General features: G+C 56.9%; 30 protein-coding genes. 18 read left to right on the forward strand and 12 right to left on the reverse strand.

Annotation, left to right across the window (positions count from 1 at the left end):
• The first annotated feature begins 203 nt into the window (after positions 1-203).
• Positions 204-1070: a hypothetical protein gene (locus QPL95_RS17705; protein ID WP_303292252.1), complete on the forward strand. Its 867-nt coding sequence runs from the start codon at positions 204-206 to the stop codon at positions 1068-1070.
• Positions 1071-1141: 71 nt separating this feature from the next.
• Here the strand turns inward: QPL95_RS17705 and QPL95_RS17710 are convergent, their stop codons facing one another.
• Positions 1142-6586, reverse strand: coding sequence for a site-specific integrase (locus QPL95_RS17710; protein ID WP_303292253.1), 5445 nt, complete (start codon positions 6584-6586; stop codon positions 1142-1144).
• Between the two features lie 268 nt (positions 6587-6854).
• Here QPL95_RS17710 and sstT point away from each other — a divergent pair, with 268 nt between their 5' ends.
• The 6 genes from sstT to QPL95_RS17740 all read left to right on the forward strand — a co-directional run bounded on the left by sstT (position 6855) and on the right by QPL95_RS17740 (position 14547).
• Positions 6855-8078, forward strand: a complete 1224-nt coding sequence (gene sstT / locus QPL95_RS17715) for a serine/threonine transporter SstT (RefSeq protein WP_303292254.1) — start codon at positions 6855-6857, stop codon at positions 8076-8078.
• Positions 8075-8584 (forward strand): shikimate kinase, encoded by a 510-nt coding sequence (locus tag QPL95_RS17720; RefSeq protein ID WP_303292256.1) that lies wholly within the window; start codon positions 8075-8077, stop codon positions 8582-8584. Before sstT ends, QPL95_RS17720 begins: the two co-directional genes overlap by 4 nt.
• Before the next feature lie 84 nt (positions 8585-8668).
• Positions 8669-9790, forward strand: a complete 1122-nt coding sequence (locus QPL95_RS17725) for a DNA repair exonuclease (protein WP_303292257.1) — start codon at positions 8669-8671, stop codon at positions 9788-9790.
• Positions 9787-12417, forward strand: a complete 2631-nt coding sequence (locus QPL95_RS17730) for an AAA family ATPase (protein WP_303292258.1) — start codon at positions 9787-9789, stop codon at positions 12415-12417. Before QPL95_RS17725 ends, QPL95_RS17730 begins: the two co-directional genes overlap by 4 nt.
• Before the next feature lie 78 nt (positions 12418-12495).
• Positions 12496-13965: a succinylglutamate-semialdehyde dehydrogenase gene (gene astD, locus QPL95_RS17735; protein ID WP_303292259.1), complete on the forward strand. Its 1470-nt coding sequence runs from the start codon at positions 12496-12498 to the stop codon at positions 13963-13965.
• A gap of 138 nt (positions 13966-14103) precedes the next feature.
• Entirely contained in the window at positions 14104-14547 is a 444-nt protein-coding gene (locus QPL95_RS17740) for a fibronectin type III domain-containing protein (protein WP_303292260.1), read from the forward strand.
• A 24-nt stretch (positions 14548-14571) separates the two neighbouring features.
• Here the strand turns inward: QPL95_RS17740 and QPL95_RS17745 are convergent, their stop codons facing one another.
• From QPL95_RS17745 to QPL95_RS17760, 4 genes are all read right to left on the reverse strand, one after another.
• A complete protein-coding gene (locus QPL95_RS17745; protein ID WP_303292261.1) occupies positions 14572-17136 on the reverse strand; it encodes a CHASE2 domain-containing protein in 2565 nt (854 codons plus the stop codon).
• A gap of 33 nt (positions 17137-17169) precedes the next feature.
• Complete coding sequence (locus QPL95_RS17750; protein WP_303292262.1) at positions 17170-18813, reverse strand: FecR domain-containing protein; 1644 nt, start codon at positions 18811-18813, stop codon at positions 17170-17172.
• Positions 18806-19534, reverse strand: a complete 729-nt coding sequence (locus tag QPL95_RS17755; RefSeq protein WP_303292263.1) for a response regulator transcription factor — start codon at positions 19532-19534, stop codon at positions 18806-18808. The genes QPL95_RS17750 and QPL95_RS17755 overlap by 8 nt, the downstream gene beginning before the upstream one ends.
• A 115-nt stretch (positions 19535-19649) precedes the next feature.
• A complete protein-coding gene (locus QPL95_RS17760; RefSeq protein ID WP_303292264.1) occupies positions 19650-21812 on the reverse strand; it encodes a DNA topoisomerase III in 2163 nt (720 codons plus the stop codon).
• Positions 21813-21935: 123 nt separating this feature from the next.
• On the opposite strand from QPL95_RS17760, the gene QPL95_RS17765 reads away from it, so the two are divergent.
• Positions 21936-22292: a BolA family transcriptional regulator gene (locus QPL95_RS17765; protein ID WP_303292281.1), complete on the forward strand. Its 357-nt coding sequence runs from the start codon at positions 21936-21938 to the stop codon at positions 22290-22292.
• Complete coding sequence (locus tag QPL95_RS17770) at positions 22289-22912, forward strand: L-threonylcarbamoyladenylate synthase (protein ID WP_303292265.1); 624 nt, start codon at positions 22289-22291, stop codon at positions 22910-22912. The genes QPL95_RS17765 and QPL95_RS17770 overlap by 4 nt, the downstream gene beginning before the upstream one ends.
• 33 nt (positions 22913-22945) lie before the next feature.
• Here QPL95_RS17770 and QPL95_RS17775 read toward each other — a convergent pair whose 3' ends face one another.
• On the reverse strand, positions 22946-23605 hold the full coding sequence (locus tag QPL95_RS17775; RefSeq protein WP_303292266.1) for a hypothetical protein: 660 nt from the start codon (positions 23603-23605) through the stop codon (positions 22946-22948).
• A gap of 256 nt (positions 23606-23861) precedes the next feature.
• Between QPL95_RS17775 and QPL95_RS17780 the strand changes: the two genes are divergently transcribed.
• Positions 23862-25478 (forward strand): methyl-accepting chemotaxis protein, encoded by a 1617-nt coding sequence (locus QPL95_RS17780; RefSeq protein WP_303292267.1) that lies wholly within the window; start codon positions 23862-23864, stop codon positions 25476-25478.
• Positions 25479-25493: 15 nt separating this feature from the next.
• Here the strand turns inward: QPL95_RS17780 and QPL95_RS17785 are convergent, their stop codons facing one another.
• Positions 25494-26141 (reverse strand): MBL fold metallo-hydrolase, encoded by a 648-nt coding sequence (locus QPL95_RS17785; RefSeq protein WP_303292268.1) that lies wholly within the window; start codon positions 26139-26141, stop codon positions 25494-25496.
• An 87-nt stretch (positions 26142-26228) separates the two neighbouring features.
• Between QPL95_RS17785 and QPL95_RS17790 the strand changes: the two genes are divergently transcribed.
• From QPL95_RS17790 to QPL95_RS17805, 4 genes are read left to right on the forward strand one after another with little or no spacing between them, the layout of a single operon-like run.
• Positions 26229-27011 carry a hypothetical protein gene (locus QPL95_RS17790; RefSeq protein WP_303292269.1) on the forward strand — a complete coding sequence of 261 codons (783 nt, stop codon included), beginning with the start codon at positions 26229-26231 and terminating at the stop codon, positions 27009-27011.
• The gene (locus QPL95_RS17795) at positions 27004-29943 is read left to right on the forward strand and encodes a hypothetical protein (RefSeq protein WP_303292270.1); all 2940 of its coding nucleotides are present in this window, start codon (positions 27004-27006) and stop codon (positions 29941-29943) included. Before QPL95_RS17790 ends, QPL95_RS17795 begins: the two co-directional genes overlap by 8 nt.
• Positions 29936-31372, forward strand: a complete 1437-nt coding sequence (locus QPL95_RS17800) for a hypothetical protein (RefSeq protein WP_303292271.1) — start codon at positions 29936-29938, stop codon at positions 31370-31372. Before QPL95_RS17795 ends, QPL95_RS17800 begins: the two co-directional genes overlap by 8 nt.
• Positions 31365-31970 carry a hypothetical protein gene (locus QPL95_RS17805; RefSeq protein ID WP_303292272.1) on the forward strand — a complete coding sequence of 202 codons (606 nt, stop codon included), beginning with the start codon at positions 31365-31367 and terminating at the stop codon, positions 31968-31970. The genes QPL95_RS17800 and QPL95_RS17805 overlap by 8 nt, the downstream gene beginning before the upstream one ends.
• A gap of 42 nt (positions 31971-32012) precedes the next feature.
• On the opposite strand, the gene QPL95_RS17810 is transcribed toward QPL95_RS17805, so the two are convergent.
• A complete protein-coding gene (locus QPL95_RS17810; RefSeq protein WP_303292273.1) occupies positions 32013-33857 on the reverse strand; it encodes a diguanylate cyclase in 1845 nt (614 codons plus the stop codon).
• Between the two features lie 176 nt (positions 33858-34033).
• Between QPL95_RS17810 and QPL95_RS17815 the strand changes: the two genes are divergently transcribed.
• On the forward strand, positions 34034-35056 hold the full coding sequence (locus QPL95_RS17815; protein ID WP_303292274.1) for a hypothetical protein: 1023 nt from the start codon (positions 34034-34036) through the stop codon (positions 35054-35056).
• 8 nt (positions 35057-35064) lie between these two features.
• On the opposite strand, the gene QPL95_RS17820 is transcribed toward QPL95_RS17815, so the two are convergent.
• Positions 35065-35739 carry a spermidine synthase gene (locus tag QPL95_RS17820; protein WP_303292275.1) on the reverse strand — a complete coding sequence of 225 codons (675 nt, stop codon included), beginning with the start codon at positions 35737-35739 and terminating at the stop codon, positions 35065-35067.
• A gap of 138 nt (positions 35740-35877) precedes the next feature.
• Between QPL95_RS17820 and QPL95_RS17825 the strand changes: the two genes are divergently transcribed.
• Both QPL95_RS17825 and QPL95_RS17830 read left to right on the forward strand, forming a co-directional pair.
• Positions 35878-36180 (forward strand): monooxygenase, encoded by a 303-nt coding sequence (locus QPL95_RS17825; RefSeq protein ID WP_303292276.1) that lies wholly within the window; start codon positions 35878-35880, stop codon positions 36178-36180.
• 41 nt (positions 36181-36221) lie between these two features.
• Positions 36222-36980: an SDR family oxidoreductase gene (locus QPL95_RS17830; RefSeq protein ID WP_303292277.1), complete on the forward strand. Its 759-nt coding sequence runs from the start codon at positions 36222-36224 to the stop codon at positions 36978-36980.
• Positions 36981-36996: 16 nt separating this feature from the next.
• Here QPL95_RS17830 and QPL95_RS17835 read toward each other — a convergent pair whose 3' ends face one another.
• On the reverse strand, positions 36997-39687 hold the full coding sequence (locus tag QPL95_RS17835; protein ID WP_303292278.1) for a mechanosensitive ion channel domain-containing protein: 2691 nt from the start codon (positions 39685-39687) through the stop codon (positions 36997-36999).
• A gap of 735 nt (positions 39688-40422) precedes the next feature.
• Here QPL95_RS17835 and secD point away from each other — a divergent pair.
• Complete coding sequence (gene secD / locus QPL95_RS17840) at positions 40423-42945, forward strand: protein translocase subunit SecD (protein ID WP_303292279.1); 2523 nt, start codon at positions 40423-40425, stop codon at positions 42943-42945.
• A 277-nt stretch (positions 42946-43222) separates the two neighbouring features.
• On the opposite strand, the gene QPL95_RS17845 is transcribed toward secD, so the two are convergent.
• Both QPL95_RS17845 and QPL95_RS17850 read right to left on the reverse strand, forming a co-directional pair.
• Positions 43223-44239, reverse strand: coding sequence for an Abi family protein (locus QPL95_RS17845; RefSeq protein WP_303292280.1), 1017 nt, complete (start codon positions 44237-44239; stop codon positions 43223-43225).
• Between the two features lie 21 nt (positions 44240-44260).
• Positions 44261-45775, reverse strand: a complete 1515-nt coding sequence (locus QPL95_RS17850; protein ID WP_368389768.1) for a restriction endonuclease subunit S — start codon at positions 45773-45775, stop codon at positions 44261-44263.
• Positions 45776-45823 lie beyond the last annotated feature (48 nt).

Here is a 45823-nt window from a genome sequence, read left to right on the forward strand (position 1 = left end):
CAACAGTCAGACTGTGAGGTGGGGCCATCTTCTGGAGAATGGCTTCTTTACGTTCCGGTGAATAATGGGGCATGGTTGTCCTCTGAAATATTCAGGCGACAACTACGCTGACACATAGGGAAACCTGGCTAATCTGATTTCCGCTTTGATTAGATGGGTTCGGAGGGCCTCCCTACCGTCGGAAAAACTCAGGAGAGCAGACCATGATTCATGAGACTAATGCACACACAAGCGTTTCGGAACGCCAAGATCTCATGTCTGTGGTCGCGGTTATCCGCCCATCTGAGCGGCCGACAGTGCTACCGCATGGCAGCTTAATTGAGTTCGAGAGTAGCGACATTGCGAACCCAAAGCGCCAGTCATTCGAGATTTTCCTCATGGATGCACTGAACGGCTTCGCCGATATAACGGCGCCAAACACGGACTTGAGTGTTAAAAGTAGCTCTTATTTGGACCCAGCCGCCTCTTTTGGGTTTCCGTTATTCACAGCAATTTTTCTTAAGGGTGAGGACGTAAAGGATGAGCAAATCACTCGATTCAGGGAAGCGGTGGTCGTGCTAGCTCATGAAGTCCTTGGACAGGCTTCGCTTTTTCATGCTGAGCCGGAGCCCGCTCTTGAACGGAGAGAGGTTGATTTTCTCAAAGAGAAGGCCGTCAAATATCGCGAAAAATATGGAAGCACCACTATAAAAAGTGGCTTTTATGTCCACAGCAGTTTTGAGGACCTTGAAGGAATCGCCGTTACTGGAAAGCTGCCCCCACTTCACCATACTGCACCGATTGTGGAAGAAATCGAGGGAGTAGGGAGGCTTGACGGGTTTTCACTTTCGAAGAATTCCCTTTCGCTCATACCGGACAATGACGCAGACACTTCAACGAGACCGCTGGAGTTTTTGTGTTCGCATCAGGGTTTTTTCAAGACGTTTGCTGAGGCTTACCTTAATGGCTTTCGGGTTCGATACCGTGGCTATCGGCAGGATAATGTTGGTAGTAGAAAAGTTACCCTGACACTCATTAGCCTGGATGTGTCACCTGCAGGCGACTTGTGTGGCGCGTTCAACCTGGAGTGACGGCGTTGAATTAGCTCAATACTGCTCTTACTAGAAGGTTCGGAATCATTATTCGTGCATATTCTCGGGGATTAATCTATGCAGTAGGTAGCCGCGACGACTAAAAGCGCAATCACGAGTTCGTGCCGCCGATGGATATTACCGAGTGAAGTCTCGTGGAGAATCATGCCTCCATACTCAGCACTGCGTTGATGCGAATCGCGCTTTTTGGGGGCTCGGTAGGAGCGGGAATCCAGCTGACGCTTAATGCCGGTGTCAGGATCATACTGGTTAGATACCTGAAATCCCTCTGTTTCTAAAAAGTCTTGGACATCCGGATTGTTTTGAGGAGCTAGTACAATGTATTGGTGCGAAGTAACTTGAAACAGCTTGAGCACCAGTTTTACGAGCTGACACTCTTCGGGCTGGTCCATCAAAATATGACCATTCCGGCCAACCAGATTTGGAACGGCCTTTAATGGTGGCAGTTCTACCTTTATCTCGTCCAACGGTGGGAAAGTTTTAACGCACTCCATCAGTCGGGTCCAGGCACCGTCGTCGATTCTCTTAAGAAGAAATCTCGACTGCTCATTACCATAAACCCAGGTTTGCTTTCGGGTGGCAGCGCTTCGGACTTTGAAACGCAGTTTTTTGTTTGCTGCTTCACAGAGTATTTTCAGTCTGTGCGCGTTGCCGGGCAGCAACTGAAGCATTCGCTCGGCCTCTTCGTAACTTCGGCCAAGTGCTAAAAGTCGCATGAAGCGAACAACAGACGTTGGTGTAAGTGGCTCTCGTTCCATGAAGAATTGATGTTTGAGGGAAGACTTGGGCTTGGCGACTTGCCAATCACCTACTTGAATGGCGTGCGAGAGCTGGCGGACCCGTTGACTAGATACTGGAGTGAGATGATCTGCCCAGTCTGCCAATAGGTGATTGTAGGAGCGGAAGCCTGTGGCGGGAGAGTAATGCCCCATAGCTCGGGCCAAGGCCATGGCCGCCCGACGTGATACCGAGTGATTGTCGCCCAGAATCAGTTGGCGAAGTTGGTTTGGGTTGAGTTTATTCGCCAGTACACTCGATGAGCTAGTTTCCAACCCTAACAGCACAGGCGCCAAGACATTGTAAAAAGAATGTCTGGCATGGTGCAGGCTGATCCTGGAATTACCCGTTAGTTCTTTCAATTCCTGAGTAATGAGCGATGGAATCGCGTCTTTCAGCGGAGTAACTCCGACTTTCGTGCCGATGAGGTGGCATAAGAGGGGCGCATTATCTTTCTTGCCGGCAATGCTTTCAAAGCGCGCTAGGACAGCATCGATCAACTGGTTTTCGTTTGCGGTTATTGTAAACAGTAGGGGAACGGCTCGTCGGCTATGGGGCGTTTTCAGCCCACGATGGCTGTTGTTCCGAACCAGTATCCAGTGCAGTCCGCCGGACTCGCACCAATCCCGACGCTTTAGCCCAAGTGCTTCTTGCGCTCTGAGGCCAAAACGGTAGGCCAGTAACAACACGAAGGCAGTCAAGATGGGGGCGTCTCGGTCGGGATGATTACTGTTTAGGATTCTATTTAAACACTGTAGGTATTCGTTTTCTGTGAATACGCCTGGTTTCACTGAACGATGGGCCTCTCCTAAATCAAGCTCGTCCCAGTGGGGTTCAGCGATGCCGTGTTGGCCTGCCCAACCAAAGAACTCTTTAAGTCGATCACTAAAATACTTGGGATTCCTGGAGCCTCGACTATTGAGGCGCAGCATCTCAGAGCATAAATCAGTGACCGAGTCCTGATCCTCCACTGTTAGATCGACGTCGTAGGCGAGTCCTTGGAAAGCATGGTTTAACGAGGTGAGGTAGCGACTAGGGGAGCTTTTGGCATAGGGAGAATGTTTCGCGTTAGGTTTCCCCTTGCCTTTGCGAATTCGATCAGCCAACCAATAACCGACCAGCAGAATCGAGGTACTGACTTCCAGAGAGTGCTCCTTGCTGTAACGGTCGATCCTTGCGGCTATCTCCTTCGCGTTTTTGGTCGATTTAGTGTAATCACCCAGGATCACCTCGAGGCCTTTGAAGAATGACTTGGCATTGTGTTGAAGATCAATTCCGCCGAGTTTTGGGTCCTCCCAGTGAGGAATCGATATGGATTTAAGAGAAGGGAACCAGTCTGATTCTTTCTGAGTGTCGGGAACGCAATAGATGACGCCTTCCTTTAGTCTCAGATAGTCGCATATTCCGAGACTGGTCGGCGGGCAACGTTCACTGAGAGCGGCTGCAACGGGACCAGGCAACTGAATAAGGTTAGCCTGGCTGATGAGTTCCGCTAGCTCCATTAAGACCCAGCCCAGAGTTGTATTAGTGGGCTCATTCGTCCGATTTTGGGTTTTGCTCTGAAGTAGTTCAGCGACCGGTTCCAGATGCTTGGGGCAGGGGGCCTGTTGAATGTCGACGCCCGTCTTAACGGCCATACCGTGATTAAGCAGGCTGGCTGTCTTGTAATCAATTTCGTGTCGCTGAACGGGCATCCAATAGTCTGTGGGATCGAGATGCTCATTGTATTCGAAAAAGACCTGCTTCTTATGTTGGATTAGACGGTAATTCCGCCCCTGCATGACATCTTGAAGCAGTCGGCGGTATGTAAGCCGCTTGTTAATCGCCAATAGAGCTGCGGCAATAGCGAGCGATTCCGTCTTCGAGATTTTGGACTTTTGGATAGACTGCTTGGTCTTGGAGGCCCATTGCTCGAGCGACGGCATCAGGGCAAGAGCAGAGGTGCAACGTTGCGAGAGGAGGGATCGCTCACTCTCAAATCTGGTCATTCGGCGCCGCACAAATCTTTTATGCTCGTTTTGGGACGCATCCAGGAGCTTCGTCAGTACTGAAAACCGGAGCACTGCTTGCGGATGGGGGAGTCCGTTTGGCTTCACCAGCATTAAGTTGGTCATTTGTTCTATTTTTTCTGGTGAGAGGTCGTCAACGGACTGTTCCCCGATGAACAAATCAAGCTCCTCGTGAGCTGAGCGAATGGCATCTCGAAAGGCGGCGCGTCGATTGCGAGCCCGTTTTTTATAGCCGAAAACCGACGGTTCCGAGTAGGAGGCATCACTGTTCTTTTTGACCAAAACCGGCAGTGGAGGCACAGCAGCTATGGGGATGTTGAAACCCAATCGGTCAAAGCACCGGTTGACGGCGGACTTATAGCTGATGAAGTCATCCATCCAGCATCGAGCCGACGTGTCTGCATAGGTGGCTGCGCCGCGTTCGGCGTGGCCCATCCAGCCATCGATAACCTCGTTGTCAACGCCCTCTCGTGCAAGTTGTTGTGTGTACCGATGTCGGAATAGATTGGACGGCAATGGCCACTGGAACAAGTCCTCGCCTGGCAAGCCGGTTTTTGTGATTGGGTGCCACTTTAATTCTTTGTCGAGCAAGAAAAATAGTGGAATTTCTGCTGTGGGTTCGGTCAAAAGGGATCTAATCTTGGGGGCTAGTTCCGGACGGCAGGCATCCATTCGCTCGGCAAGCTGGCCTAAATGGGAACGATATGCGGATAAAATGTCCAGCGCGCCATCGGGTAGCGGGACTAACCGGCCATTATGGAGTCCTCCATCCGCTTTGTCGTTGATATAGACAGCTGGTGGGGACTCACAAAAAGCGTCAAGGGACTCGAATGGATCCGTCAGGTATCGACTTCCGGAGGCGGCATACAGAGCCATCACGACGTACTTCGCCAAGGTATTGTGATACGCGATCAGATCACCCTGGGTCCGTGACTCATGAAGTCTTCTCGTTGCTTCATCAATGCTGGTTACCAGGGTCGATTCGATTGGATCGAGCAAGCTTCCGAGAAGATTAACCCTTGCGCCGATGTTCTCCTCTTTTTTCGCCACTGGAAGCTGAAAACCACTCTCAACAGCCCCAATATCCCAGTTCGAATACCCGCATGCCGCGGGCAGCGCTGATCGTGGGTGGGCTGATATCAGGCGAGCCAATGAGTGGTCCGAAGTGCGATTGAAGACTTGCTGAGGCAAAATATTGCCAAGTTTGCCGCTTGAAAGGCGAGGGAAATGTTTGCGTGCTACCTCGTTAAACCAGACTTCCGGGTCTTGTCCCGTTACGGAATACCAAACGTCATGCAGCGCTAGACAGTGATTTTGGGCATTCTTATGCGCCGTTTGGAGGGCCTTCCGAACCTTGGAAGGCAATTCCAAGGTTAGTTTATCTTCAAATCGCCTAATCCAGGGGAGGGCTTTTTCCTCTGGATACCATGAGCTGTGACGTCTTGGCGGGAGCCGGTGTGCCCAACGAAAGTCGGGTGAGATAGACCACTCTGACTCCGGCTTTTCGCAAATGGAAAACTCGAGCACATACGGTAGGGATCGGGATAGATGGGTGGCCAGCCAAATAGTGGCTCCCCCTAAATTTGACAAGGGACTGCTCGAACTGAGTTCGCTCTCTATCCATTCCTCCAATGCCGTGATTTCCGGAGGAAGTGCTTTCTCCCAGGACCAGGGCAGATAGTGTGACAGTTCCGCAGATTGGAGCAGTATACTTTGACCTGTCAGTCTCTGCCGCTCTGGACTCTCCTCCGGATCCACTTCAAATAGGAGCGCCTGCTCCGGATCGTCATCGGTCTCCTGTTGCTCCTGAGGCAGATCAAAATTCTGAAAAGCAACGCCCTCATAAGTTAGCGCTGAAGGTAATGCTTCTACCGTTTTCAGCCGCTCGAACGCGCATGTGATTTGGGCGGTTTCAGAGCCGGCTTCGAGTGGGTCGCATTCTCCCTGAGCGATCGCAACCACCACATTCAGGAACCGTTGTGAGCTTTGTTCGGAGTTCTGAAGTTTAAGTTGAAGAGCCGAGTGCTCCAGTGCGATCGCGAATTGGCTCAGGGTGGAGGCTTTTTGCCCTAGTAATTGATGGCAACGATCCAGGAGGCTGTCTATGGTTTTCCAATTCTTATGGTAAACCCCTTTGGTGATAAAACTGGCGGCTCTCTGGATCAGGTGATCGTGGCAGTACTGGTGGCGAACGGTTCTTTTGAGAGCCTGAAATATCAGCCAGAGGCGAAGGGCCCTCCGGAGCATATATTGAATCGAGGACTCTGCACCGTCACCAGCAAGCGGTGTGACAATCAAGTGTAATAGGAAGTGCCTCTGAGCAATATCCGCTCCCTCTTTTCTCATCCGATTGGCGGTTTGCTGTACGTTTCCGTGGTGAGGATAAGGTGGGTATTGAGTGACGATCTCAGGCGAGTTTCGGTAAATGACATTGAGCCGCTGAAGCTCTTCTACTATTGGGTCGTCGGACCATTGATTAAGTATTTCGGCCGATTCAGGGTGAGACAGTTCTTGGCTTAGGTTGCCAATAACGGTAAATCCTTCTGACATCCCAAAGGTAAGGGCTATTGCCTCAAGCGCATCAGAGATCTCTTGTTGCTGCGCCCAATTTCGGAGCACCTCTTGTCGAGAGGCAAGATGCCTTACGGTCGTTTCGGTGAGGGGCACGACCCCGTTCTTGTGCCAATCGGTTATGCCGTCTTTAGCCATAAATCTACGTCAAATCCGGTGCTTGATTTTGCTATAATCATAGCTATCATGTGGATTTGACACAAATTAGAAAAAATAAGGACATAGAACATGTACCTCAGGCTTCCTACTCATAACCCGAAGGTCGTAGGTTCGAATCCTGCCCCCGCTACCATATAAAAGAAAGGCAGATCAGTAACTTACTGATCTGCCTTTTTTGCTTTCCGGGTGGCAGATAGTTCTGTGAAGCATTTGTGCCCGCTCTCTGATAAGCAATAGGAGCTTACTTATGCCCGCTTGGCTGCAGACTCTCGTTCGCCCGCTACTGAACCTGGGGCTCATTTTCCAGATCTCCATAGGTATTGTGGCGGGCGTGCTGCTTGCTCTGTTTGCTCCGGAGGCCGCTGGGTCATTTTCACTCTTGGGGCAGCTGTTTATCTCGGCGTTGAAGGCCGTGGCGCCCATTCTGGTGTTTGTGCTGGTGGCTGCGGCGATTGCCGGTCACCGGCAGGGCCAGCCTACCCATATTCGGGGTGTTATTCTGCTCTATGTTATTGGCACTCTGTTGGCCGCCGTGGTGGCGGTTGTTGCCAGTTTTATCTTTCCCACCGAACTCTCTCTGGATTTGCAGGAAGTCAGCGGTAACCCGCCAGGCAGTATCATCGACATTCTCAAAAACTTGCTGCTCAGTGTGGTCACCAACCCGGTAAGTGCTCTGATGGATGCCAATTTCATCGCTATTCTTGCCTGGGCGATTGGCCTGGGGTTGATGCTCAGGAATTCCGCCGAATCCACCCGCGCCATGCTTAACGATTTGTCAGATGCAGTCTCGGGTATTGTTCATCTGGTCATACGCTTTGCGCCGCTGGGCATTTTTGGCCTGGTGGCCAACACACTTGCCGACACCGGAATAAGTGCGCTGCTGGATTATGGCCGTCTGCTTGGCGTGATTGTGGGCTGTATGTTGTTCGTGGCACTGGTCACCAACCCACTGATCGTCTTCCTGAAAACCCGTCAGAACCCATATCCACTGGTATTCGCTTGCTTGCGGGGTAGCGCCATTACCGCATTCTTTACACGCAGCTCTGCTGCCAACATTCCCGTGAACCTGGAGCTGAGTGAACGCCTGAAGCTGGACCCGGACACCTACTCCATTTCGATTCCGCTGGGTGCAACCATCAACATGGCCGGTGCCGCCATCACGATTTCTGTGATCACCCTGGCGGCCGCGAACACACTCGGTATTCCTGTGGACTTCCCCACCGCACTGTTGCTGTGTGTTGTGTCGTCGCTGGCGGCCTGCGGTGTTTCCGGCGTTGCCGGCGGCTCGCTTTTGCTGATTCCCCTGGCGACCAGCCTGTTCGGTATTTCCACCGACGTGGCTATGCAGGTGGTCGCTATCGGATTCGTGATCAGCGTGGTTCAGGACTCCACTGAAACCGCATTGAACTCGTCCACGGACGTGCTGTTCACTGCGGCTGCCTGTCGGGCGGCGGAGGAGCGCGCCGGATGATCAACGGTCAGGCTCGTAATCTCATTTTTATCGGCATGCCGGGCAGCGGCAAGAGCACGGTGGGGGTTCTCGTTGCCAAGCGGTTGGGGTTGGGGTTTGTTGATACCGATCTGCTCATCCAGCAGGAAGCGGGCCGCACCCTTCAGGACATTGTTGATCAGGATGGCTACGAAGCCCTGCGCCACATCGAAGAAAAAGTGTTGTTGAATCTGGATGTTCAGGGGCAGGTCATCAGTACCGGTGGCAGTGCCGTCTACAGCCACGCCGCCATGGCGCACCTCAAGGCAAACGGCACGGTGGTGTTCCTCGATATTTCTCTGGAGCTTGTGATTGAGCGAATTGGCGATTACAGCCTTCGGGGGATCTCCCGGCGCCCTGATCAGTCTCTGGCTGAGCTGTTTGAGGAGCGATTCGCTTTGTATTCGAAGTATGCAGACCTGACCATCCAGGGGGCGGGCCTGAACCAGGACCAGGTGACTGAGGCGGTTATCGAAGGGCTTTCCTGACCTGCGAATGCGATGACTCCGGTATAGTGTTGTCAATTGACGCCCGGGTGGCGCAAATTTTCAGACCTGTCTATGGAGGATGGCATGCCGACGTTCTTACACACGGCTGACTGGCAAATGGGGCGCTCATACAGCCGCTTTGAAACGGAAGACGGAGCGGCGTTGGTGGAGGCCCGGTTTGAGGCCATCGAAAAGCTGGCGCAACTGGCCAACGAACATCAGTGTGATGCGGTGCTGGTTGCCGGCGATGTGTTCGATGCGCAGACCGTGTCTGACCGCACCGTTCGTCGGGTGTTCAATGCCACCCGCGGCTTCTCCGGCCCCTGGGTCATGCTCCCCGGAAACCACGATGCGGCCCTGGCTGAAAGCGTGTGGACCCGGGCCCAGCGCCTCGGTGCGGTTCCGGAAAATGTGCACCTGGCCCTCGAGCCAGGGGTGATTACGCTGAAACCCCAGGGCCTGGCGATACTCTGCGCCCCGTTAACTCAGCGCCATACCTACGGCGATTTGACCGAAGCTTTCAGCCATTACGAAACCCCGGAATCTCTGCTCAGAATCGGGCTTGCGCACGGCAGTGTTCAGGGTCTGTTATCTGAAGATATCGATGCCACCAATCCGATTGTACCTGACCGTAGCGACGTGAGTCGGCTGGACTATCTGGCCCTGGGGGACTGGCACGGCACCAAGCAGGTCAATGACCGCACCTGGTACAGCGGGACGCCCGAGCCCGAAAGGTTCCGGAATAACGAGGCAGGTTATGCCCTGGTGGTCAGCAGCGCAGGCCCGGGTGCAAAGCCGGAGGTCACCTCGATACCAACGGGTCGTTACCAGTGGCACCAGTGGCGGGAGGCCCTTGCCGTGGAGTCGGACCTTGATCAACTGCTACAGCGGCTGGAAACCTTACCGGATCCTTCTGTGGTTGACCTTCGGCTTGAAGGTTCAATCACCCTGGCGGGTGAAGCCCGGCTACTGAGAGCACTGTCGGTAGCGGAAGCCCGGTTTCGGAGCATCCGTTGTGATCGCAGCCAGCTGCAGCTTGAGCCGACAGACGACGATATTGCCGGGTTGAAGGCCGATGGATACGTTGGTGAAGTCATCGAAAACCTGCGTGACCGGCAGCAAGGCGATCAGAGCGAAGCCGCCCGGGATGCTCTGGCCATTCTTGCAGGGTTGTTAAAAGGCCGTGAGGAGGAATCCCGCCAATGAAGCTGCAACGCATCCGCATCGAGCACCTGCGCCAGTTCCGGCAGCCCTTTGTGCTGGGTGGTCTTCAGCCCGGACTGAACCTCATTCATGGCCCCAATGAGTCCGGCAAAAGCACTTTGGTGCGGGCCATTCGTGCGGCTTTTTTTGAACGTTATCGCTCAACCGCCGTTGATGACTTGCGCCCCTGGGGTGACTCGGCCGCAGCGCCCACCATTGAGCTGGATTTTGAGCATCAGGGCCAGCTCTGGCGTCTTACCAAAAGTTTTCTGCAGAGAAAACGCTGCGATTTGACCGTCGGCACCGACAGTTACAGCGAAGACGATGCCGAAGAAAAGCTCGCAGAATTGCTGGGCTACCAGTACCCCAAAAGGGGTGTCAGCAAAGCGGAGCATTGGGGGATTCCCGGTTTGCTGTGGGTTGAGCAGGGTACCGGTCAGGATCTTGAGCAATCGGTAGAGCACGCCGGGGATCATCTGAAATCTGCGCTTAACTCGCTCGTTGGCGAGGTGGCCAGTTCCGGCGGCGATGAGCTCATTGATGCGATTAGAGCCCAGCGAGACACTCTGCTGACCGGTACAGGTAAGCCTCGGGGGGATTACCTTCAGCTGGAAAGAGACCGGGCCCAGCATCAGCAGGATATTGCTGAGCTAGGTGATCGTATTGTGGGCTATCAGGAACAGGTTGACCGGCTGGGCAAGCTGTCGCAGGACTATGAGCGCGCGCAGTCAGAGCGCCCATGGGAGGAGGCGCAGCGACAACTGGAGCAGACGCGGGCGCGTTACCAGCAGGTCGAGCGGCTGGAGCAGCAGCAGAGCCAGGAAAAAGCCACGCTTGCCCAGCTTCAGCAAAATCACCGGTTGTTACAGCAAAACAAGGAGCACCAGGACAGTCTTGGCCGGCAACTGGTCGCCCGGAAAACGGAACTGGACAAGGCGGAGAAGGAGCTCAGCCTGGCTCAACAGCAAGCCCCGGTTGTGGCTAATCGCCTGAGTGACGCAAAAGCAGCCTATGCCGCCGCAGAAAAGAAGATAAAGCTCGCGCGACTGCTGGAAACACGGGGTCGGCTTGAGGTGGACATTCAGCGCCTGGAACAGCAAGAACAGCTGTTGACCCGCAATCTGACAAAGGCTCGTGACTACCAGAATCAGGTCGATCAGGCCCGGCAGCAGCTGGGAGTAAATCGTATTGGTGCGGCCGACGTAAAACGCCTGAAGCAGGTTGCGCATCAGTTGAACGAAGCAAGTATTCGTTCAAGCACCATTGCCACGCGATTGAGCTGGCAACTGGAACCCGGCGCTGCATTGTCCCTCAACGACGAGCCCCTCGAAGGGCAGGGTGAGCAACAGCTGCTGGAAGAATCCAGCCTGAGTGTTCCGGGTGTCGGCACCCTGGTGATTGCCCCGGGTGGCGACGAGTTGGCCAGCACCCGCCGAAAGCTCAAGACTCTCCAGCAGACGTTTGATGATCAACGCACAGCCATGGGTGTGGATACCGTGGAACAGGCGGAAGACCGACTGTTGGCGTTTGAGGCGGCGGAGCAGGCACTGAAGCACGCCGAAGAGTTGCTGAATCAAGTTGCGCCATCGGGTGTGGCGTTGTTGTTGTCGAGCCAAAGTCAGGTGGAAAGCGAACTCGAGAGCGCTAAGGTTCAGCTGCAGGCAACACCCCGACCGGAGCAGGGCGAGAGCGTGCCAGCTCTCGCCGAGGCGGAGGCCGCCCTCGTCCGGGCTGGCAAGGAGTTGGACGAGGCGGAGTCGGGGGAGCGGGGCTACCAGAATGAACTATTGATCCGAAAGCAGGCCAGGGAAAATGCGAAGGCAGAGTGGCAGCGCCTGGCCGATGAAGAGCAAAGTCCTGAGCGCCAGCAACAGCTGCAAGCGTTGGCACAGGACCTCGAAAATAGCGTCAAACAAACAGTGCAACTGGAGGCCAGTCTCGATAATCGTGAGCGAGAAATCCGGGATGCCCGCCCGGACCTCCTTCTGCAGGATATTGAGCGCTACCAAAACACTATCAACACTCTTCGTCAAACCCAGGAAAGCCGGGAACGTGAACTCAGGGATATCAGAGTCAGGCTGGAGGCCTGGGGCGCTGAGGGCCTGGAAGAGCAGCTGAATGACAAACAGGCTGAGCTGGAACAGTGTAATCGCCGCTACCTGGAACTTGATCGCAGGGCCAGGGCTCTGGATCTTCTGCTGACATTGCTGACGGAAAAAAGGCAGGCACTGACACGTCGCCTGCAGGCCCCTCTGCAGAAACATCTTGATCATTATCTGTCGGTGCTGTTTCCCCAGGCTACTCTGGAGGTGGACGAACAACTCAGGCCGGGCACCTTTACCCGCGGCGCCGAGTTGGGGCAGATGAACGAATTGAGTTTTGGTGCCCGAGAGCAGATGGGGTTGATCAGCCGCCTGGCCTACGCGGATTTGTTGCGGGATGCGGGAAGGCCAACCCTGGTCATTCTCGATGACACCCTGGTGCACAGTGATCGTGGCCGCCTTGAAGATATGAAGCGCATTCTGTTCGATGCCGCCAGCCGGCACCAGATACTGCTGTTCACTTGTCATCCTGAGAAGTGGCAGGACCTTGGCGTGCCGCCGGTGGATATTCAGGCGTTGAAGGGGTAGCCGGTCTGCTACTCTTAATCATCATGCAGCGGGTTCACAACCACCGTTAATCGTCGCTATCTGGAAAGGAGTAAACCAATGACTCTCCCCGTTTTAATCGATGGTAAATGGCTGGAAGGGCAAGGTAAGGCGTTTTCATCGCTGAACCCGGCCACCGGAGAGGTGTTTTGGCAGGGGCGCGCCGCGGATTTGGAGCAGGTTGAACTGGCCGTGGCCGCGGCGAGGGAGGCAAGTATCCGTTGGGTGGCGGCAGGACTGGAGCAGCGGGTATCCGTTGCCCGGCAGTTTGCCGGGTTGCTGGGTGAACAAAAAGAAGCCGTAGCCGTGTGTATTGCGTCGGAAACCGGTAAGCCCTTGTGGGAAGCTCGCACCGAAGTGGCAGCCATGATCGGGAAGGTCGAGATCTCGGTTCGCGCCTATGACGAGCGCACAGGCCAGCGCAGCAGCGAGGTTGCCGGTGCCCGTGCCGTGCTGCGCCATAAGCCCCACGGTGTGGTGGCGGTGTTCGGCCCCTATAACTTCCCGGGACACCTGCCCAACGGCCATATAGTGCCGGCGCTGATTGCCGGTAATACGGTTATTTTCAAGCCCAGCGAGCTCACTCCCGCCGTGGCGGGAAAAATGGTAGAGCTATGGCTGCAGGCGGGTTTGCCGGCAGGGGTGTTGAATCTGCTGCAGGGCGAGAAGGAAACCGGCATCGCGCTGGCCAACCACCCGGGCATTGATGGTCTGTTCTTCACCGGAAGTTCCGAGACCGGGCACATTCTGCATAAACAGTTTGCCGGCAACCCGGGCAAGATTCTGGCGCTGGAGATGGGGGGCAATAACCCCTTGATCGTAGACCAGCCGGAGGATATTGCGGCTGCGGTTTATGAAACCCTTCAGTCGGCTTACATTACCTCCGGTCAGCGATGCACCTGTGCGCGGCGCCTGTTGGTTCCAGAGGGTAAGTGGGGCGAACACTTTATCGCAACGCTTGCCGAGGCGGTCAGGGCGATACAGGTCGGTGGAGCTTTCGATGACCCGGCGCCGTTTATGGGAAGTGTTATTTCTGAGGCCGCCGCGGCTGGCATTCTGGCCGCCCAGGATCGGTTGCTCAAACAGGGAGCATTGCCATTAGTGCCCTGCGAGAAGCTGCGGGCAGGCACCGGCCTGATGACGCCGGGTTTGATTGATGTAACATCGGCGGGGCCTGTGGTCGATGAGGAAATATTTGGCCCGCTGTTGCAGGTTATCCGTTACCGGGATTTTGATGAAGCAATCCGTCGGGCCAACGATACCCGTTTTGGGTTGGCGGCCGGCTTGTTCAGTGACAGTCAGGAACGTTTTGATGAGTTCTACAGCAGGATTCGCGCGGGTATCGTGAACTGGAACAAACAGCTGACCGGTGCTTCCAGTGCCGCGCCGTTTGGCGGCGTGGGTGCCAGCGGCAATCATCGGGCAAGTGCCTGGTATGCGGCGGATTATTGCTCGTATCCGGTTGCCGGCATGGAGACTGATCGGTTGTCTATGCCGGAAACCTTGGCGCCCGGCCTCAAGTTTAGCTGAGTTTCAGGCGCTCTTTCTCTCCTTAATGGTCAAAAAAGTGACGTTTTTTCTGGGTAAAAAATGATGCTATTCGCATCGGTTTGCGCCTCGATTTTATAGAATTTCACAAAATCGACGGAAAACCGGTGCGGAAAGCATATGAAACGCGTCATCAAAGTGTCAAAGGCATGGATTGCCGCGTTTACAGTTGGGATGTTGCTTGCAGGCTGTGGCGGAGGTGGCTCCGATGAGGCGGGCACGTCTGCTTCTGGTTCGACCTCCAGTGGTAATTCAGTGGTGGCATCAGAGGGTACCAAGGCCGCTGCGAATACTGCTGTACTGAGTTGGTCGGCACCGTCTACCCGGGTGAATGGTGACGGCATCGCCATGGGCGAGCTGGATAAGTACGTCATCCGGTATGGCCAGAGCGCTGATGATCTGAGCCGTGAAGTGGTGGTGGATAACGCTGAGTCTTATGCCGACATGTCGTACACGGTCGAGAATCTGGCTGCGGGCACCTGGTACTTTACCATCCAGGTTCAGGATACCCAGGGCCTGATTAGTGAACCGTCCGAGCCGGTCAGTAAGACTATTCAGTCCTGAATGGGTCTGCTGCAGGGTGGCCGGTTAACTCATTGGATCGGCCATTGGCAGTTTCAGAGTGAACGTGGTGCCTTCATCGAGGGTCGAGTCGACCGTGATGTCACCTTTGTGTTTTTCCACCACCGTTTTGACAAACGAAAGCCCCAGCCCTGTGCCGTGATGGCCGGCTAACTCACTGCGCCTTTGGCGGTGGTACCGGTCGAACAGGTAGGGCAGTTCGTCGGTGTCTATGCCCGAGCCTTCATCGGCAATAGCCAGGCAGGCCAGGTGCCCCGCTCGATAAACCTCAACACTGATCGTGGTGCCGGACGGGCTGTACTGAACCGCATTGGTGAGCAGATTGATCACCGCCCGCTCAAGAAGTTCTGCATTGCCTTTCAGCCATAGATCTTCAGTACCGGTCAGTTGCAGCTGGATACCCTTCTCAAGAGCCTGCTCGCACACGCTGTCTCTGGCATTTTCTACGATGGCCAGCAGCTCGCATTCGTAGAAGCGGGTTTCCGAGAGTTGCTCGGCACGGGCCAGTTGCACGAACTCCTCTGCCAGGCTGTAACTGCGCCTTGCCAGTTTTCCCAGCTGATCCAGTTGGTGTTCGTCGATATGGCCCGGCTCCCGCTTGAGTTGTTCGATCAAAGCCAGCTGAGAGACCAGTGGCGAGCGAACGTCGTGGGAAATAAAGTCGATGGCTTCCCGGTGCTGGCGCTGCTGTTCCCGCAGTTCGGAAATGTCCGAGATGTTGGCAATAATGCCAGACTGACCACTGCCGGGCAGGGCGAAGGGAGCAAAGTGTATGAGAAAGTCCTTGCCGTGAACTTTCAGGTCTACCGTGCGGCTTTCCTTGAGAGTCAGGGTTTCCGATACGGTTTCATGCCAGGGTGGGTTGTCTCTGGGGTCGTGGCCTTCCAGCAAGCTGGTCAGTGGCATGCCGCTCAGGCTGGGCATGGGTTCACGAAACCAGTCTTCAATGTGCCCATTGGTGAACCGGATGACGGCCAGCTCGTCGGTGACGATGATACCGTCCGGCATGTGCTGGAAGCTGCGTTGAATAAATGCCTGCATCTGGGTCAGGCGTTCGGTTGCCAGTTGTACTTTTTCGATGCGGGCTGAGATGTTTTCCCGGGGGTGACGCCCGGGTTGGCGATGGGTGTCGGGCTCCAGAACCAGTTGCTGGAGATAACGCTGTGTGACTTCACGGCTGAGATCGTTGTTCAGGGTCAAGCCAATCACATATCTGGAATGGCCTCGTGTCAGCGGTATCCAGCTTTGATTCAGCTGATGGACCCACCGACCGGTTTCCGGCAGGTAGGGTGCCTGTGCCAGTGTCATGCCTTTCGCTTCCAGGATCTCGTTGTCTTCAGCCAGAAACCAGCCCTCGGGCTGCAGGAATGCACGGAAGTGGGTGAGTAGTTGTGCGGGTTGTCGGTTTGCAGGTTGGGGCAGCGAAAGTTTAGGGGTGCGCGCCATGTTATCCAGCTGCCGGTTCAGAAAACGATTGGTCATGGCAAGCCTGAGGCCACTGGCAATCGGCATGGCAATCAGTGGCAGCAGCAGAGTGTGGGCGGCGGGTAAATGCAGCCTGAAAAGCAGCAGTAAAAACAGGTAGCCGGCTGTCAAAGTAAGGAACATCGACAGGCAGGCAGCTACCGTGCCCGCTGGTCGCAGCCGTGGCAGCAGCAAAGCCAAGATCATCAGAACGAGCAGGTTGATCAACGGCGACAGCCATCTGGGTGCCTCGGTAATCAGCAGCCCCTGTTGATTGGCCGAGTAGACGTTCGCGTGAAACTCCACGCCTGGCATTGGCTGGCTGAGCCCCGAAAAAGGGGTGGGCAGGATGTCCCCGAAGCCGGCGGCGGTTGCACCCACGAATACCGTTTTACCTGCGAATAGACCCTTCGGATAGGCACCTTCAATGACGCTGGCGTAAGAGATGGTTGGCAGTGTACCGGCGCCGCCTGCCAGCGGTACCCGGCGATAGTTCTCCCGGACATTGAGATAACCGGGCAGGCCTGTAGAGGTTTGTCGCACGGCGACGGTTTGATGCGCCAGGGCCAGAGTAGGCCAGAGTTGCCCCGCCAGTCCGTTGCGCAAGTATATGCCGCGCGCAACGCCGTCGCTGTCTAGCTCAATATGAGCATGGCCCATGGCCTGGGCGGCCTCAGCCAGCTGAGGGACGGGCATCTGTTCACTTATCAGCTGGTGCTGGGTGCTGGCGGAAAGATGAAGAGGGAGTACCACCTGTCCGTGGCCGCGTATGGCGTCTGCAAGCCGGGGGTCGTGCGCTGAGGGTTCCGGAAACAGGATGTCCAGTACCACCGTTTCGGCGCCGGATTCGTGCAGTTCATCAATCAAGTCGCCGTGGGTGCTTCTGGGCCAGGGCCAGCGGCCAAGCCGCCCGAGGCTGAACTCGTCAATCGCAACAATGATGACCTGACTGCTGACCGGAGCCCGCCAGTTGGTAATGGCTTTGTCGTAAATCCAGTGGTTGAGTCGTTCGGGCAGGCCGGTTAGCTGAAACAGGGCGAGGGTGCCAAGCAGCAGCAGGCCCAGGGACCAAGGTGTTGTTCTTATTGTTAACCAGTCCCTAATCATGGGCCTTGCAATCGTCGTTAGGTTTGCAGCGATCTATTCGAGATACAGTTCCCGCCCGGGGCCCCATCGGCTGGCGAGTGGGCCTTCGGAGAGCGCTTTGACGCGCACAAAATACCTTCTTCCGGGAATCAGGCGCAAGGCCGCTGTGGTATCCGCTACGTCTGCCTCCTTGATGATGTTGCGGAATGCGGGTTCCTCGGAAAGCTGAAGGCGGTACTCTTTGGCGGTATCGGCCTTTTCCCAGAACACCCGCACCTGGCTGTCCAGATAGTTCACATTGATGATTCTGACCGGTGGCAGGGTGCCGTTGACAATCAGCTCCCGGGGTTCGGACGTGGCGACGGAATTGCCGCCAGCTTCGGTCACTACCCGCCAGAAATACCTGCCCGGGCTCAGCGGGCGGGACGGCAGGGCTTTGCTTTCCGGGGCCCACTCGCTGGTGGTGATCAGCCGCTGGAAGCTGTCATCTTCAGCGATTTCAACCCGGGCGAGTTCGTTCGTGCCGTTAAGCTGCCAGCGGAATTCCGGCATGTCGTCGTTGACACTTTCGCCTGGGGCTGGAACCTGGAGGACAGGTTCAATGGCCTGTAAATCAACCTCCACGGAGGCTGTCGCCGGCATTCCGGCGATACCCTTGTGGTCCAGAGCGGCCAGTTGAATTTCATACTCGCCGTTGTCGAGCTGGCCAATCGTGAACCGGTTGCCGGTGACTTCCCGGCTTTGAACCCAGTCGCCGGACTCTTTTTCAAATACATCGACACGGTGCATTGGCGTGGGGCCGGGCTGCCAGCTGAGTTCAGCGGGCAGTCGATCAAGCACCGGGCCAATCGCGTTGATGGCCGGAGCCGGCGGCAATTGGCGAATGCTCATGCCTCGGGTGCCGGTAATTTCGACACTGGCACCGTATCCGGCTGGCACTCTTCGGGTTTGGCCGGGTCGGCCAAAATCCACCGCGCCATGTTTTACCTGAATGCTGCTGCCAGAGGCGTTGGTTTGCATCGAAAAGACGGTTCCGCGCACGGCTGCCACCGCCGAGGGCGTTTCAATTTCAAAACGGGACCCACCCTCAATGAGAGGTTTGACGCGGGTGTGCACTTCCCCTTTTTGCAGTCGCAGGCGGGTGTCGACCATGCCGGCCTTGCCGTACTGGGTCAGCCGATTGAACATCAGGCGGGTGTTGGGGGCAATGCGCAGTTCGGAGCCATCTGCAAGCTCAAGCGTGGCGGAGCCGGCGCCAGACAGTACTTCGTCGCCAACGCGCACCAGCGATTGCCCGGTGAGCGGTGTTTTGCGGCCGTCAGAGCCGGATATGTGCTGAACATTGCCGCTGACTGAGGTCACTCTGGCGGGTTCCGGTTGACGTTTCAGCCAGAACACCGGTATGCGAAGGGTGTCGCCGCTTTCAAGCCGGGTGTTGGCCGCCAGGCCGTTGTGCGCCAGCAGGCGTTGGCCGTTGGCAGATTTCTGGAGTAAAGACGCGGAAATGCTGGCCAGGGTATCACCAGGGCGCAGGGTATAAACCCACTCAGGTGCGGTTTCAACTGGCTGGCTGGCCAGGGCTGCTGACCCATTGGTAATGGACAGCTCCGCTACGGCCAGGCTGGGCAGCAGCGCCATCAGTGTGGCCAGCGCGGTCACGATGAACTGGCGGAGAGCGTGGTGGATCAGGTCAGGCATTAGCGGCTCGTTCGTTGACAGCTTCGCTCGTCTCGCCCGGTTTGACGGCTTCCAGCCGGTAACCGCGCTGATAGATGGTTTTAATACGAAAGCCGTTCTCGGGGTTGAGCCCCAGTCTCCGGCGCAGTCGGCTCATGTGAGTATCAACTGTGCGCGTGTTGATGTCTCTGGTCAGGCCCCACACCCGTTCAAGCAAAACTTCCCGCGTGAGCAGGCGCCCCTGGTTCTGAAACAGGAACAGCGTCAGGTCGAAGTCTTTGTCGGTCAAGGTTAACGGCGCACCGTGCAGCTGGATACTGCGTTGGTTTGTGTTGACTTCAAACGGACCGTAGACCAGCGACTCCTTGTCGCTTTCCGGATGGGTGCGGCGCGCCAGCGCGTTGATGCGGGCTACCAGCTCCGCTGCGCGGGCCGGCTTTGCGATGTAGTCATCCGCACCGGCATCCAGGGCGCGCACAATGTCGCTTTCGCTGTCTCTCTGGGTCAGGAACACCGCGGGCACCGGCCAGTCCAGGTGAGCGCGAACGCTCTCCAGCACTTCAATGCCGGTCATGTCGGGTATTTGCCAGTCGAGAATAATGAGATCGTAACTGCGGTGCAGCACAGCACCCAGGAAGGATTGACCGGTGGCAAAGCTGTCGCAGTCGTGCCCTTTCTCGGACAGAATGGACTGGATGTGTTGCGCTTGTTCAAGTTCGTCTTCCAGCAGAGCAATGCGCATCTAGCTTGGCCCTCTATCGTGTTGCCTGGTTCAGATTGCCTGTGCGCAGAGCGGAAACGGCCCACTCTGCAGTATCGTGCAATTATTCCAGAAAATGAGCCTGCGTTCAGTATCGTTATGTAGAATTCCGTAAACGCAGGGCGGGCTTGCCGTTATCGTCATCGACCGTTTGTCGGCAGCCCGGGAAATTACTGCAGCCCCAGAACCAGCCTTTTTTGCTTTTGCGCCGAACCAGAGGTGAAAAACAGTGAGGGCATGGGACCGGCTTTTGGCCGCTTCCGTCCTGGGGTTGATTGTCTTCCAAAGGGCGAGTGCCGGTGCAATCAGGGTATCTCGTGCAGGCGTAAAAGGTGCCGAATTTGCCCTCCCGTTGCACCATGGGCGCCCGGCATTTGGGGCAGTGGATGCTCTGCTCCTGTTGCTGGGGGTCTTTGGGTGCCTCCACCCGGTTCATGAATGCCAGAATTTCCGCTTTCAGATTGTCGAGGAAGGTTTTTGGGTCATCCTCGCCGCGGCGAATGCCTTCCAGCGTGGCTTCCCAAACCGCGGTTCGGTCCGGTGTGCGAATGGAGTCCGGCAGTGCGGCAATCAGTGCCTTGCCTTTGTCGGTCGCGCGAATATAGCGTTTTTCACGGAACAGATAATCACGCCGGAACAGGGTATCGATAATGGCTGCCCGGGTTGCTTCTGTGCCCAGGCCGTCGGTCTCTCGCAGGGTTTTGCGTAACTCTGTATCGGCGACAAAGCGGGCTATGTTGGTCATGGCCGAAAGCAGAGTGGCATCGGTAAAGTATTGGGGGGGCTGAGTTTTGCGTTCGGTCACGCTGGCGCTGTTGCAGATGACCGGCTCGCTGCGTTCCAGCCTGGGCAGTGGTGGTTTCTGCGGCTCCTTGTTGCTCTCCTTGAGCTTGAGTTCCAGGGCCTTCCAGCCGGGCGTGAGTAAGGCAGTTTCGGTTGCCCGAAACCTGTGATCCTGCACTTGCACTGTCAGTTTGCCTTCCCTGTGGACGGCGTCCTGGCAAAACTGCATCAAGTAATACCGGCCGATCAGGCCGTACACTTTCTGTTCCGCTTCGGTGAGTTTTGCATTGGCCGACGGTCGTACCGTCGGAATAATGGCGTGATGGGCATCGACTTGCTTATCGTTCCAGGCGGCAGATCTGCGGTGGGTGTCCAGTTGGCCGGTGATGCTTTCCAGTTCCGGTGCGGTCCGGCCAATCGCGCGGATAACCTGTTCCCGCTGACTGAAGTGGCCTTCCGGCAAATAACGGCTGTCGGAGCGCGGGTAGGTGATCAGTTGATGCTTTTCGTAGAGGTTCTGTGCGGTGTCCAGCACCTCTTTGGCACCCATGCGAAACAGTCGGCCCGCTTCGATTTGCAGTGCCGACAGCGACAGCGGCAGTGGCGGTGGCTCCGGCCGATCCCGGAACCGGGATTCGATAATGTTTCCGGGCCTGCCGTTGACGGCATGAGCGATCTGTTCGGCGATCTCGCGGCTGAGCAGCCGACCCTCTTCATCCAGGTGCTGCTGGAACTGTTCATCAGGCAGCCAGCGTGCGGTAAACGGGCGTTGGTCAGATTGTTCATCGGCTGCCTGGAACTGCCCCTCAATGCGGAACCAGGGCTTGGGCTGGCAGTTTTCGATGGCGTTGTCCCGCTCGGCCACCAGGCCCAAAACCGGAGTTTGTACCCGGCCGACGGAATAGACCCCCTGCTCACCCTGATGTTGGTAAGTCAGGGTATAAAAGCGTGTCAGGTTGATGCCGTATAACCAGTCCGCCCGCTGTCGGGCCAGGGCCGAGTGAGACAGCCGCCGAAACTCTTTGTTCTCCCGGGGCGAGGCAATGGCGCGGGCAACGGCGTTGGGGGTCAGATCGTTGATCAGTACGCGTTTTACCGGTGCTTTTGAGCCGAAAAACCGGATGACTTCGTCCACCAGCAACTGGCCTTCCCGGTCAGGGTCGCCGGCGTGGGTGATGAGGTCAGCCTGCTGAATCAACGATTCCAGCACGCTGAGTTGCTGCTTTACACTGTCCTTGGGAGACAGTTGCCAGTGTTCCGGGAACATGGGCAGGTCTTCCAGGCGCCATTTTTTCCAGGCCGGGTTGTAGCGTGCGGGCTCGGCAGGTTCCAGCAGATGGCCGATGCACCAGCTAACGGTAACCGCCGTTTTGCCTTTGCCACAGCGAATCCAGCCCTGGCCCTTCTGGTGTGGTTCAGGGAGGGCGGCGGCAATGGCGCGTGCCAGGCTGGGTTTTTCGGCTATGTACAGGTGCATGGTGTCTGGTGTTCTGAAAATGGCTTGGGAATGTGGCGGTTTACCTCTTTGGTGTCAAGGCTCGGGGGCGGGTGGAATTGTGTAGTAGACTGGTCACTAAACGGATCGGAGAGTGTATTGAGTATGAATGTCCAGAATGCGATTGAAACCAAGCTGAACCATGCGTTGGAGGCGGCGCTGCTGGCCGTGGAGAACGAGAGCCATATGCACTCGGTACCACCGAATTCTGAAACGCACTTCAAGGTGACTCTGGTTTCAGGTGCTTTTGACGGTGTCATGAAGGTAAGGCGGCATCAGATGGTCTACAAGATACTTGCTGATGAAATGGCCGGGCCGGTACATGCGTTGGCACTGCACCTGTACACACCGGAAGAGTGGGCTGAGTCCGGGCAGGCGACGCCCGATTCGCCGAATTGCATGGGGGGCTCAAAAGGGGATGCCTCGATGGCCGAAAAATTGAAACAGGGAGCCGATTCATGAGCCAGTTTTTTCAGATTCATCCGGAAACGCCGCAGAAACGTTTGATCAAGCAAGCGGTGGATATCATTCGCAAGGGCGGCGTGGTTGTTTACCCCACCGATTCCGGCTACGCACTTGGCTGTCACCTGGGTGACAAGCAAGCGGCCGACAAGATCAAACGTATTCGCCGGCTCGACGACAAGCATAACTTTACCCTGGTGTGTCGTGATCTGTCGGATATCGGCGTATACGCGAAGGTTGACAACACTCAGTACCGATTGTTGAAAACATTCACCCCCGGCGCTTACACCTTCATTCTGGATGCCACCAGTGAGGTGCCGCGCCGATTGCTGCATCCCAAGCGCCGGACCATCGGTGTTCGAGTACCGGATAACGAGATCGTTCGGGAATTGCTGGGCGAACTGGGTGAGCCGATTATGAGTAGCACGTTGATTCTGCCAGGCGAAACCGAGCCCATGACAGACCCGTACGAGATTCGGGATACCCTGGAGCACGAACTCGACCTGATTATTGATGGCGGGTTCTGCGGCATGGAAGCGACGACCGTGGTGAACTTCACCGGGGATGTACCGGAAGTGACTCGCGTGGGTAAGGGCGATCCGGCACCGTTCCAGGTTTAATGGGTGCCATATGAGGCGAACACCCGGGCCTGATCAGGCCCGGGTGTTCAGGTTGAACGCGTAACGCTGCGGGTCAGCGCCCGCCATTGCGCCGGAGCTGGAGTTGCGGCGCAGATTGTCGAATCGGTGCAGCACATCCTGCAAACCATTGAATTGCTGGTTTTCACTGACCAGTGAGTTCAGCAGAGAGTTGCTCACACCGTAAGCCTGATTCAGCTTCAGGGCGTTATCCATAAAGTGCAGTGTGGGCTCGCTTACGCTGAGGCGGCTGAAGGCCTCAGAGAAGCTGCGATTGTTGTTCAAATCCTGTTCTATTTTGCTCCGCAACTCATCGGAAAACTTGCCTTCAACGACGGTTTTACCGTTTTCGCCTTTGCTGACATTCACCGCGGTCGCCGGGTGAAGATTGTACTCGGCAAGTTTGTGCCGCAGGGTATCTCGAATAAAAGACAAATCCTGCGCCACGGTCTGTTTGTATTGGTTCAGCGGCAGCTTTCGGGTTTTCAGGCTGGCCGGGTCTTGCCCCACCTGGTCTGAAGGGGTGAATCGGTCGCCTCCTGGACTGCCGGCCGCCTCCGGTTTATGGGCCTCGTTAACCGGGCTATTCCCGGGCTGTTCAGCCGGAGCCTGGCGGTTGTCCATGGCTTGCTGAAAGCGGGTGCTGGCTTGAATCAGAGATGTCAGCAAAGACATGGTGTGTTTCCCCCTGGGCGGTCAAGATCTGCCGGAATTCTGTTGCTCGAGTAGCTTTGAGAGGATTAAGCAGTTTTCGGGCCAGCTTGGTTTTCAAGCGCGACAGTTGTGAAATGTAAAACTTTGCAAGGCCGCGCCGAAGTTGCAGGCGGGCTGACCTGAGTCATAAAAAAGTTGAGCGATATCTATAAAGTTATCCGCCAGACCGCCGTCATACCTTTTAGCGTTTCCGTTGATCGTCCTCCGCCGGGGTACCATGAAAAAACAATATTCAATCCGCTTTCTTTTGTTGGCAGCACTGGCTGCGGCGTTTTCCGTGATTCTGGTTTTTACCGTCGTATTCAGCGCGCAGTCTCAGCGGTCTCACCTCGAGGAATACAGCCACAAGTACGTTGACGGTTTGGCGAAATCGTTTTTCGACGGGCTCAACACCATGATGGTGACTGGCACCATCAGCAACCGGAATATGCTGCGCGAGAAGGTGATGGCTCCGGAGGAGGTTCTGGATGTTCGGGTTATTCGCAGCGATCAGCTTAATGCCATGTTCGGTGCCGGCAGTGCCGAAGAGCAGCGCCGTGAAGCTCTGGATGTTCAGGCACTGGGCGGAGAGCGAGTTGAGCATTATTCCAGCAATGAAGAGGGTCGGGTCTACACGCTGATTGAACCGGTCATCGCGCGGGCCGATTACCAGGGTGTGAATTGTCATGGCTGCCACCAAAGCCAGGAAGGGGATGTGCTGGGCGCCATTCGCGTGGATTATTCTCTGGCCAAGAGCGACGCCAGGCTGCAGCAACAGCTGATGTTCAGTGGTGGTATCCAGATTCTGATTTTTGTCGTGATCTTCGTGCTGACGGCCGTGGTGCTGGGCCGCCTGGTGTTCTCCCGGCTGCGCCGACTGCACGACAGAATGGATGAAATCTCCCGTAACTCTGACCTTTCCATTGAGCTGGACGTGGCCAGAAACGATGAAATCGGTTCGGTGTCCAGGGCATTCAACCGCATGATGTCGAAAATCCGGGAAAGTATGCACACCGTGATGGAAAACGCCGCGCAGGTGGAAACCGCGGCCAGAACCATTTCAGCCAAGGCTGAAACCACCGAACGGGAAGTGCTGGCCCAGAAAGACAACACCGACCAGGTGGCCAGCGCCACCACGGAGATGGCAGCCTCGGCTGTTCAGGTGCGGGAAAATGCCGTGACCACGGCTCGGAAATCGGCGGATACCACTCGAGCGGCGGAAACCGGTGAGCAGCTTGCGCGTAACGCTGTGCAGGGTATTGAATCGCTCAATACCGAGGTCCAAAACGGCGCGCATCGCATCGAGCAACTGGACCAGCGCACCACGGAAATGGCAACCCGGTTGGAGCTGATCTCCGAAATAGCGGATCAGACCAACCTGCTGGCCCTGAACGCGGCCATCGAGGCAGCGCGCGCGGGTGAGCAGGGCCGAGGGTTCTCGGTGGTTGCCGATGAAGTGCGGGCACTGGCTTCGCGCACGCAGGATTCTACGGAAGAAATCCGTAAGACCATTAACGGTCTGAAAAAAGAAGTGGTCGAATGCGTGGGCACTATGCGCCATGCGTCTGAAATGGCCCAACATCAGGTCGACGCCATTCTGAAAGTGGAGAGCGAACTGCAGACCATTGCCGCTGCGGTCCGCGAAATTACCGGGCTGAATGAAGAGATGGAAAACGCCGCCAACGAGCAGAGCGACGTGTCTGAATCCATCAACCAGAACGTAATCGAAATCAGCCGCTCAGCGGAGCAAACCTCCGGCGACGCTCAGGAAACCGCCCGCATTGCCGGCGACCTGCTGGCGATGGCGGAAACCCTCCGCAAAACCGTAGAGCAGTTCCGCCTGTCCCAGAAATAATTCGGCCGGGGTGCTTTAACCCCGGTGATCAGACACAAACGGGTTGGTGGCCTTCTCCTGTCCAAAGGTGGACATGGGCCCGTGCCCCGAGATAAAGGCGATGTTATCGCCGAGCGGGAACAGTTTCTCACGGATGGAACGGATCAAGGTGGCGTGATCGCCTTTCGGGAAGTCGGTGCGGCCGATGGAGCCGTTAAACAGCACATCACCCACCAGCGCCAGCTGCGAGCTCCGATGGAAAAACACTACATGCCCCGGTGTGTGGCCGGGGCAGTGCAATACCTCCAGGGTCTGGTTGCCCACGGTGACGGTGTCGCCATCCTCCAGCCAGCGATCGGGGGTGAACACTTCAGGCACGGGAAATCCGAACATCTGGGCCTGCATCGGTAACCCCTGAATCCAGAAGTTATCCTCTTTATGTGGCCCCTCAATGGCAATGCCTGCCGATTTGGCCAGCTCGGCGGTGCCGCCGGCATGGTCAATGTGGGCGTGGGTCAGCAGGATCTTCTCAACGGTGACGCCCTCCGCCTCAATGGCGGCGCGAATACGGCTGAGGTCTCCGCCCGGGTCGACCACCGCCGCTTTGCGAGTTTCTTCGCACCAGATCAGCGTGCAGTTTTGTTCGAAAGGCGTTACCGGCACAATTCGGTATTTCAGGGACATAATCAGCCTCGGGTAGTATTTTGGCGCTATGGTAATGGTATTTGGCTTCGGGCTCGAGTTTTCAAGCTGACTGGAACGGGTGATGGATTGAACGATTATCTGGAAAAAATACGCAAAGGTGAGCCGGTGAATTACACGGCCTTTCTGAAGTCGTTGCCTGAGCCGTATCGCCGTTCCCATCGAGAGATGTTCAGCACACAGAAAGTGTCTGCCAATCGCTGGCGGGTGACGGTTGAGGATGAAGCAGCCTTCGTCGAGCTGGCCGCCATGGCCACCATACCGGCCAGCCGGGTGGAAGCGGCCCGGCAGGGCGACTCCCACCGGCACACCACCGGCGTGAGTTTTATCCTGGCCTATCACGAGGCGTCGCCGGGGCCGCGGCCCGATACTCTGGTGATTGCCGGTGACGACGTGAATATCGGTTTTCAGCCTGCTGCCGATGCACTGGTGATCGAGAATGAACAGAACTTCTATCACTACCGGCAAATGCTGGATTTTGCCAGCGACACGGCCGGCAGCCCGCTGGACCTGACCCGTTGTGATGTGCTGCTGGGTGGCGGCAACCGGATTGCCCAGGCCGCGACGCTGAAATGGCTGGCGGGTTATCGCCGGGTGTTCTGCGCCTTCGATTACGATGCCGGAGGCCTGCAGATGTTTGCTACCATGGCCCGTTATCTGGGCGACAGAGCCTGCTTTGTTCAGCCTGCGGACTGGCAGCCCTGGCTGAACCGGTTCCGGATGGCGCCGAAATCCACAGAACGGTTTACAAAAGCGGTTTCCCTGGCGGAAGATCTCGGGTTTATTGATCTGGCCCGGGCGTTTCGCGCCACCGGCAAATTCATGGAACAGGAGATGATTCTGGATGACTGATTCACAGGCGAGCCCAAGCGCTTTCACTTTTGGCATTCGCCGCCTGGTATTGGTGGACTCTGCCGGCTTCTGTTACGTGGAAATTCCGGTCACCCATCACGGGTTGATTCTGGGGCCGGGCAACCTGGGCAAATCCAGTTTGCTGAACTCCCTGCGCCTGTTCCTGCTGCCGGAAAACAACTTTAAAAACAGCCGGAAGAAGTTTGCCTTCCGCAATGCCAGCGCCGGCAGCTTCTACAGCAACGAAGAAAGCTACCAGCATTATTTCCCCAGCCAGTTCAGCTTCCTGATTGTTGAGGCGGAAAACCCGGCCGGTACTCATTGCCAGATTCTGTACCGGGACAACAGCAGTCAGCTGAGTTATGGCCGCGCGTTTGTGCCCGTGCCCTATGACCAGTTGCGCCCGCTGTTCTGGAACGGCGACGACCCGGAGGGCATTGGCCAGGCAGTGCCGGAGCTGTCCTTCAGCCGGCTCTCGGACGCCCTGAAAAAGTTGTCGAAAGACACCCGGTTTGTGAACGATCCAGCCAAACTGAAAACCATGCTCTACAGTAGCGAACTGATGAATGCAGACGCGGTGCGCTACTCGGTGTTGCCTTTGGGGGAATCTGATGAGCGCAAGGTTCAGTCGCTTCGCACCCTGATACTGCTGTTGTTTGAAATGAAGGCGGATGACCAGGCTATGGCCAACGCCGTGGCGAGCATTATTGAAGCCGACAAGAAGTTTTCCGACGATGCCTTCGATTTCAATATCGATGAATTCCTGAACCACCATGAGCATCTCAAACAGCAGCAAACCCAGCTCAACCGCATTGAAAAAGAGCGCCCCCGGTTTGAAAGGCTGAACAACGACTACCAGAAGTATCAGACCCTGCTGCGAAGCCAGCACGATTTCGCCGCCTTTCGGGATGGCCTGGCTGCGGCACTGCAACAGGTGGGCGTTCAGCGGCGGGCCGCGGTTGAGGCCTACACCGATCAGAACGACATCCTCAAACACGTGGTGCAGACCCTGAAAAGGCTGGAGCAGGAAACCAGCAGCCTGAAAGGGGAGGTGCGAGCAGCCGAGCGCAACCTGAACCGGGCCGAACAGGACCAGAAAAACGGTGAGTTGCTGGCCGCCCAGTACGGCACCATGACGCTGCAGGAAATTGACGAGGTACTGCGGGAAGACCGTGAGCGAAAGCAGGGCCATCTCAACGCCCTGAAAAGTGCCGCCCAGGCGGAAGTTCGGCTCGAGCAACTTGCGGCCCAGAAGCGCAGCATGGAAAGCCGGCTGGCCGCGCTGGCAGAGCGCGAAAGCAAACAGCAGTGGCAATTGCAGAACCAGTTGGACGAGGCGGTGGCCGCGCCCCTGCGCGCGGTGGACCCGAAATTGATGATGGCTAGCCCGGGGCAGACACTGGATGCCGATAGCAAAGCCACCATTGAGGCATTTTCTCGATTGTTTGCCCCCAACGGTCAAGGGTTTGACTGGTTTGATACCGAGTATCCGGCCCAGACCGTCCGGCATGAAGACTACGCCGAACAGCGCCGGCGGCTGGAGGATGAACTCAACGGGTTGGAGAAAGAGCGCTCGGAACTGGCCGACACCGCCGACAAAGAGCTGGATCGTCCCCGTCTGATTGAGCGAACCGAAAAGGAAATCCGGGCCATCGATAAAGATCTGGAAACCCTGGCCCGCTACCCGGCCGCGGCAACCATCCTGCGCGATGCCACCGAAGAACGCAAAGCCGCCGAAGAAACCCTGGCCCGGTTGGATGAGCAAGCCCGGCTGGAACAGGAAAAGCTGGAGGCGGTTCAGCAAAAGGCCGCCAAAGCCCGGGCTGAGAAAGAGCGTATTGAAGAGCGTGAGCGGGAACTGGCCCAACTGAGCCGCAGCGTCGGCACCGCTGAGCATCGCTTCCAGCATCTGAAGGCCCTTCAAGCCGAGCAGCCGTTAGCCTTTGAACAGGTCTCGGCTGCGGCTTTTGAGGAGTTGCAAAGCCGGCTGGATGAGCTGGAAGACCTGCGCCGGAAAATTCTCGATCACCTGCGTCAGTTTGTATACGTGGGCGTGTTTGACGATGCTGACGGCGAACTGCAAAAAGACAGCCCGGCTTCGGCGGTGATTCGAGACACCTTCAAGGCACTGGCCGACCTGTTTGCTGCCCTGACCGAACGCTGGCGAGTGCTGGAAGAGCAGATTTCCATTCACAACGAAACCGTGGCCAGTTATCGCCAGGCGCTGACCTCCAACCACGAATTCATCAGCCGTTTTGAGGCCCAGCTCAACCGGGAGCTGGAAGGGGTGCAGATCAACGATCTGGTGGAAATCCGGGTGGACATCCACACCGATCCGAAATTCCGCAACCTGGTGGAAGAAGCCAACAACATCGACCCTTACGGCAACCACCTGCAGTCGGATGCCTTCTATGACCGATTGCGGGTCTTCGTGGCGGACTTCTTTGGAGAGCAGGGCAGCAAGCGCCTGACCATGGACAAAGTCATCACTGGTATTTCCTATCGTACCCGCAAGGAACACGCCACCAGTCTGGACAAAAAGGGCCAGTCCACCTCCACCACCGCCCTGATCAATCTGGAGCTGGTTTACCGCTTGCTGAAGCGGGTGCTGTACCCGGGCGTCAAACTGTCGTTCCCGATGGTGCTGGATGAACTGGCCAGTGTGGATGTCAGCCAGATGCCCGGGTTGCTGCAGCGCCTGAGCCAGCAGGGCTTCAATCTGTTCTCAGCGGCGACCCACAGTGCCAGTGCCGAAGTCATCTACCTGATTGGTCGCCACCTGGAAGTGGGCCAGATGCGCACGTCACGGCCCTACAGCCCGCAGCGCACACTGGTGTTCTGGGGCGGTGCCGAGGGCTTCACTGGCGGCGAAGCCCTGAGCCACTGGGCCGACCACACCCAGAACAGCCTGCTGGAGCCGGTGGATGAGTAAGCGCTTCAGTACCCTGGACACCACGCGCCTGCTGTTCGACCACCCGAAAATCCTGTTCCGGCTGATCGAGCGCATGGACCGGAACGAAGCCCGCTATGTGCGGGAGAGCGATCTGGTGGCGGAGGTGATGGACTACACCCGCACCCTGTCAAAGGCAGACAAGGACCGGGTGCGCCTGGCGCTGACAACCGACAATCTGTTCCGCTCGGGCCTGGTGATCGACATCATCAAAGCCGAGGGCGAACGCCGGCTGATCTTGCAGGACGCACTGATTAACCTGATGCGGGCCTGCAATGCCTCGCTTTACCAGGAGCTGACCGATGCCAGGTTGAGGGGCCATCTCGTGACCCTTCGGGATGTGCGCAACCGGCTTGAACTCAGCAGTTTCAGCGAGGCGGATCCGGACTTTACGGAGCTCAGGGATGACTTGAACGAACGGGTCAGCCAACTGATCGGTCTGTTACGCCAGAACGTTCTTCGCATGCAGACCATCAGCGCCCAGTTTGCCGAGCTGTCTGGCGATGCCAGCCGCGCGCCGGACAAGTACCTCGAGTTCCGGCAGAACCTGCTGGAGCAGATAGTCACCCTGTATGAGCGCCACATCAAACCGACGCTGGTGTTCCTGAACCCGGATACTCGTTTGCCAGACGGCAGCAACCTGTTTGAGACTCTGGAAGCCATGGTGCGCCTGCTGGAACACCACGGCGACCACAGCCTGGCCGACCAGCTGTTCCGTTCATCGCTCAGCCTGAATGCGCTGTATAAACCCATTCAGGCCGTCGCCCAGGAGGTCGAACACTTCCTGCGCAAAACCCGCCGGGGCATGGTGCAGTACAACGCTATGGAACACTTCTACACCAAACTGCGGGAGCTCAAGGGCGAAACCGAAACCCTCAGCCTGCGCCGAAAATGGCTGGAAGGGGGCAACTTTGCCCGCAGCACCGGTTTCCTGATTGGCCTCAGGGCGCAGCAGCGGCCGAAGCATTATGCCTTCGGTAACTCATCCAGCTATTACCAGCTTTTGTTCAGCGAGCTCGACCTGCGCCTGGCCGACCTGCGCCGCAAGGCGGAAGTGCCGGTGTTGCAGGAGGTGGCTGGCAGCGGCCGCCATGCCCGGGTGGATGTGCAGCGTATCAATCAGCTCTATCAATGGCTGGAAGCCCTGGAGCTTCGACCGACGACGGACCTGGTGCGGGAGCTGCACGGTCGTCTGGACGGGTTTATTCCGGGCTATCGTTTCCCGGATTTGCTGGCGGCCCTGAACCGCCTGGTGAACACACCACCGGAGGGCTTTCAGGTGGTCACCACCAACCGCTTCCGGACTCTGGAATCCGAGCTTGCACCGGCCGAGAGTGCAGAGATCAGTAACGAGCAGTTTGTGTACCGCAAACGCCGCCTTGAGTTAACCGCCGAGAACCACCATGACTGACCCGATCAACCCGCTGCCGCATTCGTCAGCCAGCAGCTTCGATGACATCCTGCCAGCCCACAGTGCCGCACTGTATCGGGAGTTTCAGGCCGGCCGCGTGGTCGTCCGGGAATTCTGGGACAGCAATCGCTCCGAACTGGTGGCGAACCCTTTGTACAACGTGCTGTATAACCATCTGTCCCATTTCCGAACCTTCTACGAGCACCTGGGCTGTGAGCTGGTGTTCAACGAAAACGGCTCTTTCTTCTTCCTCAAGGAAAGCAGCGACGACGAAACCGAAGAACATGATGAAAATGCCTTCCGGGTGCAGGTGGTTCTGCTGTTGATCGGCCGTTATTTTGCCCGCAGTGGTCGTGATCTGGACTACCTCGGGCGCCCCGATGCGGGGCTCGGAGAGCAGGATCTTGCGACGATGGGGGCTGATGAGGAGTACCAGGACATTCTGCGAGCGGCCCGGTTCGACAAAGGCCTGCCGGAAGCACTGGAGTACCTGGACAAGCGCAACCTGCTGTTCCGCAGCGGTGCCAGCCGTTACTTTCTGAGTTCCGCGGGCATGTATTTCCTGGAGGAACTGGTCAGGGAATACGAGCAGGCCTGATCGAATTGTTTATGGCCTCGTTTGCCTCGTCTGGCTGCAGACTCAGGCAAAGGCCATGTTGTTACGCCCGCTGGACTTCACCTTGTACATGGCGGCATCGGCCTTTTTCAGGAGGTCTTCCGCCGTTACGCCGTTGTCCGGATAGAGGGCCACCCCGACCGATGCGCCAATCTGAAGGTTGACGTTTTGGACGTGGAACGTCTCGTTCAACACCTGGACCACTTTCTCCGCGATATGCCGGGCATTGTCCTCGCCCTGAAGCGGGCCGGTGATGATGACAAACTCGTCCCCTCCGCGGCGCCCGACCACATCCCCGCTGCGGATACAGTGTTTTAGTCGTTGCGCCACAATCCGGAGCAGCTCGTCACCCGCCTGATGGCCGTAGGTATCGTTGACCGGCTTGAACTTGTCCAGGTCGAGAAACATCAGGGCGAAGTGGCTGTCGTCACGGCGCGCCCGCTGTATCGATTGGTCCAGGTGGTTGTCCAGCGCGGTTCGGTTTGGCAGGCCGGTTAGCCTGTCAAAATGTGCCAGCCGGATCATTTGCTTCTCAGCCTTTACCCGTTCGGAGATGTTGCTGAAAGTCTGGATGAGCTGATGGATCTGGCCGCGCTCGTTTCTTACCGGGGAGATGGTCAGCAGGTTCGGGACCGGGTTACCCCCCTGTGCTTTCAGCCATACTTCGCCCTGCCAGGCATTTTCAGCAATCAGCTGGCGGTGAATGTCTTGTGATAGCAGGTCTAGACTTTGGCTCGTTTCCAGGAACTCAAGTACGCAGGCACCTTTGAGGGCTTTGACGCTTTTGCCTGTTGCCTCGGAAAAAGCGGGATTTGCGCGGATAATGTTCAGGGATGTATCCGAAATGACAATGGCTTCATGGGTATGCTCAAACACTTGATAGGCCAGCCGCAACTCTTCGGTGGATTTGGCAATCTGGGAAGCCTGTGACACCAATGCATGCAAGACTGGCCGGAGAGAGCGCCAGACGACCAGGCCAGCCAGCCCCGACAACAAAAGAATGGCCAATACACTCAGGGTGATATCCCGGACGACATCGCCAAACACCCGGGAAATTTTCGAGTGCATGTGCAGTTCCCAGTTCGTGCCCTCAACCTGGCGCACAAAGGCCAGCACCCGGGTGCCATCGTCGGTGGTTGAACGGAAGAATTCGGGCTGCTCGTCGGTGGTGACGTATCCGTCCGGTGTCAGGCACCCATCCGGTGGCACCAGCTCGAGAGCTCTTGTTGCCGGGTTCAGCACCAGACGCTTGGTTTTATCGGAGTCGATCAGGCAGACTCGGGTGTCTTCATCCGCCTGAAACACGCTTTCCAGAGACTCCAGGGTGAACAGAAGCTGGTCCATTCCAACCACTTCGCCTTGATACCGCACGGGGTAGGACGCACTCAGTAAGGGCTGGCTGATCGAATCGTTCGCGAGCTGGAACATGCGAATATCCGTGCTGCGTGCCACCGGGATTGTGGCGGGCAATGCATCCGCCATCGGGCCAATTCGCACAACTTCTTCACCAAGGGCGTTATAGCGGACAAGTGCCGCCAGGTTTTCGATGCCTTCGGCGGCATCTTGCAGGCGAGGCTCTGAATAGGCTTTTACGTCACTGGCGGACAACCCGCCATTGGCCTGCTCGGCGAGAACCCGCGCGAGCTCTGATCGGCTGGATGTTTGTCGGGCGATGTCCTGGTGCAGGGCGAAAAGGGCCCGCATGTTTTCGGCTTTGGCATCGGCAACGCTGCCCGCGGCCTGCGATGCATTGGTGTGAATCTGCTTGATCAGCGGGGCGGACACGATCGCCGCGATAAGAATGCCCGTCAGAACAACCGCTATGATGGCCGTGGTGATGATACGGCGCTTTTGCTCAAGAATATCCATGCTTGCCGTTCTGTATGATTGATCTACAGGCTCATAGTAGCTGTTTTCGCTATTTGTTGAACCCGTCTGTGGTAGCTTTTAATCACGCCTTTTGTCGATCGGCCAGATTTGTCAGCCATTCGGATTGGCCTTAGGGTATAAGGAAGGCTCAGTACCATCACCACCAAGGTTTTCCCATGACAGCAGAGCTGTTTCCGCTTAGCAAAGAACGCCGCCGAAGGGGTTGGTGGCTCGTAGTTGCCGCTCTGCTGGCTGCCGCGCTGATCGTGGCCGTTTCAAAGCCGATGGAGGTTGAAGAGCGGCTGGTTATTCTGCAGGCCGAAGACGAGTTTGGACGTCATTCGAGTTTGCTGGAACAACCCTTGTCGGTTCAGGCCTTGCTGCTGGATTACCGGGAAGACGAACTGCTTTGGCTGAAGGCTCAGTCCGCGCTGCATGTTTACCCGGTGCACACCCGCCTGTTATTCGGATTGTTCGGCGAAGAGCCGGAGTTCAGGCAGGCCCTTAGAACCCACGGCGAGAACCTGATTCCACCGGCGATTCATTTCTATCAGAACCCGGTACAAACCATCGAACTTCTGAATCGCATCACCGGCAACGGAGTAACGCTGAGCCCTGAACAAAGAGCGTGGTACGCGATTAATTTTGCGAATCAGGAAGGCCATGATTTTACCGGTCAGTTTCTGGTGGCGCCGAACGGCAGCATTGAGTGGATATGGACCGAACGCATTACGGAAGGCGTGACTCAATTCTTCACCAGCGGTATCCGCACCCTGGAGTCCCGTTATCGCACCGACCAGGAAATTCGCGTAAGCGATCTGGGCTGGGCCGCCGTGGATGCTGTCATCATTGGCAGTGCCGTGAAATTCCTGAAAGCGGGCAGGGCGGCCGCAACCACTGCGCGGGCAACCACAGTGACTGCCCGGTCAGCCACCTTCACCACCCGTGTGGCCAGGGCCGGTCGAATGGCCTCGGTAATGGTCAGTAACGCTCGTTGGCCGGCATTTGCCGCGCTGGCCTATGTGGCGGTAACTCACCCGGTACTCTTGAATGACTTGTTTGCTGGCGCCGCCAAGGTACTGGGTGTGCCACCCTGGATGGTGCAGGTGCCGGGCTGGTTCCTGGTGCTTTTACCGCTGATGCTGGTGGTGCGATGGCTGCTGCGGATAGGCTTGTGGTTCGTTCCGGCTCGTCGCTGAATCGGATACTACCAGGCGAGCCATATGGTGTGCCTTGCACCCTTGCCGGGGCGCAGGGCACGGACGACGACGGGCTCTACTGAAAACCCGGCGCGGCGGAGCCTCTCGGTAAACGCGTGTTCAGGGCCAGCAGACCAATAGGCGAGGATACCGTCGGAACTCAGGGATTTCTGCGCAGCGGCTATGCCTTCAGGCGAGTAAATCCAGTTGTTTTCCTTGCGGGTAAGGCCTTCCGGGCCGTTATCCACATCCAGCAGAATGGCGTCCCAGTTTCCATTGCCTTGTCTGAGCAACTCCGCCACATCACCAATGTGTACCCGGGCTCGCGCATCGTTTAACGGGTAACCGGACGCAGCACCCAATGGCCCGCGATTCCACTCCTCCACCTCCGGAACCAGCTCCGCTACAGTGACCTGCGCGGTGTCGCCCAACGACGACAAAGCCGCAGCGAGGGTGAATCCCATGCCCAGCCCGCCAATCAATACCCGTGGCTGGGGCAGGTGTGACAGCCGTTCGCAGGCCAGGGTAGCGAGGGCATCCTCCGAACCATGCAATCGGCTGTTCATCAGCTCACCGGGGGCGCCGGCAATCTTGATGGAGAATTCGTCGTTACGTTGCAGCAGGCGCAACCGGGTGCCGTTACCGGGAATGGTTGCGGTACCAATTTCTTCGAAGCGGGACATGTGACATTCCGGGTGGCGAGGACAGGCCGCATTCTAACCTGATGCATAGGGTGTTTTCAGCCAATTCCTCTTGAATAATCGCTGTTAGACTGCAAGTACTATCACATTGCGTTACCTACCCGCCAGGAGCGAGTGCATATGAAGACATTATTGCAGGTTGATTTTCCGTTTGATGGTCCGTTCGGTCAGGACATGGCGGCTGCCATGAAGGAGCTGGCGGAATCCATTGCCCGGGAGCCGGGCTTTATCTGGAAGCTCTGGACCGAGAACGCCGATACCAAAGAAGCCGGCGGTATCTACCTGTTTGAAGATGAAGCCAGTGCCAGAAAATATCTTGAGATGCATACGGCCAGGCTGAAAGGCTTTGGTGTGCCGGTGGTGAATGCCAAGGTGTTCCAAGTGAACGAAGCGTTGTCGGCGATTGACCATGGGCCGGTCTGATTTCGTGCCCTGCGCACAGGTTAGGGTTATTGGAGACTGAGTTGGATACAACACAAAAGGTGGCTCTGGTTACGGGCGGGGCAAAGGGGATCGGGCGGGGTATCGTGCTGCACCTGGCCGCAGCCGGCTGGAAGGTGGCTTTCTGCGATACCGACCAGGCTGTTGGTAGGCGCTTGGCTGAAGGCGCGGACGGCGCCCTCTGCTTTCTACCCGGAGATGTGGCCTCCGAAGCGGATGTGGAACGTATTATTCAGGCTGCGGTGAGCTGGGTCGGGCGCCTGGATGCCGTCATCAACAATGCCGCGATTGCGAATCCTGATACCGGGCCAGTAGAAACGCTCAGCCTGGAGCAGTGGCAGCGCCGGCTCGACGTAAACCTGACAGGCCCCTTTCTGGTAACCAAACACGCGGTTCCGTATCTTCGGAAAACCCAGGGTGCCATCGTAAACATGGCCTCCACCCGGGCGCTGCAATCCGAGCCGGACACGGAAGCCTATGCCGCCAGCAAAGGTGGCATCGTTGCATTGACTCATGCCCTTGCGGTGAGCCTGGGGCCCGATATCCGGGTGAATTGCATCAGCCCCGGCTGGATTGATACCCGGGCCTGGCAGGGCGTTTCGGAGGAGGTAGAGCCACTGTCTCAGCGCGATCATCATCAGCATCCCGCAGGCCGGGTTGGCGTTCCTGACGATATTGCTGCGTTGGTCTCTTATCTCATTTCACCGCAAGCGTCGTTCATCACCGGCCAGAACTTTGTGGTCGATGGCGGGATGGTGCGAAAGATGATCTACGAAGAGTGAGCAGGTTCGCCCGGCTTCAGGAATCCGCAACGGTCCGCACATGAATATCTCGCTGCGGAAAGGGTATCTGGATGCCTGCATCATGCAGCGCGCGAGTAACGGATGCGTTGATTTCGTGAGTCAGGGGCATAATGTCCATCGGGTCTTTCACAAACACTCGCAGTTCGAAATCAATACGGCTGTCTCCGAGACTGACACAGAACACCGCCGGTGCGGGGTCATCCACCACCCTCTCGTTGTTCTGAGCGACGTCCGCCAGCAGTTCCTGCACCTGATCCAGATCGGAGCCGTAGGCTACACCGACTTGCAGTATCACGCGGGTTATGGAGTCCGATAACGTCCAGTTGGTCAGGTCCTGGGTTACAAAGGTTTTGTTGGGGATGATCTGCTCCTTGCGGTCCCAGTCGACCAGCGTGGTCGCCCGAATGCGGATTCGCGAAACAGTCCCGGTGATGCCGCCGATGGTCACCGTATCGCCGACCCGGATTGGACGTTCAAACAGCAGGATGATGCCGGACACAAAGTTGGCAACAATTTCTTGCAGGCCAAAGCCCAGGCCAACCCCGAGGGCTGCCACCAGCCATTGCAGCTTGGACCACTGCACCCCGATCACCCCGAGGAATACCACCACGCCGATTAACACCAGAGTGTAGGTGGTAAGGGTGGTGATGGCATAGCCCGTGCCGGGCTGAAGCTTCATCCGGCTGAGCAACATGACTTCCAGGGTGCCTGGCAGGTTTCTGACCGCCATCACTGTACCAATGCCGACGAACAGCGCCAGCAACAGATCACCGAGCGTAATGGGCAGTGGGTCACCGCCGTCAAGGTCGGTGGCGATGGTCCAGAGCGTAATGTTGTCAAACAGCTGCAGTGCTGGAATCAGGTTGGCCCAAAGGAGCCAGAGGCCGGTGATGACCAGAACGGAAACCAGGATGCGCAAGAGTGCGGTACTCTGCTGGTTGATGTCCTTGAGATCCATCACCGGCATGTCCAGCATTTGCGGTACCCCCTCGCCAGAGGATTCGGCCGCTTCCTTGGTTTCGGCGAGTTTGCGCTGGGCCTCTCGCTGTTCACGTAACCGTGCCAGGGTAAGCCGACGTTCCCTGACCGAAAGCGCCCGGAGTCCGATATAGAACAGCATGGCATTGAAGGCGATCCAGCAGATGCTGATAAACAGGTTCCGCTCCAGTTCCAGGGCGGTGTAGTGATATCCGAGGAGCGATGCCACCACCAGTATCAGCGGAGTGGTAACGGCCAGAATGTGCAGGGCCAGCAGGCCTTTGCTCTGTGGTCGGTCTGCCCGGACGGCACTCATAATGCGATGCGCGAACACCGAAAGCGCAATGGATGCGGCGGTGAACAGCAATCGCCCCAGACTGTCTTCAAACTCGGAACCGCCGGGTGTGGCGGTGGTCGGCATAATGACCGTGATCGGAACAATGACGGCGAGAAGAAATGGCAGTTCCCGGCGCAGTGCCTGCAGAGAATCAACGTGCCAGTTGAAGTGGGTGTCCCCCAGGCCTCCCTGGCGAGCCACGTGATGAATAAAGGCCAGCAGGAGGGTGACCAGGGCGGCGGCAGTCAGGCCGTTGGACAGGGCGGAGAAAAACTCGTTGCCTTCCATCAGCAAAAGGGAAGCAATGGCGAAAGCCAATACCCCCGGCAGTGCCAGCAAGAAACTGTTGGTGAGTGCATACAAAGTAAATTTAATACGATCATGACCCACAACCCCAACATGCTGACTGTTGGCGTTCAGGTTGCGCTTAATGACACCGCGCTTGATCAGTAGCAGCGCCAGAAGCGTGATCAAGAAAGCGATGCGGCCGCCACGCTCCTGAATCGACTGACTGACGGCAACGCGGAAGTCCTTGAGACGTGACTCGCCGGCGAACCAGGCCGCAGCGCTGATCAGCTCTGTGAGGGTGTCGGCTCCTGCTGCCGGGGCGCTGGGCAGCCAGAACAGGCGCTGCTGCAGCAACGTCTGGTAGGCTTCTACTCGTTTTTGCAGCGCCGATACCGTGTTGTAATAGTCGTTCAGCACCTGAATGTGTTCAGTAACGGCCTTGTGCAGCTGGCGGATCAGACTGGCCCTTTGGCTCCTCAGTTGATCGCGGGCGTCATCTCCCGGGTCGATAACAGCCTCGAACTCTTCCAGCCGAAGCTGTTCTTCTCGCGCTGTTGACAGCTGGTTTTGGATGTCGCTAATCAGGTCTTCCGCGATGCCTTGGCGCTGAAGACGTTCAAGTCGTTGTTGGAGCAGATTCGCGTAGCTGCCAGTGAGATCCAGCCCGGCTTTTTCGAGGCGGAGCTCGAAGCTGTTGTATTCATCTTCAAGCCTGTTGAGCAGCGACTCCGCGTAGCTGAGTCGCTTGCTAGTGGATTCAACCGCGATCAGCCGTTGGTCCAGTGACGTTCTCAGGGCCTGGATCTGTTGGCGAATATCCGCCGTCTCGGTGTCGGGCAGCTCAATCTGGGGTGGGTTTTCAGTCTCCGGTTCCAGCGCGGGCTGGACAGCGGGCCTGGCTTCTTCGGGCTCCTCCTGCTTCTCTTCGGTAGCAGACTCGCCAACTTCCTCCGTCGTGTCCTGACTACTCTCCTCATCATGTTGTTGGCCAAAGGCCGGCAGGGCAACACAATAGAAAAGCATCGCCCACACCAGGCAGATCGATCGAAAACAGCAGCGGGCGTGCAGTCTGTAGCGGTGCATAACGTCGCGCTCCTTGCGTAGGGTGATGACCATGGTCCTTTTTATCTCAGGATTCATACTAGCACCGCAGAACTTTCTCGCGCTAAAAAACGGTGGGCGCGAACGACACAGACAGCAGATACACCGTATAGCCCAGGAAAGCCGCCAGCAAGAGCGCCCCTTCAACCGGTTGGTTTGACCGCGCCGGAGACCGGAAAATCCGTGTTCAACTGGCCATAGAATTCCGTTGACTTCGCCCAAATCGCACCGCAAGATTCTTTTTGCTTTCCGGGACAGCTGCATGATCAACGCCAACCATCGTTTATTTCGTGGTCCAGTTCAAACGCCTCTGGTAGTGGTTCCACTACTGGCGTTGCTGCTTGTCTTTTTGTCCTCGGTTACGCACCAGCAGGCCTCTGCTGCCCGAGTTGGCCATGGATTTGTTGAACCCCTGGATCATCTGGTGGTTGCCAGTCATACCGAGTCTCTTTGGGCTCAGTGCGGCAACGTAAGGCGTGATGCAGCCGATGATGGTCCGGATTTTCCTGATGTCGGGTGTAAAAGTCGGTCGGTGTTGTCGACCGGGCTTTGCTGCCAAACCCCTGCTAGCTCCGCTGTTGCGGTCTATCCTTCTACCACCCCCCGTTTTCTGATCCCGCTGCTTCGCGCACCCCCTCTGGCGTAATCCTCCAACTATTCATGGCTGAACATTTGGGCAGTCATCACTGTGAGTGAAGTTTTCTTCGAGGATTACCCATGAAATCGTTGCATACACGGGCCGTCGTCTACGGCCTGGTGATTGTGCTCGGGTTGCTGAGTGCATTGCCGAACCTTCTTTCCCCCACATTGTCCGGCATGCTTCCGGACTGGTACCAGCAGAATACGGTCTCCCTGGGGCTGGACCTTCAGGGTGGCTCACACCTGCTTCTGGAAGCGGATATCCAGGAACTGTTTGCCAGCGAGCATGAAGCCATTGCCGCCGAGTTGACCACCTCCCTGCGTGAGGCGGACATTCGATACGGGCGCCTCCAGATTACTGATAGGGGTATCGAGCTGCCGGTGCGCCAGCCCGAACAGGTGTCTGAAGCGGCCAGCCTTGCTCGAAAACTGGCAACGGACACACCGGATGGCACGCGCCGGTTCGACGTTGATACCAACGGCGGGCGTTTGGTGCTGACGCTGACCGAGTCCTGGCGGGTGGGTATATCCCGGGATGCGGTGGAGCGAAGCCTGGAAGTGGTCAGGCGGCGACTTGATGAAACCGGACTGGTGGAGCCCAGCATTACTCGCCAGGGCAGCGACGGCATTCTGGTACAGATGCCGGGCGTGGCCGACCCGAGCGAGATTCGTGAACTGCTCGGTACCACCGCGAAAATGACCTTTCACTGGGCGGCCCGGGGAATAGCGGAGGACGATACCGCTACGATTATCCTCCCGGGCGCCCACGAAGACAGAGACTATAAACTGGAAGAACGGGTTGCCATGGCTGGCGAGCACATCCGTGACGCCCGCATGGCTTTCAATCCGGATACCAACGAGCCGGTGGTCAATTTCAAGCTGGACGACAAGGGTGCCCGGCTGTTCGGGGATATGACCCGGGACAACATCGGTCGGCCCCTGGCCATCGTACTGGATGGTGAAGTGATTACCGCACCGGTTATCCGCAGCGCCATTGGCGCTAGTGGAGAGATCAGCGGCGGGTCTACCACAAAAGAAGCGAGTAACCTGGCCCTGCTGCTGCGAGCGGGTGCCTTGCCCGCGCCTTTGCATGTGATCGAGGAACGTACCGTGGGCCCGGATCTGGGCAGTGATGCCATTGCCATGGGGCTGACCACCGGTTTGCTGGGCGCGGCCATGGTGATTGCTTTCATGATAGGGCTTTATGGACGCTGGGGATTGATTGCCTGTGTTGGTTTGACGGTGAACGTCGGGCTGGTGTTCGGGATATTGAGCCTGCTGGGGGCGACCCTGACCCTGCCGGGGATTGCTGGAATTATCCTCACCATTGGCATGGCGGTGGATGCCAATATTCTGATCAACGAGCGTATCCGTGAAGAATCCCGCGGGGGCAAGCCAGCCTGGATGGCCCTCAGAGAGGGGTTCGGCAAGGCCTACAGAACGATTCTGGATTCCAACTTCACTACTTTGATCGCGGTCAGCCTGCTCTTCATGTTTGGCAGCGGCCCGGTCCGGGGCTTTGCCGTTACGATTGGCATAGGCCTGGTGACTTCCCTCTTTACGGCCATAGCGGTCACTCGCCTGATCATGGAATGGCGCATCCGGGGTCGCGAGCGGGAACCGTTGGTGATTTCGGGCATTGCCTCGCTTGACCGCCTGAGTGAGCGGGGCGTGAACTTCATGCGCGGTCGCGTGATCGGCCTTATGGTCTCGGCGGTGCTGTCCATTGCGGCAATCGCTCTGTTTGTGCAGCCGGGACTGAAATACGGCGTCGACTTTACCGGCGGTACGGTTGTGGAGGTGCAGGCCCAGGGAGTCACTGTTGATCAATTGCGAACCACGCTTCAGGCGCAAGACCTTGAAGACGCGGCCATTCAGGAAGCGGGCGCAGACGGGCGCTTCCTGATCCGACTGCCGGCAGAGCAGGGCACGCCGGGGGCAACGGCGGAGCAGGTTGCCTTACTTAAAGCTTCTGTGACCTCTGTTGAGCCAACCGCGGAGTTCCCGAAAGTGGATATGGTGGGGCCAAAAGTCAGCGGCGGTTTCAGCGATGCCACCATTCTGGCCATTCTGTTGGCCGGCGCAGGCATGTTGGCGTACCTCTGGTTCCGGTTTGAGTCCCATTTTGCCTGGGCGGCCACACTGACCATTGCGCTGGATCTTACCAAAACCATCGGGTTCTTCGCGCTCGCCGGCGTGGAGTTCAACCTGACAGCGGTGGCAGCGCTGCTCGCGCTGATGGGCTATTCGGTAAACGATAAGGTGGTGGTGTTTGACCGAATCCGGGAAAACATCCGCAAGACGCCGGATCGCCCCATGCTGGAACTGCTGAACGACAGTATCTCATCAACGCTAACCCGCACGGTGTTTACCTCGGTAACCACCTTTCTGGCGCTGTTACCCATGGGGGTTGCCGGTGGCGCAGCGGTGGCGAGTTTCGCCTTGCCCATGCTGTTCGGCATTGTGATTGGCACCAGCTCTTCGGTCTTTGTGGCTTCGCCTGTCTTGTACTATCTCGGTCAGCAGCGGGCAAGGAAGGGGCTTGCCCAGTTAAGGCCAACGGCCGAGGAGATTCGGAGGGAGCTGGAGCTTATACCTTAGGGATGGTGCCGGCTTACCGGACAGCCGGCGCGAATCATCCAGCCGTTTTTATGTTTTCCCCATTTTTATCGAACCGCCGCTTGATTAGCGACGGCGTAATCCATAATCTTTCCGCTAACACGACCCCTGCCTCTTGGCTTCGACAGGAGCTTACGTGGGGGTTTTTTGTAATTTGTGGTACGCCACACTTGAGTAATGCACCACTCGTGTCTATTATTTGTCGCAACACGGCCCCAATCGGTGGATCTGCTCTGCAGTGAAGCTGCTGCGGGGTTTTTTATTGCCTGCTTTTCGGGAAACACTCCCAGCCTCTCCATTCATCCGACACGCCAAAGGCACCCCAGCCAATCCCAAGTGATTCGTTTTCGGGAAATTCTGCCAGTAATTCAGAGAGCCGTTGCCACCAACTGGACGTTGGATTGATAGAGCTCAATAGCTTCTGGCAAATACACAGCAACAGAAAAGGCCGGGCAAGAATATGTTCGTTGCCACGCGTCCAGGCGTTATCAAAGTCCGGCACAACGTCCTTGGGCGGTTTTTGTGGCTGGTCTACCACGTTACGGTTCCATAAGCGGCTGTGATGGGCGCACACGTTGCGTAAGTAGTTCAGACTCCGTAGCCAGGAGGCCAGAGTACGGCCATTCTGAATCCCGTATTTATCCGCGATGGTGTCCTGGTCTTCCGGGCGCATACCATCATAGAGCTCTGACAGCGTGTTGAAGTCCCATACCTCGCAGGCAATCCAGATAGGCAGCGGGTGGCCATACTTGGTTTTATTGTGCCTGATGAAGTCTTCCTTGGAGCGGGCGATTTGTGTGGCCTGCTTCTTCATCCAATCCACGTGTCTGGGCAAGCCTGTTTTAGCGTCTGCCTCCTTGGCGAACCCCTCGAACAGAATGTCCGGGTTCAGGTAGGCGAATGGGTCATGCTTTCCCAGCGTGTGGGATATATCGACTCGCAAGGCCACTTCAATACGCTCGAGCGCATCCAGCGCAAGAAGGCGAAGCTTTTTGTCGAATACGTACAGGCGCACGGCCGCCTCGAAAGATGCGCCCGGCTTGAAGCCGTCCAGAACGGTGCTGGTAGGCTTCGTCTTTTTCCCTTTTGGAATCCCCGCACCAACGGGGCAAAACAGCTCGGAGCGTTCACGAAACGGATGCCAGTACCCACTCAGGCGGTAGTAGCCAATACGCTCCAGGTATTCCAGTGCCTTTGACTCATCGGTAACCGCAAGTCCCCGGTTCTTTAACTTATCGAGCTGCTCGCGGTAGCTAAGCCACGGTTTTTCATACACTGCGCGGTCATCCTTTTCCGGTTAGTTCAGGGCGTTTTCAACCACGGCTTCGGCCAGTTGGCAACGAGCTTCACTGGCTTGGTTTATCCGCTCCTTGAGCTGGTCGCAGAGGGCCATGAGTTCATCGACTTTTTGGACGATGCGTTTCTGCTCAGTGAGAGGGGCCAGCGGTATAGCGATGGACTCCCATTTCGACCGATTAATGATGGGGGTCGCAGAGCCGGTGGCTTTTTCACGAATAGAGTGTTGAAAGAAATCAGCGTTTATTGCCGCCAAGAGATAGCGGGGCTGAACGAGAACAGGTCTAATTTTGTTCAGCTGCTGATTAAATCCACAGCGCTCGGTTACTATCGCAGTTTTGCCTATAGAACCCCCTATACACACGGTCAGAATATCCCCAGGAAGCGCTTCCTCGGACTGGAGGATTCCCTCCTCTGAAAGGTGTTTTTCTGGCGCGTTTATCTTTCCCGCAGCTGTGACTTGTCCTGGCCCGATAAATGGAATGTCGCCAGAAAAGAAGCTCGCGTTCTTAGTGCTTGGGGTTTTCCCTGTGGAAGTGAGACCGGTTTGCCGAAGAGGCACCCACGCCCAAGTAGAGGGGATCTGAAATGGCTGCGATTCAGCGGTTCCGCTCTTTGGGGGTTTTGAAGTCCTACGCTTTCCGTTTCCGGTTTCTGCCTTTTGAGCTGCTATGCGCTCGATGAGTTGTTCCGCAGACTCATCCCCCACATCCTGCTCCACCAACCGCCCCATCACCGCCAGTTGCAGGATGGTCTGCTTGAGCTTGTCGATGCTCTGTTCGGTGGTGAACAGGGTGTCGAAATGGGCGGCGAGGCGGGCCCAGTTGTCGGCCAGTTCGGTGGTGTTTTCGGACTGGGTGAGGGTGTCGAGCAGGGTGTCCACGAGGGTTTCGTGGGCCTCGAGCTGGTCGCTGGTTTGCTGTTCCAGCCGGTCGCAGAGGGCCATGAGTTCATCGACTTTTTGGACGATGCGGTGTTGTTCTTCCAAAGGGGGAAGCGGGAAGGGCTGATTCGCAAAGTCGCCAAACTTCAGGCTTTCCACAGTCGTGCCCGTTTTCGTTAGCTTTTCCAGAATGAAACGCTCAAAGCCCCATGACAGGACTTGTATGTAGCGGGCCATTTCTGGTTTAAACAGTTGCAGCGCTTTAAGGTCTTGGTTGATGGTGCACTGGACCCGAGTTACCGCAGTTGGAAACATCCGTCTGAGTATGCCACTTCGCACCACGAAGAGAACTGCGTTCTCAGGAAGAAGTGCTAGTCCTCCTGCGTTCAATGCATCTTGTGTCACGTGGTCTTCAGAGGTGGCAATTTCGGCGCTTTTCATGTCTTTGGGGGTTACCCAAGGTATATCGCCATTCCAAAATTCACTCCGAGATTTGCTCGGAGTCTTGCCCCCTGAGAAGACTCCCAAATGGGATAGCGTTGCTCCCGCCCATCCACTAGGGAGGCTCTGAATAAGTCTCAAAATCAGCGATAATACGGTCATCGTCAACTGCACAGGATTCGTTGCCACCATGGATCAGATCACCTTCTCCGAAGCCGAGTACCAGACCAAGAAGCGTAA

Source organism: Marinobacter sp. SS5-14b (assembly GCF_030541005.1).
In the GTDB taxonomy this organism is placed as follows: domain Bacteria; phylum Pseudomonadota; class Gammaproteobacteria; order Pseudomonadales; family Oleiphilaceae; genus Marinobacter.

Coding starts and splice junctions, on each gene's coding strand:
- QPL95_RS17770 (WP_303292265.1), top strand. CDS start 22,289: ATGAGCCAGTTTTTTCAGATTCATCCGGAAACGCCGCAGAAACGTTTG.
- QPL95_RS17725 (WP_303292257.1), top strand. CDS start 8,669: ATGCCGACGTTCTTACACACGGCTGACTGGCAAATGGGGCGCTCATAC.
- QPL95_RS17750 (WP_303292262.1), bottom strand. CDS start 18,813: ATGCCTGACCTGATCCACCACGCTCTCCGCCAGTTCATCGTGACCGCG.
- astD (WP_303292259.1), top strand. CDS start 12,496: ATGACTCTCCCCGTTTTAATCGATGGTAAATGGCTGGAAGGGCAAGGT.
- sstT (WP_303292254.1), top strand. CDS start 6,855: ATGCCCGCTTGGCTGCAGACTCTCGTTCGCCCGCTACTGAACCTGGGG.
- secD (WP_303292279.1), top strand. CDS start 40,423: ATGAAATCGTTGCATACACGGGCCGTCGTCTACGGCCTGGTGATTGTG.
- QPL95_RS17780 (WP_303292267.1), top strand. CDS start 23,862: ATGAAAAAACAATATTCAATCCGCTTTCTTTTGTTGGCAGCACTGGCT.
- QPL95_RS17745 (WP_303292261.1), bottom strand. CDS start 17,136: ATGATTAGGGACTGGTTAACAATAAGAACAACACCTTGGTCCCTGGGC.
- QPL95_RS17850 (WP_368389768.1), bottom strand. CDS start 45,775: ATGGTGGCAACGAATCCTGTGCAGTTGACGATGACCGTATTATCGCTG.
- QPL95_RS17805 (WP_303292272.1), top strand. CDS start 31,365: ATGACTGACCCGATCAACCCGCTGCCGCATTCGTCAGCCAGCAGCTTC.
- QPL95_RS17730 (WP_303292258.1), top strand. CDS start 9,787: ATGAAGCTGCAACGCATCCGCATCGAGCACCTGCGCCAGTTCCGGCAG.
- QPL95_RS17710 (WP_303292253.1), bottom strand. CDS start 6,586: ATGGCTAAAGACGGCATAACCGATTGGCACAAGAACGGGGTCGTGCCC.
- QPL95_RS17815 (WP_303292274.1), top strand. CDS start 34,034: ATGACAGCAGAGCTGTTTCCGCTTAGCAAAGAACGCCGCCGAAGGGGT.
- QPL95_RS17760 (WP_303292264.1), bottom strand. CDS start 21,812: ATGCACCTGTACATAGCCGAAAAACCCAGCCTGGCACGCGCCATTGCC.
- QPL95_RS17810 (WP_303292273.1), bottom strand. CDS start 33,857: ATGGATATTCTTGAGCAAAAGCGCCGTATCATCACCACGGCCATCATA.
- QPL95_RS17835 (WP_303292278.1), bottom strand. CDS start 39,687: ATGCACCGCTACAGACTGCACGCCCGCTGCTGTTTTCGATCGATCTGC.
- QPL95_RS17720 (WP_303292256.1), top strand. CDS start 8,075: ATGATCAACGGTCAGGCTCGTAATCTCATTTTTATCGGCATGCCGGGC.
- QPL95_RS17775 (WP_303292266.1), bottom strand. CDS start 23,605: ATGTCTTTGCTGACATCTCTGATTCAAGCCAGCACCCGCTTTCAGCAA.
- QPL95_RS17800 (WP_303292271.1), top strand. CDS start 29,936: ATGAGTAAGCGCTTCAGTACCCTGGACACCACGCGCCTGCTGTTCGAC.
- QPL95_RS17820 (WP_303292275.1), bottom strand. CDS start 35,739: ATGTCCCGCTTCGAAGAAATTGGTACCGCAACCATTCCCGGTAACGGC.
- QPL95_RS17740 (WP_303292260.1), top strand. CDS start 14,104: ATGAAACGCGTCATCAAAGTGTCAAAGGCATGGATTGCCGCGTTTACA.
- QPL95_RS17825 (WP_303292276.1), top strand. CDS start 35,878: ATGAAGACATTATTGCAGGTTGATTTTCCGTTTGATGGTCCGTTCGGT.
- QPL95_RS17705 (WP_303292252.1), top strand. CDS start 204: ATGATTCATGAGACTAATGCACACACAAGCGTTTCGGAACGCCAAGAT.
- QPL95_RS17765 (WP_303292281.1), top strand. CDS start 21,936: ATGAATGTCCAGAATGCGATTGAAACCAAGCTGAACCATGCGTTGGAG.
- QPL95_RS17785 (WP_303292268.1), bottom strand. CDS start 26,141: ATGTCCCTGAAATACCGAATTGTGCCGGTAACGCCTTTCGAACAAAAC.
- QPL95_RS17795 (WP_303292270.1), top strand. CDS start 27,004: ATGACTGATTCACAGGCGAGCCCAAGCGCTTTCACTTTTGGCATTCGC.
- QPL95_RS17755 (WP_303292263.1), bottom strand. CDS start 19,534: ATGCGCATTGCTCTGCTGGAAGACGAACTTGAACAAGCGCAACACATC.